The sequence below is a fragment of the Kribbella sp. NPDC051770 genome (genome assembly GCF_040681455.1).
Taxonomy (GTDB): Bacteria; Actinomycetota; Actinomycetes; order Propionibacteriales; family Kribbellaceae; genus Kribbella.
This window is the reverse complement of sequence record NZ_JBFAYT010000023.1, coordinates 1-54,414: the sequence shown is the minus strand read 5'-3', so window position 1 is coordinate 54,414 and position 54,414 is coordinate 1. Positions and strand designations below refer to the sequence as shown.

The window sequence follows — 54,414 nt, the reverse complement described above, 5'->3', positions numbered from 1 at the left end:
GCCGGATCTTCCTGACCGCCGGGCACTGTACGGCGGGCAAGCCGTCGTTCTCCCGCAACGGGTACGTGCTCGGCGAGACCCGCAGCTCCAGCTTCCGTCGCCGACCTCCTCCCCCGGTTGGAGCAGCTGACCGTTCACGACCGCGAGCAGCTCGGGCGCCGGCTCGAGCGGGTGCGGACCACCCGCGAGCCCGAGAAGCGGGCGCAGGCGCTGCAAGGAATGCTCGGCGCGATCGAGCAGGCTGAGCGGCGCGTGGAGCAGCGGCGGAGCGCCGTACCGGAGATCACTTATCCGGAAGAGCTGCCGGTCAGTCAGCTGAAGGACGAGATCGCTCAGGCGATCAAGGACCATCAGGTCGTCGTGATCGCGGGTGAGACCGGGTCCGGGAAGACCACTCAGATTCCGAAGATCTGTCTGGAGCTGGGGCGCGGTGTTCAGGGGCTGATCGGGCACACCCAGCCGCGCCGGCTCGCGGCCAGGACCGTCGCGGAGCGGATCGCCGAGGAGCTCGGGACCGAGCTGGGCGACACCATCGGGTACGCCGTGCGGTTCACCGACAAGGTGAGCGACCGCTCGCTGGTGAAGCTGATGACCGACGGCATCCTGCTCAACGAGCTGCAGCGTGACCGCGACCTGAGCCGGTACGACACGCTGATCATCGACGAGGCGCACGAGCGCAGCCTGAACATCGACTTCATCCTGGGTTACCTCAAACAGCTGCTCCCCCGCCGGCCCGATCTCAAGGTGATCATCACCTCGGCGACCATCGATCCCGAGCGGTTCGCCGAGCACTTCTCCGACGCCCACGGCGAGCCCGCGCCGATCGTCGAGGTCTCCGGCCGGACGTACCCGGTCGAGGTCCGCTACCGCCCGGTGAACGACCCGGACGATCCGAGCACGATCGACCGCGACCAGACGCAGGCGATCCTCGACGCCGTCGACGAGCTGTCCGTCGAGGCCCCGGGCGACATCCTCGTCTTCCTCAGCGGTGAGCGCGAGATCCGCGACACCGCCGACGCGCTGAACGACAAGTTCGCCGCCCAGCGCGGTCGCCCGGGCCAGTCGGTCGAGGTCCTCCCCCTGTACGCCCGGCTGTCGAACGCCGAGCAGCACCGGGTCTTCCAGCCGCACAGCAGCAGCCGCCGGATCGTGCTCGCGACGAACGTCGCCGAGACCTCGCTGACCGTCCCCGGCATCAAGTACGTGATCGACCCCGGTACGGCGCGCATCTCGCGGTACAGCCATCGCACCAAGGTGCAGCACCTGCCGATCGAGGCGATCAGCCAGGCCAGCGCCAACCAGCGCAAGGGCCGCTCGGGCCGGACCAGCGACGGCATCGCGATCCGGCTGTACTCCGAGGAGCACTTCGAGGCTCGCCCGGAGTTCACCGACCCCGAGATCCTGCGCACCAACCTGGCCTCGGTCATCCTGCAGATGACGTCGATCGGGCTCGGCGACATCGCCGCGTTCCCGTTCATCGACGAGCCGGACAAGCGCAGCATCACCGACGGCCTGCAGCTGCTCACCGAGCTGGGCGCGATCGAGGCCGCGAAGGCCAGTGAGCGACATCGCCGGCTGACCCCGATCGGCCGGCAGCTCGCGCAGATCCCGCTCGACCCGCGGCTGGCCCGGATGATCGTCGAGGCGGACAAGCACGCGTGCGTGCGCGAGGTGATGGTGATCGCGGCCGCGCTGTCGATCCAGGACCCGCGCGAGCGGCCGACCGACGCCGAGGCCCAGGCCACCCAGTCGCACGCGCGTTTCCGCGACCCGAACAGCGACTTCCTCGGTTACCTCAACCTCTGGGGCTACCTCAAGAAGCAGCAGAAGGAGCTGTCCGGCAACCAGTTCCGCCGGATGTGCCGCAGCGAGTACCTGAACTACCTGCGCGTCCGCGAGTGGCAGGACATCTTCGCCCAGCTCCGCCAGGTCGCCTCCCAGATCGGCGTCACGCTGAACTCCGGCGAGCCGGCCGACCCGCAGAGCGTGCACGTCTCGCTGATGTCCGGCCTGCTCTCGCACCTCGGCATGAAGGACCCGGCCAACCAGCACCAGTACCTCGGTGCCCGCGGCACCAAGTTCGCGATCTTCCCCGGCTCCGGTCTGTTCAAGAAGCCGCCGCAGTTCGTGATGGCCGCGGAGCTGGTCGAGACCTCGCGGCTCTGGGCGCGCGTCAACGCCAAGATCGAGCCCGAGTGGGCCGAGGACATCGCCCAGCACCTGATCAAGCGCAGTTACTCCGAGCCGCACTGGGAGCGCAAGGCCGGCGCCGTGATGGCCTACGAGAAGGTCACCCTGTACGGCGTACCGATCGTTGCCCGCCGCAAGGTGAACTACGGCAAGGTCGACCCCGAGGTGTCCCGCGAGCTGTTCATCCGCAACGCGCTGGTCGAAGGTGACTGGGACACCCACCACAAGTTCTTCCACGCCAACCGCAAGCTGCTCGAAGAGGTCGAGGAACTCGAGGAGCGCACCCGGCGCCGCGACCTGCGGGTCGACGACGAGACGCTGTTCGCCTTCTACGACGAACGCCTCGGCCCGGAGGTCGTCACCGGCCGGCACTTCGACACCTGGTGGAAGAAGGCCCGGCAGCGCGACGCCGACCTGCTCGACTTCGAGCGGTCGCTGGTGGTCCGCGAGGGCGCCGAGGTCCGCGAGGAGGAGTTCCCGCTCACCTGGTCGCAGCACGGGATGACCTTCGACCTGACCTACGCCTTCGAGCCGGGCACCGACGCGGACGGTGTCACCGTGCACCTACCGTTGCTGGTGCTCAACCAGGTCACCGCCGACGGGTTCGAGTGGAGCGTCCCGGGCTTCCGCGAGGAGCTCGTCACGACCCTGATCAAGTCGTTGCCCAAGGCCATCAGGCGCAACATCGTGCCGGCTCCGGACCACGCCCGGCAGGTGCTCCCGCACCTCGACCCGGCGTCCGGTCCGCTGACCGACGCGCTGGAGCGCGAGCTGCGCAACCTGCGCGACGTCCAGATCGACGAGTCCGACTGGGACTGGAGCCGGGTGCCCGAGCACCTGCGGATGACGTTCCGGGTGGTCGACGACCAGGGCAAGACCGTGGCCGAGGGCAAGGATCTGGCCCGGCTGAAGGAGCGGTTGAAGCCGAAGACGACGGCGGCGATCTCGAAGGTCGCGTCGAAGGCGGTCAGTGGGCTGGAGCGCGCCGGCCTGACCGACTGGACGATCGGCGACCTGCCGCGCAGCTTCTCCGAGCACCGCGCCGGGCTGACCGTCGCCGGGTACCCGGCGCTGGTCGACGAGGGCAAGACAGTCGCCGTCCGGCTGCAGGAGACCGAGCGCGACCAGGCCGCCGCGATGTGGGCCGGGACGCGCAAGCTGCTCCTGCTGACGATGCCGTCGGTGGTCGACGTCGTGCAGAAGAACCTGACCAACCAGCAGAAGATGACGCTGCTGGCCGGTCCGCACCGCAGCGTCGGCGACCTGCTCGACGACGCGATCTCCGCGGCGATCGACCAGCTGATGGCGGCGGCCGGTGGCCCGGCCTGGAACCTGACCGCGTTCTCGATCCTGCGCGACGCCGTACGGTCCGATCTGGCCGACACCGTGCTGACGATCCTGCAGCAGGTCGAGCAGGTGCTCGCGCACGCGCGGACAGTCGACAAGCAGATCTCGCGGTCGTCGAGCCCGGCGCTGCTGGCCGCGCTGTCCGACGTACGGGGTCAGCTGGAGGGGCTCGTGCACCGCGGGTTCATCACCGAGACCGGCGCGCAGCGGCTGCCGGACCTGATCCGCTACCTGCGCGGGATCGAGCAGCGCCTCGACAAGGTCGCCGCGAACGCGATGCGGGACCGGTCCGGGATGGCGGTCGTGCAGCTGCTCACCGAGGAGTACCAGGCGCGGCTGCGCGCCGTACCGGCCGGGAAGTACCCGAGTCCGGAGCTCCTCGAGGTGCGCTGGATGCTGGAGGAGCTCCGGATCAGTCTGTTCGCGCAGACCATCGGTACGCCGTACCCGGTGTCCGACAAGCGGATCCGGAAGGCGCTGGCGGCGGCCTAGCCTGCTGCGACCGGCGGCTCCGGCGCCGCGGCGTCGAGGAAGCCGGTGACCAGCTCGCGGAACAGCTCGGTGCGGGCCAGGCCGAAGAAGTGGGTGCTGCCCGGGATCACCGCGAGCTGGTGGACCGGCAGGCCCACGAAGTCGGCGTTCACGTCGCCGCCGAGGAGCTGGTAGACCTTGACCGCGTGCTCGAGCTTGAAGCCGTCGTTGTCTCCGACAGTGATCAGCGTCGGGACACTGATGCTGCTGATCTGCTCGTCGGTCCACTCCGGCACACCCTCGTTGAAGGTGCCGAGCTTGTCGAGCAGGGCCTGCAGGTGCTCCAGGTCGGGGTGCGGCGACTTGGCCAGGTAGTCGGCCTCCATCGGCGTCCCGGCGATCATCTCCACCTTCATCTCGCCGACCGCGGCGTTCTCCGGGCGGTCGCCGTCCTTCTGGAACGACGCCGAGGAGATGATCGCCTTGCGGATCAGCGCCGGGTGGTCGATCACCAGGTGCTGCGCGACCCCGGCGCCGACGCTGAAGCCGAACACGTCGACCTGCTCGATGCCGAGGTGCTCCAGCAGGCCGATCACGTCGGAGGCGAGGTTCGGGCAGGTCAGCAGCCGGTCGATGTCGTTGGTCCGGCCGTGCGCCTGGAAGTCGGCCGCGATCACCTGGCGGGTCTCGGCCAGCTTCGGCAGCAGCTCGCCGAACTGGAGGTCGATGTTGAACAGTCCGCCGTGCAGCAGGAGCAGCGGCGTGCCGCCCTCGCCGTGGATCTCGTAGTACATCTCCAGGCCGTTCACGGGCGCGTAACCGGTCTTCACGTTCGTCTCCCCTTGGGTCGGTGGGCCCCCAGTATTGGCTACCAGGGGCCCACCGCAAGGGTTACGGGTAGTTGGTCACGTAGCGCTGTTGCGTCGCTGCGTTCGCCGTACCGCCGGTGTTGTTGATGACGTTGCTGATCGTGCCGACACCACCCAGCGAGACCGAGACCAGGCCGTGGAATCGCACTCCGGCCGTGTCCGGGACCTCGAAGGAGCGGGAGGCGACGATCGACGGGTTGGTGTTGAAGAACGAGTAGCTGCCGACGCCCCACGCCTCGTGGTTGCTGACGCCGTTGGCGACCTTGTACGCCGCCCAGCCCTGCGTGCCGCCGCCGCTGGACCAGCCGGCCTGGTTCGGTACGTCGTACGGGAACTCGTTCTGGAAGAAGTACGTGCGGCCGTTGTTGCCGTTCCAGAGCACCTCGTACTGCTGGTAGTGCTCGACGAACAGCCCGTACATGGTCACGTTGTTGCCGTTGACGACGAGACCGTTGGCGGCGGTGTTGACGTCCCAGCCGATGCCGTCGCCGTGGTCGCCGCGCCACAGCCAGAGGTGGTCGCCGATCACGTTGTTGCTGTTCACCTGCACGCTGACCGTGGCCTTGCCGACGTGCGCGCCGCCGATCCGGGCGTAGACGTCGTGCAGGGAGGTCGGGTTCGCGGCGTGGTTGGCGTTCGCGCCGGGCTGGCCGACCTGGATCAGGACCGGCGAGTTGACCGGGCCGGCGTCGACCAGGAAGCCGGCGAGCTTCACGCCGTCGACGTCGGCGACGGTGATCGCCGCCTGGCCGGTGTCGGGGATCAGCGTGGCCAGGCCGAGGCCGAGGACGACGGTGTTCGGCTTGGTGACGCGGATCGCGTCGTTGAGGTGGTAGATGCCGGGCGTGAAGAGCAGGTGCTTGCCCTGGTCGAGCGCGGCGTTGATCGTGGCGACCGGGGCGCCGGGCTTGACGACGTAGAAGTCAGCCAGGCTGATCGACGTACCGGCGGCCGGGCCGGCTGCCCAGCTGGTACCGGAGGTGTTGCTGCGCAGCGCCGGGACGAAGACCTTGTAGTTGCCGTCGGCACCGAAGTACAGGAAGGGCTTCTCCCGGACCTGCGGCGTCTGGCCGACCACCGTGTGCGACGGGTTCGGGAAGTTCTGCGGCGGGGCGCCGTTGACGCCGACGAAGACCATGTTCCAGACCGAGCCGGCCCAGCCGTTGCCGAACTCGGAGTTGCGGCTCAGCCACTGCTGCTGCGAGCCCGAGACGACTCGGCCGTCGATCTTGGTGTCGGCGAACAGGCCGCCGCTGGCCCAGCCGTCGCCACCGTTCCAGAGCTGGATCTCGGGCGCGCCCTTGAGATGCATCCGCCGGTACGGCGCCGCCTGCGAGACCGCCCAGCGCTCGATCTGGCCGGGCGGCGTGGTGACGGCGAGGTTCTCGGCGGAGCGCCAGAAGTTCTGGGTGGCGTTGCCCTTGTTGTTCGGGTTGTCACCCTGCTGGAGCCAGTCGGCCTCGACGCGGACGTGGCCGTTGAGGTTGACGTCGTCCGGGGACAGACCGAGGCCGGCGACCTGGGTGTAGAAGCCGAGGTTCACGTCGGCGGTGTACGTGCCGGGCTTCCAGAGGGCGGCGTACCGCTGGGTGCCGAACTGGTTGGTGTGCATCTCGGCGGCGATCTGGTTCAGCCGGTTCTGCATCTCGGCCTGCGGGGTGCTCGGGCTGAAGACCGAGACGTTCGGGCCGAAGTCGGGGTTGCGCGGGTCGGTCGGCGGGACCACGGGACCGGTGCCTCCGTCGGTGGTGCGGACGGCGACCTCCCACAGCGAGTAGCCGTAGCCGGTCGCGCGCTGGGTGCCGGTGATCCGCAGGTAGCGGCCGGCGCCGTTGACGTCGAGGGTCTGGGTGCCGCCGGTGCCGGTCGTGGTCGCGTAGAGCTGCGACCAGTTGGCGGCGTTGTCGGAGGCCTCGACCCGGAAGGCCTTGCCGTACGCCGTCTCCCAGGTCAGCGCGACCTGGCAGATCGGCTGGCTCGACCCGAGATCGATCTGCAGCCACTGCGGATCGGAGAAAGCGCTCCCCCAGCGCGTTCCCGGGTTGCCGTCGACGGCGGCCGCGGCCGGGACGCCGCCGTTCTCGGTGGAGGAGGCGGTGGCCGGGCGGCCCTGGGCGATGTTCGCCGTACCGCAAGCTGCGTCCTGCTGGGCGGACGCGGCGTCGGCCTCACCAGAGACGACGAGCGCGGCGGCCAGGAGAAGACCTGCGGACGCGAGAGCCAGAGAGCGGCGGAGAACCGCCGGGGACCGGTGCGAGGGCACCGGAGCGCGCGTGCTGAAGGACATGGGCGAGACCAATCAGACGGTGAACAGGGCGGGTGAGAGAGCGCTCTCTGAGAGAGTGAGCCCGCTCCGGTTCGGTGTCAAGGGAACGTTCCCCGAGCGCGGTTCCGGAACTTGCGGTGGGTCGGCGGTGATGGGGCTCAGCGGCGACCGAGGAGGCCTCGTTCGAAGGCGATGGCGACGGCGGCGGCTCGGTCCTTGGCGCCGAGCTTGGCGTAGATGTGGATCAGGTGGGTCTTCACCGTGGCCTCGGTGACGAACAGGTGGTCGGCGACCTCGCGGTTGGTGGTTCCGCGGGCGACCAGGGCGAGGACCTCGAGCTCGCGGGGGCTCAGCTTCTGGTGCTGCGGTGTGGTCGAACGGCGAGTGAGGGTCTGGGCGACCGTGGGCGAGAGCACGCTCTCTCCGCGGGCCGTCGCCTCCACCGCTCGCCGGAGCTCGGCGCGCGGGGTGTCCTTCAGCAGGTAGCCGGTCGCGCCCTCGTCGATCGCGGCGAGTACCTCGGCGTCGTCGTCGAACGTCGTCAGGACGAGGACCGCGGGCGCCGGCTGCTGGGCTTTGAGCGCACGGATGAGATCGGCGCCGCTGAGGCCGGGCATGCGGAGGTCGAGCAGTACGACGTCCGGCCGGTGGCGGGCCGCGACGACGAGCGCCTCGGCGCCGTCGCTTGCTTCGCCGACGACCTCGAAGGCGGGGTCGGCGTCGAAGATGCCGCGCAGCCCGTCGCGGACGATCGGGTGGTCGTCGACGATCACGAGCCGGATCATTCGCCGGTTCCGTCCGCCAGCGGGATCGCTGGAACCGTTGCCGAGATCGCAGTGCCGCGCCCCGGGGTGGACTCGACGGCGAGAGTGCCGGCCAGCCGAGTCACTCGCTGGCGCATGGCGATCAAGCCGAAGCCACCACCAGTACCTGGAACGAAACCAGCGCCGCTGTCGTGGATGTCGAGGGCTACTACGTCATCGAGGTACGACAGCGTCACCACCACCTGCGTGGCCTCGGCGTGCTTGGTGATGTTGGTGAGGGCTTCTTGGGCGACGCGAAGCAGCGTGGCCTCCACCTCGGGGTGCAGCGCGAGCGGGTCTCCGGTGACGGTCAGCTCGGCGGCTGCTCCCGACCTCTCGCGCACGAGCTTCTCCAGCGCCGACGCGAGGTCGGCGTCGTGCAGCGGGCCTGGCCGGAGGGCGTGGATCGACCGTCGCGCCTCGGCCAGGCTCTCCCGGGCCAGCCCGCCGATCGCTGTCAGCCGCGCGCCCGCCGACCCGGGGTCGTCCTCCGCAGCCTCGGCCTGGGTGACGATGCCGGTCAATCCCTGCGCGATCGTGTCGTGGATCTCGCGCGCCATCCGCTGCCGCTCCCCCAGTACGCCGGCCTCCCGCGCACTGGTCAGCAGCCGGGCCTGCAGTTCCGCGTTCTGCTCGGCGAGCGCCGCGAGCTCTGTGCTGGTCCGTTGCAGCTCGGCGATCAGTTTCCGCCGCTGCTCCGACTCGTTCACGATCGCGGTGAACAGCACCCCGGTCGCCGAGGCGATCAGCACCGCGACGAGGAACGACACGATCAGATCGCCAGCAGACTCCCCCGCCCGCGGCCGCGCCAGCACCAGTACGGCGGCAGTCGCCGCCACCCCGGCGTACGCGAGCCTCCCGGGCAGGAGCGCGAACGCCTGCAGGAAGATCCCGACGCCGGTCACGGAGAACACCGAGTCCGCGTGGACCAGGAACGCGAGCATCACGAGCATGCCGACCAGGTAGCCGACGCGGATGAGCAGCTGCCGCTCCGGCCGGTACAGCATCGCCATCCAGACCAGTGCGAGCAGGCTCACCAGCAGCACCGCGGGACGCCACTCGCTGATCAGCGCGAAGGTCGCGGGCAGCAGCAGGAACAAGTACGGGAACGCCGGGAGAGCGCGCTCCCAGGCTGGGACCCGAACAGCGTCGTTCATGCGCGGAAGCACCGGGCCGCGACGGCGGTTGCTGCAACGGTGATGGCCGCCATGACGATCAGGGTAGTGGCGGACAGTGGCGTTCCGGACCACGCTGCGCGGATCGTTTCGACGGCCGGAGCCATCGGGGTCCAGTCGCCGACCGTGCGCAACGTGCCCGAGGTCAGCTCGCGCGGAACCATCGCGCCCGACACGAACACCATCGGGAAGAACAGCGCGAGGCCGAGCAGCGTCGCGCTGCGGTGGTTCGGGACGAGCGCGCCGATCAGCAGCCCGATCGCACCCAGGCTGCTCGCGGCCAGAATCCAAGCCAGTAACACCTTCAGCGCATTCGCAGGCGCCGCCAGCTCGAACGCGAGCGCGCCGATCAGGACCAGCACCGCCGTACCGAGAACGGCGAGCAGCAGGTGCGCGACCCACTGACCAGCCAGCAGTAGACCAGGTGCGGCCGGTGTTGCCCGCAGCCTCTTCAGGATCCCGCGTTCCCGGTACTGCGCGATCGTGCTCGGCAGCACCACCAGCGCGGCCAGGCCGATCACGAAGATGCTCAGCATCGGGACGTTCGCGTCGATGTCGCGGACGCCGCTCGGCAACGTGCCGGCGCTGCGCATCTTCACCCAGAGCAGCACCGCCGGGAAGGCCAGTGCGAAGAACGCCGAGGACGGATCGCGGATGATCAGCCGGAGCTCGACACCGATGACCCGCGCCAGCCCCTTCACGACAGCTCCGTCTCGGAGATCGCCAAGTACGCGCTCTCCAGCGAATCCGTCCCGGTCTGCGCGACCAGCTCCGCCGGCGTACCGGAGGCGATCACCCGGCCGCCGCCGACCACGACGACGCGGTCGCACAGCGCCTCGGCCTCGTCCATGAAGTGCGTCACCAGCACCACCGTCAGCCCGCGCTCGCGCAGCTTGCGCAGCATCGTCCACGTCGTACGCCGGGCCACCGGGTCGAGCCCGGTGGTCAGCTCGTCGAGGAACACCACCTCCGGGTCACCGACCAGCGCGAGCGCGACGAACAGCCGCTGCTTCCACCCGCCCGACAGGTTGCCGAACCGCATCCGCTGCTTGTCGGCCAGCTCCCAGTCGGTCATCACCGTGCGCCAGTCGCCGCGGTCGTACAGCCCGGCGTACAGACGGAACGCCTCGCCGACCCGCAGGGCGTCGGGGAGCGCCGATTCCTGCAGCTGTACGCCGATCCGCTGCTGCAGCGCGCGGCGCTGCGTCCACGGGTCCATCCCGAGCACCCGCAGCTCACCGCCGTCGCGCCGCCGCAGCCCCGACAGGCACTCGACCAGCGTCGTCTTGCCCGCTCCGTTGGCGCCGGCGATCCCGACGATCTGGCCGCGCTCGACGCGCAGCGAGATCCCGTCGACCGCGGCCCTTGTCCGGTAGTTCTTCCTGAGCCCGTCCACCTCGATCACTGTCATGGTTCGAGGCTCCCGTCCGGGTGCGCGCCGGACATCAACCGATCGGTGGACCGACGGCAGAAGGCCGGCCTCCCCACGGGGAAAGCCGGCCTTCCGGGTGCTGCGGGTCGCCTACTCCAGGCAGATCCGGAACGGGTGCCCGGCCGGGTCGGCGTAGACGCGCCAGCCGCGGGCGTTCTCGGCGGGCGGGGCGTCGACGGGGTCGAGCGGCTCGGCGCCGAGGGCGACCACGGCCGCGTGACCGCTGGACAGGTCCTCGACGATCAGGTCGAGGTGAAGCTCGAGGGAGTCGGTGCCCGGCCAGGTCGCCGGGACGTAGTCCTCGGAGCGCCGGAAGGCGAGCGACGAGAAGCCGAGCGTCGAACCGGGGCCGCTGAGGCTGCGCCAGTCGTCGTCACCGTGCTCGTCGATCTCCAGACCGAACAGCGTCGAGTAGAACCGGGCGAGCTCGAGCGGGTCCGGGCAGTCCAGCACCACCGAGCCGAGCCGCCCGGCGGTACTGCCCGGCTGCTCTGCCACCTGCGTCATCTGTCCTCCAGCTTCCATGTCAGGAGTTGGGCCCGTCGGAGTCAGAAGGCCCGGAACACCATGACAGGTCACTGGCCCACTGCGCACCTTTCGACACGCACAGTTGACAGGTCAGACAGATCCGCGGCTCGCTCCGCGTGACGCGGACCTGGCAGAGTGCGCCCATGACCGTGCCGCCCGCCACGTTCGTCAAGCACCGGCTGGACGCTCCCCCGGGGTTCTTCAGCGTCGAGGCCGCCGGGCTTCGCTGGCTCGCCGTACCCGCTGGCGTGCCTGTGGTGCCGCCGCTGGAGGTGACGGCGACCAGCATGACCACACCGCACCTGGACACCGTGCCGCCGACCGGTGCGGCTGCTGACGAGTTCGGCCGGCTGCTGGCCGTCACGCACGACGCCGGCGCCCGCTGGTACGGCGTACCGCCCGACGGCTGGGACACCGACGGCTTCATTGGCACCATCGAGCTGCCACACAGCCTGCGCCCGCTGGACACCTGGGGTGCGTTCTACGCCAACCTGCGGCTCCGCCCGTACCTGCGGACGGCGTACGACGCCGGGACGCTCGACACCGATCACCTGAAGGTGTTCGAACGCCTCTGCAGCAAGCTGGAGGCCGGCGCGTACGACGACCCGTCGGAACGCCCCAGCCGCCTGCACGGCGACCTGTGGTCCGGCAACGTCGTCTGGTGCGCCGACGGCGTCCACCTGATCGACCCGGCCGCCCACGGCGGCCACCGCGAGACAGACCTCGCCATGCTCGGCCTGTTCGGCATGCCGCAGCTGGAGCGCGTCCTGCGCGCGTACGACGAGGCGCACCCGCTCAGCAACGGCTGGCGCGACCGCGTCGCCCTCCACCGCCTCCACCCGTTGCTGACCCATCTGGTGATGTTCGGCGCCGCCTACCTCCCCCGCGCCCTGGCCGTCGCCCACCACTACTAACGCAAGGAGTTGTCGGAAGGCCCTTGACTCGGGCTGTGAGCAGACGAACACTTCCGGTCATGACACGACTCGCCCGCCCCAGTCGTCAGGTCACCCTGGCCGGTCTCGCCGCAGCCGCCCTGCTGGCGTCCCCACTCCTAGCCACCTCACCCGCCTCAGCCGAGCCGACCGTCCAGCAGCAGCCCGCTGCGAGCACTGGTCCGTCGCTGATCCCCAAGCCCGCCAAGCAGCAGGCGCTGCCCGGCCAGAGCTTCGCCCTGCAGCCCTGGAGCCTGGTGGGCCTCGAGACGAGCGCCAAGGAGAGCCGTGCGGCCAAGAAGGTCGCTGACGGACTCACCAGCCAGCTCCGGCGCTCCACCGGCTACCCGCTGCCGATCATCCCGGCGGTACCGGGTCTGGTCGACGTGAAGCTGTCCACCAACGGCCCGGCCTCGCTCGGCGCCGAGGGCTACCAGCTGCGCGCGGACCGCTCGCAGCTGAGCATCGTCGCGGCCACACCGGAGGGCCTGTTCCGTGGCGTGACCACGCTGCGCCAGCTGCTGCCCGCCAAGGCGGAGTCGAAGACCCGCCAGACCGGTCCGTGGCGCATCAGCGGTACCGCGATCTCCGACACGCCCCGGTACGGCTACCGCGGCGCAATGCTCGACGTGTCCCGGCACTTCTTCTCCGTCGCGGAGGTGAAGCGCTACATCGACCTAGCCTCGCTCTACAAGCTCAACAAGCTCCACCTGCACCTGTCCGACGACCAGGGCTGGCGGATCCAGGTGGACAGCTGGCCACGGCTCACGACGTACGGCGGCAGCCTGGAGACCACCGGGACGCCCGGCGGCTCGTACAGCAAGGCGGAGTACGCCCAGCTCGTCCAGTACGCCAACGACCACTTCATGGAGGTCATCCCCGAGATCGACACCCCTGGTCACACCAACGCGGCCCTGGCGTCGTACGCCGAACTGAACTGCGACGGCGTCGCTCCCCCGCTCTACACCGGCACCGAGGTCGGCTTCAGCTCGCTGTGCGTCGGCAAGGACATCACCTACGACTTCCTGGACGACGTGTTCCGCGAGGTCGCCGAGCAGAACCCGGGCAGCGTGCTGCACCTGGGCGGAGACGAGGCGCACTCGACGCCGCACTCGGACTACCTCACCTTCGTGCCGAAGGCGTCCGCTCTGGTCACCAAGCAGAACAAGCGCGTGATGGGCTGGCAGGAGATCGCCGAGACGCCGCTGCCGCCGGGCAGCATCGCGCAGTACTGGGGCACCGACGACAACCGCTCCCGCGAGCTCGCCCGCAAGGCGGCCGCGCAGGGCGCGCAGGTCGTGATGTCGCCGGCGAACCGGGCCTACATGGACATGAAGTACGACGACAGCACGCCATGGGGCCAGGACTGGGCCGGGCTGGTCAGCCTGCGGCAGTCGTACGACTGGAACCCGTCGACGCTGATCCCGAACCTGCCGGAGGGTTCGATCGCGGGCGTCGAGGCGCCGCTGTGGACCGAGACGCTCGACGACGTCGACAAGCTCGAGTACATGGCGTTCCCGCGGCTGCCGGGGATCGCGGAGCTGGGCTGGTCGCCGGCGTCGGCGCTGGACTGGACGGCGTACACCGACCGGCTGGCCGGTCAGGGCTCGCTGTGGGACACGCTCAGCGTGAACTTCTACCGGGCGCCGGAGATCGCCTGGCGGTGACCGGCTGACGAGGCCCCGGAGAGCGCGCTCTCCGGGGCCTCAGTCGTTTCCGAGCACTCTGTCGAACAGCCACGCGGCGTCGGCGTCCAGATCCTGCTCAGCGACGACCACGGCGGCGCCATCGATCTCCAGCCGGTACACGTACCGGTCGGGCTGCGGCCGTCCGGTGCCCGGTGGCTGCTCGACCAGCCGTACGGCGACCGCCTCCAGCCGCTCGGCATCGGGCTCGGTGGCGGTGTCGAGCTCGCCGCCGGCGGTCAGTCCGGCGAATCCACCACTGCGGCTGACTGTGAGAAACACCGAATACTCCCCGGGTCGTGGTCTGCCCAAACCTTCCCGAACCCGCCGAGTTCTGTCCAGCTTCGCGCGACACGCCGAGGCATTCCGCGCCGCCGAAAAGGCCATCACCCGGCGTACAGGAAGTGCTGTCCTACCTTGTCCCCGGCTGGAAACGCTCACAGCGGCCGGGCCGGGGACGAATCAGCAGGTCGCCGGGGGTTTCGTTGTCTGCGGGCGGTTCCGGTCCGGCCCGCCGGGCCCCTGTCGCGCCCGTCAGGGCCCGGTCACCGAGCGTGGCGGGCGGCAACTTTACGCGACACGTGTTCGTGGTCACCCCTTCCACGGGGCCCCAGATCGGCTACAGTTGTCGCGTTGCAGTTTTGGACTCCCATTGACTTTCGCTGTGCTGCATGGCCGGTTCTGTCTATCTGGGGCCTTTCGGCGACACGTGGCTCATGAGGTGTGGGTCGCGGTTTGTTACAAGCCATCAAGGAGATAGACACAAATGGCTGTCGGTACTGTCAAGTGGTTCAACGCTGACAAGGGCTTCGGCTTCATCACCCCGGATGACGGTGGCGCGGACGTGTTCGCGCACTACTCGGCCATCCAGACCTCGGGCTTCCGCTCGCTGGACGAGAACCAGCGCGTCGAGTTCGAGATCACCCAGGGCCAGAAGGGCCTGCAGGCGGAGAACATCCGCCCGATCTGATCCCCGGATCTGATCAGCTCTTCAGCACGGCAAAAACCGAACGGGCCGTCCACCTCCGGGTGGGCGGCCCGTTCGCCGTTGCGGGGCGATTGAGGCCGGGTACCAGTTCGGGCACAGCACGATCCCCTGAGGAGACCGATGACCGAGCAGGACCGGCCCGGTAACTACACCCGCGACGACGAGGACAAGGGCGAACGCCTCGACCGGCACTGGAACGAGCTGCTCCAGGAGCTCCGGCTGGCCCAGACCGGAACGCAGATCCTGTTCGCGTTCCTGCTCAGCATCGCCTTCCAGGACCGCTTCCAGGACGCCGACGCCTTCACCCACGACGTGTACGCCGCGACGCTCGTCGCGGCCGCGCTGGCGGTCGCGCTGTTCCTGGCCCCGGTCTCGTTCCACCGGATCGTCTTCCAGCAGCGGCTGCGCGACCGGCTGGTCCCGATCGCGCACCACCTGGCCAGCGCCGGCCTCGTCTTCCTGATCGCCGCGATGTGCGGCGGCGTCCTGCTCGCCCTCGACGTGGTACTCAACCGGACCGTCGCGATCATCGTGGTCGCGGTCGTGCTCGCCTGGTTCCTGGCGTTCTGGTACGCGCTTCCGGCGTACGTCCGCCGGGCCAGCAAGAACGACTAGCGGAAGCGCGGGAGGACCTCGGTCGCGACCTTCTCCAGGGCGGCCTCGGTGCCGGCGTACACGCCCTCGGCGCGCGGCCAGTGGGTGATGACGTCGGTGAAGCCGAGTGTCTCGGCGCGGCCGACGGCGTCAGCGAAGGAGTCGGCGCTGGACAGCGCGTAGGCCTTCGAGTCCAGCGACAGGTAGCGGTCGAACGGACGGCCTTCCAGTACGTCGTCCAGCCGGTGGCTGAGGTCGGCGACCGTCGTCCACCAGGTGTCCAGGTCGTCGGCCTTGCCGCCGGTGGTGACCCAGCCGGTGCCGTACTTGACCGCGAGGCGCAGCGAGCGCGGGCCGTTCGCGGCCATCACGAACGGGACGCGTGGTTGCTGGACGCAACCAGGCAGCGTGCGGCCGTTGCGGGTCTCGAAGTACTCGCCCTGGTGGTCCACGCGGTCGGTGGTGAGCAGCTTGTCGAGCAGCTCGGTGAACTCGGTCAGCCGGTCGACCTTCTGCCGCGGCGTCAGGTCCTCGCCGCCGAGGATGGTGGTGTCGATGCCGCCTCCCGCGCCGATGCCACAGATGAAGCGGCCGTTCGAGATGTCGTCCAGGGCGAGGATCTCGCGGGTCAGCGCGAGCGGGTGCCGGAAGTTCGGCGAGGTGACGAACGTGCCGAGTCTCACAGTCGAGGTGACCAGCGCGGCGGCGGTCAGCGTCGGCATCGTGCCGTACCACGGCGAGTCCTGCAGGCCGCCCCAGGTCAGGTGGTCGTAGGTCCAGACGTGGTCGAACCCGAGCTCCTCGGCGGCCCGCCACTTCGGTGCCGCCTCGCTCCACCGGTACTCGGGCAGGATCGTGATTCCGCATCGCATACCGACCACGATAGTTGCATTTCTCCACGATCTTCGACACGGTCGTCAGGCAGTCCCCCGACTTTCGAAAAGGAGGCGCGCCGAAGCGAGGCGTGTAGCAGCCGTGGCGATCGACATCGAGGATCAGCACCTGTCCCCCGATCACGAGAACGAGCACCCTGCACTAGCCACTCCACCACCACCCGGCAGCCGAAGTCGCGGCTCAGGGCTGGACCGAGTCGTCTTCGGCGTCACCGCGGCGATCGCGCTCGCCTTCGTGGCTTGGGGTTTCGCCGACTCCGGCGGCCTCGGTACGGCGTCCGACAGCGCGCTGACCTGGGTCGAGCACAACACCGGCTGGCTGTTCGTGCTGCTGGCCTCGGGGTTCGTGGTCTTCGTGATCTGGCTGGCCGCCGGCCGGTACGGGCGGATCCCGCTCGGCGCCGACGACGAGCAGCCCGAGTTCAAGACCGTGTCCTGGGTGGCGATGATGTTCAGCGCCGGCATGGGCATCGGCCTGATGTTCTACGGCGTCAGCGAGCCGCTCTCGCACTTCACCGCTCCCCCGCCCGGCACGGTCGAGGCCGGGTCGTCGGCGGCGCTGGAGACCGCGATGGCGACCACGCTGTTCCACTGGACCCTGCACCCGTGGGCGATCTACGCCGTCGTCGGCATCGCGATTGCCTACGGCACCTTTCGGCGCGGCCGCTCGCAGCTGATCAGCTCGGCGTTCGCGCCGCTGCTCGGCCGGCGGACCGAGGGGCCGATCGGCAAGGTGATCGACAGCCTGGCGATCTTCGCGACGCTGTTCGGCTCGGCGGCCTCGCTCGGCCTCGGCGCGGTGCAGATCGGGTCCGGCGTCCAGATCCTCGGCTGGATGGACAAGGCCGGTAACGGTGTCCTGGTCGCGGTGATCGCGATCCTGACCGCGGCCTTCGTCGCCTCGGCCGTCTCCGGTGTTGCCAAGGGCATCCAATGGCTGTCCAACATCAACATGGTGCTGGCCGTCGTCCTGGCCGTCTTCGTGTTCGTGGTCGGGCCGACCGTGCTGATCCTCAACCTGGTGCCGACCGCGATCGGCGACTACTTCCGCGACCTGGCCGACATGGCCGCGCGGACCGAGGCCAGCGGCGGCGACGCGATGGCGAAGTGGCTGTCCGGCTGGACGGTCTTCTACTGGGCCTGGTGGATCTCGTGGACGCCGTTCGTCGGCATGTTCATCGCGCGGATCAGCCGCGGGCGGACGATCCGGCAGTTCGTCACCGGCGTCCTGCTGGTGCCGTCGCTGGTCAGCCTGGTCTGGTTCTGCGTGTTCGGTGGCGCCGCGATCAACACCCAGCGCAACGGCACCGACATCGCCGGGCAGTCGACGCCCGAGGGACAGCTGTTCGGGCTGCTCGACACGTTCCCGCTGGCGTCGGTCGCGACGATCGTGGTCGTCGTACTGGTCGCGATCTTCTTCGTGTCCGGCGCGGACGCGGCCTCGATCGTGATGGGGACGCTGTCCGAGCGCGGGGCGATCGCGCCGCGCAAGCCGGTGGTCGTGTTCTGGGGTGTGCTGACCGGCGCGGTCGCGGCGGTGATGCTGCTGGCCGGCGGCGGTGGAGCCGAAGCGCTGCAGGGGTTGCAGAACCTGACGATCGTCGCGGCGCTGCCGTTCGCGCTGGTGATGGTCGGGCTCGCGGTCGCGCTGGCCAAGGACCTGCGCACCGATCCGTTGATGCTCCGGCGCGAGATCGGGACCGAGGCGGTCGAGAACGCGGTGATCGAGGGCGTCTCGGCGCACGGCGACGACTTCTCGCTGGTCGTCACCGGGAACGGCGAGGACGCCGTACCGAAGCAGGACGCCGTACCGAAGAAGTAGCTGGGAATATGTTGAGGGTTCAACTACATTGGAAGGTGCAACGACTTCCGAGAGGTGGACCCCCATGCAGAGCCCGGTGCTGTACCTCAGCCATGGCGCACCGCCGCTGGCCGACGACCGTGAGTGGACGTCCGAGCTGGCGGCGGTGTCGGCCGGTATCGAGCGGCCGACCGCGATCCTGATCGTGTCGGCGCACTGGGAGGCGGCCCCGCTCACGCTCGCCGCGACCGAGACCGTCCCGCTGCTGTACGACTTCTGGGGCTTCCCGGAGCGCTACTACCAGGTCCAGTACGCCGCTCCCGGTGCGCCGCAGCTCGCCGAGCAGGTGCGCAAGCTGCTGCAGGTCCCGGGGACGCCCGTGTACGACGATCCGTCGCGCGGGCTCGACCACGGCGCGTACGTGCCGCTGAAGGAGATGTACCCGGACGCGGACATCCCGGTGCTGCAGGTGTCGATGCCGACGCTGGACCCGGCCGCGCTGTTCGCGATCGGGCGGAAGCTGGCGCCGCTGCGGGACCAGGGCGTGCTGATCGTGGGGAGCGGGTTCACGACGCACAATCTGCGCGAGATCAACCTGGCGGGGGCGCCGGGTGCGCCCGCGCCGACCTGGTCGGTGGAGTTCGACGACTGGGCCCGGCGGGCGCTGGCGGCGCAGGACGTCGACTCGCTGATCGACTTCCTGCACAAGGCGCCGGCGGCCGGGATCGCGCACCCGCGGACCGAGCACTTCGCGCCGCTGTTCGTGTCGCTCGGTGCGGCGGAGGAGTCGCTCGGGAGCGCGGAGACGGTGATCGACGGGTTCTGGTACGGGCTGTCGAAGCGGTCCTGGCAGATCGGCTGAGTCAGCAGCTGTGGGCTGAGCGGCAGCTGTGCGGCTGAGCGGTCAGTTCGCCGGCGTCGCGAAGTGCGCGATGCTCGTCGTGCCGAGGCTGCTCAGCCAGACCTTGCCGTCGCGCTCGCGCACGCCGGTCGGCATGTGGAACTGCGGGTGCGTTCCGCGCAGGTCGTGCACGAGCCGGCCGGCGTCGTCGTACGCCTGGATCTCGATGATGTCCGCGGCCTTCGGCTTGAGCGCGTCGGGCAGGCCCCAGACCACCTTGCGGAAGACCGGCGCCTTCGGCAGCAGCGTGTCGAGCACGGTGTTGCGCGGCGAGCCGATCGCGACCCAGATCAGGCCGTCGGAACCACGCGAGATGTTGTCCGGCAGCCCCGGGATCGCCGCGACCAGCTCGGGCTCGGCGCTGTCCTTGGTGAGGTCGAGCTTGAAGAGCCCGTACCCGGCGGTCTCGGCGAAGAACAGCGTCCGCTGGTCACCGCTGAGCGCGACGCCGTTCGGGAACGGGCGCCCGTCCGCCAGCACGGTCAGCTCGCCGTCCGGCCGCAGCCGGTAGACGGTGCCGGTCGACGAGTGCTCGAGCAGGTCGGCCATCCACTCCTCGACGCCGAACCGGGTCGAGGAGTTCGTGAAGTAGATCGTGCCGTCGTCGGCGACGTCGGCGTTGTTGCAGAACCGCAGCGGCTGCCCGTCGACCTCGCCGAGCAGCGTCGTGACCTTGCCGTCGCGATCCATCGTCAGCAGCCCGCGGTTCGCGTCGCAGATCAGCAGCTTGCCGCCGGCCAGCCACTCCAACCCGAGCGGCCGCCCGCCGGTGTCCGCGAGCGTGCTGATCGTCAGGCCGTCCGCGCTGACCCGCAGGATGCGCCCGTCGCGGAGTCCGGTCAGCACGCTGCCGTCCTCGTCGATCAGCGTGTCCTCGGGTCCGTGCCCCGGTACAGCGACCACCTCGACCGCGAGCTCGGACGCATCCCGCGCGGGCGGAACGGGCGGGGGCGACCAGCGAACCGGCTCGATACGCGACTTCATCCCCCGAGCCTAGAAGCCCGGCCGCTCCGGCGGCCAGCTCCCAGGCGTGTCCTTCCCACCTGTTGCCGTGAGCACCTACTCCCCCGTCGAACCGTCCAGGTGCTCGCGGAGCAGATCCGCGTGCCCGTTGTGCCGCGCGTACTCCTCGATCATGTGCGTGACGATCCACCGCAGGCTGTACGACGTACCTTCGTCGTCAACGACATGATCGCCCGGCAGCCCCGCGATCGCCGCCCGGGCCTGCTCGACGGAATCGTGGTACCGCTGCAGATCCGCGGCGTACGCGGCCGGATCGAGCTCCGACCAGGCGGCATCGGGCGCCGCGTCCGACGAGTACGGGTACGACGTCGCGCCCTCGCTGAACGGCCCGACGAACCACCCCAGCTCGTCCTCGGTCAGGTGCCGGACCAACCCGTGCAGCGTCAGCGCCGACGGCGCCAGCACCGCGGTGCCCAGCTGTTCAGGCGTCAGCCCCTCGATCTTCCACCGGAACGTCCCACGCTGGAAGTCGAGAAACCCGAGCAGGGTCTCCAGCTCACCAGCGATGTACGGCGGGTCGACGCGTCCGTGCAGCTCCATGGTCGTCAACTATCGCGGGTCAAGGTGTCGCGGTGCTCGGCGACACCGTTCCCGCTCGGATCCTGAACGTACCGGAGGGGTCCTCCGATACGCCCGATAGGATTGCCGGCATGACATCGACTGAGTCCACCGATCGCCCCTATGCGAGCTACCCGGTTCGCATCGGTGTTCAGATCCAGCCCCAGCACGCCGAGTACGCCGACATTCGCCGCGTGGTGGCGAAGGTCGAGGAGCTGGGCGTCGACGTGGTGTTCAACTGGGACCACTTCTTCCCGCTCAGCGGCGCCCCGGACGGGCTGCACTTCGAGGCCTGGACGATGCTCGCGGCCTGGGCCGAGGCGACCGAGCGGATCGAGTTCGGCGCGCTGGTGACCTGCAACTCCTACCGCAACGCCGACCTGCTGGCCGACATGGCCCGCACCGTCGACCACATCAGCGACGGCCGGCTGATCTTCGGGATCGGGTCCGGCTGGTTCGAGAAGGACTACGACGAGTACGGCTACGAGTTCGGTACGGCGGGCGGCCGGCTCGACGCGCTCGGCCAGGCGCTGCCGCGGATCGAGCAGCGCTGGGCGAAGCTCAACCCGCGGCCGACGCGGGACATCCCGGTGCTGATCGGCGGCGGCGGCGAGAAGAAGACGCTGAAGCTGGTCGCCCAGCACGCGACGATCTGGCACGGCTTCGGCGACGCCGAGACGATGGCGCACAAGCACGCCGTACTGGACGCGCACTGCGCGACGATCGGGCGCGACCCGGGCGAGATCGAGCGCTCCGCGGCGGTCGGCGACAAGAGCCCGGAGGAGGCCGGCAAGGGGCTGCTCGACGTCGGGACGCGGCTGTTCACGATGAACAGCTCGGGGCCGGACTACGACCTCGGGCTGATCCGCGACTGGCTGGCGTGGCGCGACGAGGTCAACGCGAAGGACTGAACGGCACTACCTGAACGCCTCGGCGGCCTGCTGGACCTTGGTCTGGTGGGCCGTCCACCAGTCGCCGTCGCGGTCCTCGATGTTCGGGTTGCTCGCCCGCAGCCCGACCGCGCCGTCGATCGTCTCCCGGACGATGTCCGCGTGCCCGGCGTGCCGGTTGGTCTCCGCGACGACGTGGACCAGGATCCGGTGCAGCGTCACCTCATCCTCGCGCCACCACGGCACCTTCCCGACCGAGTCCAGGTCCAGCGCCTCGATCGTGGCGTCCGAGTGCGCGCCGACGCGGCGGTACAGGTCGACCAGCTCGTCGCGCGACTCGTCGACGGTCGCCCACAGGTCGGCCTCGGGCTCGGCGTCGTCGTCCCACCACGGCAGGTGCTCGGGGAACGGCCGGCCGAAGGTCGCGCCGAAGTACCCGGCCTCGACGATCGCCAGGTGCTTGACCAGGCCGAGCAGGTTGGTGCCGGTCGGCGTGACCGGCCGGCGTACGTCGTACTCGGAGAGTCCTTCGAGCTTCCACAGCATCGCCTCGCGGACCGAGCGCAGGTACGTGTGCAGCGTGTCTTTGGGATCCACGCGCTCACCCTAGGCGGGCGTCCGGGTCGGACGTGGCTTCGCTAGGATTTCCGGCATGCCTACGCTGCCTACGAACGGTTCGGTGCTGCCCATCACGCGGTGGGGCGAGGACGTCATGCACCGGCTGAACCAGCCGGTCACCGACTTCGGTGACGACCTGCAGAAGCTGGTCGCCGACATGGTCGCGACGATGAACGCCGCCGAGGGAGTCGGCCTGGCCGCGAACCAGGTCGGCGTGGACCTGCAGCTGTTCGTGTTCGACTGCCCCGACAAGGACGGCAAGCGGCACCAGGGCGTCGTCTGCAACCCGGTCGTCGAGCTCCCCGAGGGCAAGGACCGCCACCTCGACGAGGGCGAGGAGGGCTGCCTGTCCCTGCCCGGCGCCTTCACCAAGTGCGCCCGCCCCGACTTCGCCCGGGTGACCGGCGTCGACGAGCACGGCGAACCCGTCACCTACGAAGGCAACGGCCTGCTCGCCCGCTGCCTCCAGCACGAAACCGACCACACCCAGGGCACCGTCTTCGGCGACCGCCTCTCCCGCAAGTACAAGCGCCGCCTCTTCGCCGAGGCCGAGGAGCTCGCTCCGGACTACCCGAGCGACTGGCCGGTGTCGCCCATGCTCAACGCGGAGGCGCACGAGGACCAGCCGGTCAGCGAGTAGGTCGCTGGCGTCTTAGCTCGATCAGCGAATAGCTCGCTGGCGCCGGAGCCCGATCCACGTCAGCAGTACGGCGCCCGCGACGTACGCGATCGCCGGCACCCACGGCGTCTCCCAGGCGTCGACGGCCTTCGCGACCGTCGGCTCGCCTGGGTCGTAGACGATCTCGACCTGGTCGCCGGTCTTCGGCGCGGTGTCGTACCGGCCGATCGCCGTGGTGATCTCCTGCCCGTCGGCCGTGGCGTAGCGGGCTTCGAACGAGCGCTGGCCCCGGCCCGGCGGCGGCTCCTGCACGACGGTCGCGGTGACTCGTACCCCGCGACCGTCGAGCCTCGCCAGCTCGACGGCGGCATTCGCGCCGATGCCGAGCAGGACGAGCGCGCCGAGCAGGCAACCGGCGAAGCGCACAGGTGCCTTCGGCCTCCGCATAGCGGTGAGACTACCTGCGGAGGCTTCCGGCTCCCTGCGGGTCAGGCCTGTACGTCGCTCAGCGGCGTGTTCGGGTCAGCGAGCTTGGCGGCGTCGACCTGCTTCTTGGAGCGGATCAGCTCCTGGGTGGGCTTGATGCCGTCGTCCCACTGGTTGATGTGCATGCCGGCGATCACGCGGCGGTCGGCTAGCCAGAAGGCGTGGAACTCCTGCTTCTCGACGTCGCCGCGGGTGACGAGCTGGTCGTAGCCGTTGCCGATCCAGCCGGAGAACTCCATGCCGACGTCGTACTGGTCGGTGAAGAAGTACGGCAGGTGGTCGTAGCTGACCTCCTGGCCGAGCATCGACTTCGCCGCGACCGGGCCGCCGTTCAGCGCGTTGTCCCAGTGCTCGACGCGCAGGTGCTCGCCGTAGAACGGGTTCTGGATGTTCGCGACGTCGCCGACGGCGTACACGTCGGTGTCGTCGGTCCGGAACGCCGCGTCGACCGCGATCCCGTTGTCGACCGCCAGGCCGGCCTGCTCGGCGAGCTCGGTGTTCGGGCGCGCGCCGATGCCGATCACGACCACGTCGGCGGCGTACTCGCTGCCGTCCTCGGTCAGCACCGCCTCGACCTTGTCGGTGCCGCGGAAGCCGGAGACGCTCTGGCCGAGCCGCAGGTCGACGCCGTGGCGCAGGTGCAGCGACGCGAAGAACGCGCCCATCTCGCCGCCGAGCGCGGCCGACAGCGGCGTCTCCTGCGGCTCGATCACCGTCACCTCGCAGCCGTACTCCCGCGCGGCCGCCGCGGTCTCGAGCCCGATCCAGCCCGCGCCCACGACGACGACCCGGCCGCCGGCGCGGATCGCGTCACGAAGCTGGTCGGAGTGCCCGATCCGGCGCAGGTAGTGGATCCCGTCGAGCTTCACCCCGTCGACCTTGAGCCGCCGCGGCGAGACCCCGGTCGCGAGCAGCAGCTTGGTGTACCCGATCCGCTCGCCGCTGTCGAAGGAGACCTCGTGCGCGGCCCGGTCGAGCCCGGTGACGCGGTTGCCGAGCACCAGCTCGACGTCGTGCTCGGCGTACCAGCTCTCGGCGTGCACGAACGACTTGTCCCGCTCGTCCTTCCCGAGCAGGTACCCCTTCGACAGCCCCGGCCGCTCGTACGGCCGCTCGCGCTCGTCCCCGATCAGGACGACACGCCCGTCGAACCCTTCACCCCGCAAGGCCTCAGCCGCCTTCGCCCCTGCCAGACTGGCCCCGACGATGACGAAGCTGGATCCGCTGCTCATGAATCTCCTTCTAAAGACGATTGATTTCGACATTAGAAGTCCCGGTCGGCGCCGTCAACGCGTCCGGCCGTACGGTGGACAGATGCGCGAGTTCACGCCGTACGAGCAGGCGACGGTGGACGCCGATCTGCCGGTGCTCGAGCGGTGGGTCGCGGAACATCCGAGGCTCCGCGCCGAGGTGGTCGTCGATCGAGACGCGTACGAGTCGAACGTCGGGCATGTGCTGCTGGTCGTGCGACTGCTCGATCATTCAGCGGTACGCCTTGCGCGCGAGGAGCTTGCGGAGCTGGTGTCTCGCCCGGAGCACCTGCGGGTCCGGGCGTGGCGGTGGATGCCGGACCCGGCGGAGATCGAGCGGCTGCACGAGGAGGTGCGCGCGGTTCGGGTCGACGGTCCGGGGCGGGGGCGGATCAGCGTGAGCTGGGCGGATGTGACGACCGGGTTCTTGGTCGTCGCGCTCGACCGTGAGGATCCGGCGCTCGCCGCGGCGATCGAGGCGGTTCGGCCGGGGTGGGTGCGGGTGCATCCGGAGCCCATCGTCGTCCACCCGTTGGCGTGATCACCAGCGCGAGGACTTGAGGTCGTTCTCGAGGATCGCTTCGACGGTCTCGGCCGGGGTCTGGTTGGTGGTGTCGAGCCAGAGGCCTCGTTGCGGGATCTCGGTGAGGCCTGCCTGGAGAGTGCGGACGGCATCGGCGAGTGACTCGCCTGGGCGCTGCCAGGCGGCGTACGACGTACTGCCGCGGCCCAGCTCGCGGGTGACGATGGAGTCGACGGACGGGACGAGCACCACCAGGTGCGGCTCGACGTCGCGCAAGGCTGCGAACCAGCGCTCGACGTGGGCGCCGAGGATGATGTCGGAGCAGGTGAAGTCGAAGCCGGCGTCGGCGTAGTGCTGGGCGATCTTGGCTGTCGCGGCATACCGGAGCTCCAGCTGGCGGACCGCCTCGGGCTCGGGGTCGGGGGTCATGCCGACCGCGCCGGCGACGACGCCGTGGTGGAAGACGTCGCCGTCGAGGGTCGCCGCGGGCGGGCCGAGGCGGGACGCGAGCAGCGGCGCGATCGTGGACTTGCCGGCGGCCTGCATGCCGGTGATCAGGACGACTTTCCGCATGTGGCCAATCCCATCACGCCCGTCCAGGGCTTTTCGTCGATAAGCTGCGCGGGTGCCATCGATGCAGAGCGAGCCAGGGTCCAAGCGCCCGGTCACGCTCGACGACGTGGCGCGGCACGCGGGAGTCTCGCAGCCGACCGCGTCGCGGGTGCTGAACGGGAGCGCGCGCAAGGTCGCCGAGAGCTACCGCGAACGGGTGCTGGCGGCGGCGCGGCAGCTCGGGTACACGCCGAACCTGCCGGCCCAGGCGATGGCGCGCGGCACGTCGCGGACGGTGGCGCTGGTGATCAGCCTGATCTCCGACCCGTACTTCTCCGCGATGGCCGCCGAGATCATGAAGCAGGCCGAGGCGATCGGGCTGCACGTGTCGATCGCCGTCACCGAGCGGCACGCCGAACGCGAGCTCGATCTCGTGCGCGAGCTGCGCGGGCAGCAGCCGCGCGCGATCATTCTGGCCGGGACCGGGTACGTCGACCCGCCGTCGGAGCAGGACCTCGTCGACGAGCTGCGCCGGTACGAGGAGACCGGTGGACGGGTGGTGCTGATCAGCCGGAGCGACCTGCCGTTCGAGACCGTCGACTTCGACAACCACGAAGGCGCCCGGTCGCTGGCGCGCGAGCTGGCCGAGCTGGGCTACCGCCGCTGCCTGGTCCTCGGCAGCGCCACTCCCCTGCTCTCGATGCAGCGCCGGGTCGAGGGTTTCGTCCAGGGCCTCCTCGAGTCGGGCGTCGGCGACGCCCGGGTCCACCACCCCGACTTCAGCTGGGCCGGCGCCCGCGACTTCGTGCTGTCCCTGAGCGACGCCGAGCTCCACGACCTCCAGTTGGTCTTCGCCATCACCGACGACATGGCCCTCGGCGCCCTCGCCGGCCTCCGCGAACGCGGCCTCCGCATCCCCGAGGACATCGGCGTCGCCGGCTTCGACGACATCAGCACCCTGCGCGACGTGGTCCCCAAGCTCACCACCGTCCACGTCGCCCTGAACGCCGTCGCCGAAGAAGCCGTCTACCGGGCGACCACCACCGACACGACCCTCACCCGCCGCACGGTGCCGGCGTACCCCGTACTTCGCGCCAGCACTCCTCCTCTCACGTAGTCACAGCTTCACTCCTCCGCTCAGTAGGTCGATCTTCCAGTAGCGCTGGAGGCTGAGGAACAAGATCGCCAGCGGGACGATCGAGACCAGAACTCCGGCGATCACGATCGAGTACTGGGCTGCCTGGCCGCCGGTGATGATCATCAGGCCGTAGAGGCCGAGGGTGAGGGGGTAGAGGTGGTCGTCGCTGATCATGACGAAAGGGAGGAGGAAGTTGTTCCAGATGCCGATGAATTGGAGGAGGAAGACAGTGACCAGGGCCGGGAGCATGAGAGGGGCACCGACTGAGCCGAAGATGCGGAGTTCGGAGCCGCCGTCGATTCTGGCGGCTTCCATGATCTCGTCGGGGACTGACGCTTCGGCGTAGATCTTGCAGAGGTAGATGGCGAAGGGGCTGACCAGCTGAGGGAGCAGGACTGAGGCGTAGTTGTTGGTGAGGCCGAACTTTGCCATCAGCAAGAACTGAGGGATGGCGAGCATGATCTGTGGGAGCAGGACGGCGGCGACGATGGCTCGGAAGAGGGCTCGGCTGCCGGTGAAGTGGTACTTGCCGAGGGCGTAGCCGGCGGCTCCGGCGATCGCCGTCGAGAGCAGGCCGCCGCCTACCGCGTAGATCACCGAGTTGAGGATCCAGCGGGAGAAGATGCCGTTGTTGTACGAGAACAGCGCGTCCAGGTTGGAGAAGAAGCCGCCGGAGAAGGACGGGACGAACGGGGCTGTGGAGAAGAGTTCGTCGTTGGTTTTGGTCGAGGCGATCAGGATCCAGAGGACGGGGAGTACGCAGTACAGGGCGCCGATCAGCAGGATGATCGTGGGGACCCAGCGGATGTGGCGGGTCATCGGGTCTGCCTCCGGGTGAGTCGGCGACCCAGGGCGGAGACCAGGACGGTCGCCGTGACGGTCAGCGTGATCAGGACGAACGACGTCGCGGCGCCCTCGTAGATACTGTTGTTGACGAAGGCATCGGTGTAGACCCGCATCAGCGGCACCCAGGTCGACGAGATCGCGTTGGCCAGCGGCTTCAACGTCGTCGGTTCGTTGAACAGTTGCAGCGAGCCGATCACCGAGAACAGCGCCACCATCGCGACCGCGGGCGCGATCATCGGCAACTTCACGCGGACGGCGATCTGGAACTCCGACGCCCCGTCCAGCTCGGCCGCCTCGAACAGTTCCGGCGGCAACGACCGTACGGCGGTGTACAGGATCACCATGTTGAAGCCGACCACGCCCCACACCGCCACGTTCGCGACGCTGAAGAAGATCCCCTTGGTGCCGAAGTAGTCGACCACGTCACCGCCGATCGGCGAGGTCGCCGGCAGGTACAGGAACCCCCACAGCAGCGACGCGACCACACCCGGTACGGCGTACGGCAGGAAGATCGCGAGCCGCGCGAACCCGACCAGCCGGGCCCGCTTCGCGTCCAGGCACAGCGCGAAGAGCACCGCCAGCGCGACAGTCATCGGTACGCCGACCCCCGCGATCAGCAGCATCCGCCCCAGGCTGGCCCAGAACTCGCGGTCGCCCAGCGTCGCCGCGTAGTTGGCGAACCCGGCGAACACCTCGGTCGGCTTGCCGCCGCCGAGCAGCCCGCGCCCGACCTTGACGCGCAGGAAGCTGAGTACGACGGCGTAGATCGCCGGAGCGATCGTGAACAGCAGCAGCAGGAGCACCGCCGGTGCGACCAGCAGCACCGGGAGCAGGCCGCCACGCCCCTTGGGTCCGGACGTGGCGGCACGAGGCTGACTCATCTCAGCCGGCGACCTGGAAGCCGAGCTTCTTCATGTCGCTGACCGTTGCCTCTTGCATCGTGTCGAGAGCACCGGAGAGCGCGGTCTTGTTCTGCAGCGCCGCCCCGAAGGCGTTGCTGTAGGCATCGAACGTGACGTTTGCGTTCGGCCCCCAGATGTCGAAGCTGCGGACGTTGGCCGAGACCGTTGCCATCAGCGTGTTGTAGTCGGGCTGGTTCGACATGAACGGCGGCGGAGTCTTCAGCGCGGGCAGCTCCTGCCCCTGCTTGGAGGCCGGGAACGCCTGCACGTCCTTGACCAGGATGCTCATCCCCTCCTCCGAGGAGTTCATCCACTCGATGAACTTCGCGGCCTCGGCCGGGTGCTTGGAGTTCGCGGTGACGGCCTCGGTCTCACCGCCCCAGATGCCGACGGTCTTGTCGCCCGCGGTCCACGCGGGCAGCGGTACGGCGGCCCACTTGCCGGCCGTGTCCTTGGCGATCGACGGCAGCTGGTTCGGGCCCCACTGCGCGCCGACCCAGCCGACCAGGGTGCCGTTGTTCATGTCGGTGTTCCACTGCGCCGACCAGTTCGGCTGCGGGCTGACCAGCCCCTTCTTGATCAGGCCGTCCCAGTAGTCGGCGACCTTCTTGCTGGCGGCGTCGTTGATGTTCACCGACCAGGTGTCGCCGTCGGCCTTCCACCAGTTGGCCCCGGCCTGCTGCGCGAGCCCGGCGAACCAGCCCGGGTCGGCGGCGGTGAAGTTGCCGATGAACTTCTTCGGCGCGGCCTTCTTCAGCGCCGCGGCGGTGGCGGCGTACTCGTCCCAGGTCGCCGGGGCCTTCAGACCGAGCTGGTCGAAGACGTCCTTGCGGTAGAAGAACACCATCGGGCAGACGTTCTGCGGTACGCCGTACGTCTTGCCCTCGAATTGGACCTGGGAGAGCGCGGCCTTGTCGTACTTGGTGTCCAGGCCCTTCACGTAGTCGTCGATCGGGACCACGACCTGGTTGGCGATCAGCGCCGGCAGCGCCTGGTACTCGACCTGGGTGATGTCGGGGTTGGTGCCGGCCTTGTTGTTGGTGATCAGCTTGTTGTAGAGCGTGTAGCCGGTGCCGGACGGTTTGGTCAGCTTGACCTGGACGTTCGGGTTCGCGGCGTTCCAGGCGGCGACGACCTTGTCCATCCCGCCGTCCCAGTTGACGAACTCCAGCGTGATCTTCTCGCCGGAGCCGCTGCTGCTGCTCCCGCCCGTCGGTGCGGACCCGGAGTCCGAGCTCGAGCACCCGGCGAGCGTGAGCGCCGCCGCGACCAGTACGCCGACGACGGCGGTCTTGCCTGACTTCATCGTGACTCCTTCTCGGGTCCTCACTTCGACGCCCAGGCGGGGTAGTCGGTGGGGGTGGTCTGCAGGCCGATCCACTGCCGGTGCGTGTACGCCGCGAGCTGGCCCTCGCCGCCGTGCCGGGCGTAGCCGTCGTTGACGTGCACCTCGTTGCTCTTCACCTTCTGCGCGAAGGCCAGACCGCGCATCGGGTCGCCGGTGAACACGGAGTTCATCAGCGTGCGGTGCCGGTTCACCAGGTCGAGCGCCTCGGCCTCGCTGTCGACCACGGTGATCGGCATCACCGGGCCGAAGATCTCCTCGGTGAACACTGGCATCTGCGGGGTCACCCCGGTCAGGACGGCGGGCTGGTAGAACGTCCCGTCGGACGAGCCGCCGGTCACCAGCTTCGCGCCGGCCGCGATCGAGGGGGCGACCAGACCGTCGGCGAAGCGTTCGAGCTGACCGGGGCTGATGATCGGGCCGAGGTCGACGTCGTCGCGCAACGGGTCGCCGACCCGGAGCTTCGCGACCCGTTCGACGACGGCCTCGGTGAACTGGTCCGCGACCTGGCGCATCACGATGTGCCGGCCGGCGGTGATGCAGGTCTGACCCTGGTACCACAGCGACGACCAGAGCGCGCAGCTCGCGGCCTGGTCGAGATCCGCGTCGTCCAGGACGACGAACGCGTTGTCGCCGCCCAGCTCGGTCGCGGCGGCGCGGAAGTTCTTCCCGGCGTACGCGGAGATCTGCCGGCCGACCTCGAACGAGCCGGTGAAGTGGATGAGATCCAGGTCGGGATGCTCAGAGAGCGTTCTCCCGGTTTCCGGGCCGTCTCCCGGGATCACGTTGAACACCCCAGCCGGTACGCCGGCCGCCTTGGCCGCCTCGGCCAGCACCTGGCCGCCCGCGATCGGGGTCAGCTCGGCCGGCTTCAGCACGACCGCGTTGCCGTAGGCCAGCCCCGGAGCGAGCGCACGCATCGCGAGGCTCATCGGGTAGTTCCACGGCACGATCAGCCCGATCACGCCGAGCGGGACCGCCCGGGAGAGCGAGATCTTCCCGCTCTTGTACGGCGGCAGGATCGCGCCCGCGTTCTCGGTCAGCTGGGTCGCCGAGTTGAGCAACTGGTTGATCGACTGGCCGAGCTCCTCCTCGGCCTTCTCCCGGGTGCCGCCGGTCTCGCGGATGATCAGCGTGAGCAGCTCGTCGCGCCGCTTGTCCAGCTCGCCGGCGAAGGCGCGGAGGATCTCGCAGCGCGTGTTCGCGTCGACCTCGGCCCACTCGGCCTGGGCCCGCCGCGCGCTGCGGACCGCCCGGTCGACCTGCTCGGCCGAGGCACTGCCGTAGCGCGCGAACGGCTTGCCCGACCCCTTGTCCAGCACCGGCACCCAGTCGGACGCGGGCGGTTCGCACCACCCGTCGATCCAGACCTGCGCCTCGTAGTCCCGCACACCGCTCGCAGGAACCGAAACCATCGGCGACCTCCCACTGTGAACCCGCCCGGAGGACTCCCCCGATGTGTCGCTGGGCCGGTGCTTCCGCATCCCGGATCGGAATGCGCTTTCCCTGGAGGATTGCGCATTCCCGACGATCGGTCAAGAGGTGCGGTGGGGTTGGTTGGCTCGGTTGAAGCTTTCCTGGTGCGGTCACGCTGAGACTGCTGGCAAAGCTTCCCGAAAGCGCTTCAATCGTAGGATTGAAAGGTATGAGAGAAGAGATCGAGAAGGTCGCGAGCGGGCCGTGCGAACTGCTCGCCGTGAGTGAACCGGCGCACCCGACGCAGGACGCGTCGTTCGGTCCGGTCCGCAACGAGTTGTTCGCCGAGCTGGTCGGGATGGGCTACCGGTCGATCGCGCTGGAGACCGATCGAGTGGCCGGCTTTCTGGTGGACGACTACGTGCGGGGAGGCGCAGGGTCGCTGGACGCGGTGATGGCCGAGGGGTTCTCGCACGGTTTCGGCGCGGTGGAGGCGAACCGGGAGCTGGTCGAGTGGATGCGGGAGTGGAACTCGGGGCGCGCTGACCAGGTGTCGTTCCACGGGTTCGATCTGCCGACGGAGACGGTGATGGCGCCGCATCCGGCGAGGTACTTGCAGTCCGTCGCGGACTACCTCGGACTCGGCGTGCGCTTTGAGGACGATGAGCGATGGAGCCGGACAGAGGCGGTCATGGACGCGAGCCAGTCGCCGGGCCGCAGCCCTGAGGCCGTCGAGCTACGCGTCGTGGCCGACGAGCTGCTCACGGCGCTCTATCGGCGAGCACCGGAGCTGGTCGCCGCCAGCTCGCAAGAAGCCTGGTATCGGGCCCGCACACAGGCCAACACCGCGCTCGGCCTGCTCCGTTACCACCGCCAGTCCGCCGAACAGACCGACGAAACCACCCGCATCTCCGGCCTGCTGGCGGTGCGCGACGTGATGATGGCCCAGAATCTGCTCGACCTCCGTACGCAGGAAGAGCGCCGAGGCCAGACGCTCGTCTGCGCCCAGAACGCCCACCTGCAAAGGGATCCGGCCGTGCTGGAGATGGGCGGGATGACCCTGACCTGGCAGTCGGCCGGGGCGATCGTCGGCTCGCTGATCGGCGAGCGGTACGCCGTACTCAGCGGTCGGACTCTAGTGCGGGCGGGTGGCGTAGAAGGCGACCGCGGCTGAGGACGCGACGTTGAGGGAGTCGACGCCGCCGGACATCGGGATGCGGACGGTGAGGTCGGACTCCGCCAGGACGTGGGGTTTCAGGCCGTGGCCTTCGGTGCCGAAGATCAAGGCGAGCTTCGGGTCCTGGCGGGCGGTGAGGTCGTCGAGGGTGATCGAGTCGTCGGTGAGGGCGAAGGCGGCGGTGGTGAAGCCGTGGGCTTTCAGCTTCGCGAGGTCGCCGGGCCAAGACGTCAGCCGGGTCCACGGGACCTGGAACACGGTTCCCATGGAGACCTTCACCGAGCGGCGGTAGAGCGGGTCGGCGCAAGTCGGGGTGACCAGGACTGCGTCGACGCCCATCGCGGCCGCCGCGCGGAAACCGGCGCCGACGTTGGTGTGGTCGACGATGTCGTCGAAGATCGCGATCCGGCCCGTACGGACGTCGCCGAGCAGGGTGTCGAGGTCGGCCGGCGGTTGGCGCTTGTACGACGCGAGCGCGCCGCGGTGGACGTGGAAGCCGGTGACCTGCTCGGCGAGCTCCTCGGAGACCAGGTAGACGGGGGCCTCGGGCCACTTCTCCAGTACGTCGGCCAGGGTGTCGAGCCAGCGCGGGGCGAGCAGGAACGAGCGAGGCTCGTAACCGGCCTCGGCGGCTCGGCGAATCACCTTGTCGCCTTCGGCGATGAAGAGGCCGTGCTCCTCCTCGAGGAGACGGCGGAGGTTGACCTCGCGGAGCTGGACGTAGTCGGCGAGGCGAGGGTCGTCGGGCTGGTCGATCTCGACGATCACGCACGCACCGCCTGGCGGCGCGCGGGCGGCGTCGTACCGGCAGTCATCGGCGGACCTGCGCGGCGACGTCCACTACGTTGCCGATGACAACAATTGCAGGAGCGCCGATGCCGGCTTCCTGAGCGGTGGCAGCGATCGTGGCGAGGTCAGCGGTGACCATTTCCTGCGAAGGAAGGGTGCCGTCAGCAATCACCGCCGCGGGAGTGGTCGCGGGGCGACCGTGTTCCAGCAGGGTGGCGGTGATCTTCGGAAGGTTCTCGACCGCCATCAGCAGGACGAGCGTGCCGGAGAGTTGAGCCAGCGCAGGCCAGTTGATCAGCGAGTCCGGGTGGTCCGGCGGGATGTGCCCGGAGACGACCGTGAACTCGTGGGTGACACCGCGATGGGTCACCGGGATGCCGGAAACAGCCGGGACCGAGATCGAGCTGGTGATCCCGGGGACGACCGTCCACGTCACACCGGCTTCGGCGCACGCGATGGCTTCCTCGAAGCCGCGGCCGAAGACGTACGGGTCGCCGCCCTTCAGCCGGACGACGAGCTTCCCGGCGAGCGCACGCTCGACGAGGATCCGGTTGATCTCCTCCTGCTGGGCCGAGCGGCCGCGCGGGAGCTTCGCCGCGTCGATCAGCTCGACCTCGGGGTGCAGCTCGTCGAGGAGCTGCTGCGGGGCGAGCCGGTCGGCGACGACCACGTCGGCCTCGGCGAGCAGGCGGCGTCCGCGGACCGTGATCAGGTCGGGATCGCCCGGACCCCCGCCGACGAGATACACGCCGGGCTGCTTGTCGAGCGAGTCGCGGGCACCGAGCGCGCCGGTGCGCAGCTCCTCCAGGATCGCGTCCCGTACGGCGGCTGAGCGCCGGTGATCGCCGGCGCCGAGCACGCCGATCGTCACGTGGTCGTGCTGACCCGACGCCGGGGTCCACGCGGTCGCGCGGGAGCGGTCGTCGGAGCGGACGCAGAAGATGCGGCGCTCCTCGGCCTCGGCGGAGACTTGGTCGTTCACCGCGGCGTCGTCGGTCGCGACCACGACGTACCAAGCGCCGTCGAGGTCGCCGGCGGTGTAGCCGCGCTCGACCCAGCGCAGGTCGGGGTTGGTGAGCAGGCCTTCGATCGTGGGGGTGATCGCGGGTGAGATCACGTCGATCTGCGCGCCGGTCTCGAGCAGCCGCGGGAGGCGGCGCTGGGCCACTCCCCCGCCGCCGACGACGACCACACGACGGCCGGTGAGCACCAGGCCGGAAAGGTACGGAGCAGGGTCGGTCATTCGCTCTCTCCAGCAGCAATTCCAGCGGACTCGAAGGTCGCCATCTCGGACAACGCTCGTACGGCGCACGTCAGGATCGGGTACGCCAGCACAGCGCCCGTCCCCTCGCCGAGCCGCAGGTCCAGGTCGACCAGCGGCTGCAGGCCCAGGGCCTTCAACGCAACAGCATGCCCGGGCTCGGCCGAGCGGTGGCCGGCCACGCAGTAGTCGGTGGTCGACGCGTGCAGGGCCTGAGCGACCAGCGCCGCTGCCCCCGCGATCACGCCGTCGAGGATGACGGGGATCTTGTTCGCGGCCGCGCCCAGGATGTAGCCGGTGAGCGCCGCGTGCTCGAGGCCGCCGTACGCCGCCAGCGCGTCGAGCGGCTCGGTCGCCGGTACGCCGTGCAGAGCGAGCGCGGCGGTGACGACCGCGGTCTTGTGGGCGAGGGTCGCGTCGTCGATGCCCGTGCCTCGCCCGGTGACGTCAGCCGCTGAGGCCCCGGTGAAGGTGGCGATCAGGGCGGCGGAAGCGGTGGTGTTGGCGATGCCCATGTCGCCGGTGAGCAGGCAGCGGTAGCCGTCGCGGACGAGCTTGTCGGCGAGCTCGTAGCCCACCTCGATCGCGGCCAGCACCTCGTCGGCGGTCAGCGCGGGGCCGACGGAGAGGTCGCGGGTGCCGGGGCGGACCTTCGCGTGGACGATGTCGAGGCCGTCGACGTCACTGGCCACACCGACGTCCACCACCCGTACGTCGACCTGGTTGTTCTTGGCGAAGGCGTTCACGGCGGCGCCGCCTGCCGCGAAGTTGGCGAGCATCGCGGCGGTGACTTCCTGAGGCCAGGGGGAAACGCCTTGAGCGTGCACACCGTGGTCGGCAGCGAAGACCGTCACCACTGCTGGTGCAGGCACCACAGCACCGGTCATCCCCGCGACGCGGATCGACAGATCCTCCAGTACGCCGAGGGAGCCGGCAGGTTTGGTGAGCTGCTGGTGACGCTGCGTGGCTGCGGTCATCGCTGCCTCGTCGGCCGGCTCGATCCGGGTCAGGATCTCCTCCACCGCGGTTTCCTCCAGGTTCGTCGTCGGCCGTTCGGGCACGGCCACCCCCGATCTTCGCATCCCGGCGGCCGCGCCCCGGCCGGAGTCCGCGGGACGGGGCCAGTAATGTCGGGATCACCACACGCGAGATCCCGGGAGGATCATCAGATGTCGCTCGAACGGCCGGTCGCGCAGGACCCGTACGAGAAGCTTCCGACGGTGGGCTCGTTCACCGTCACCAGTACCGACTTCACCGACGGTGAGCCCCTCGACGACGCCCAGGTGTTTGCCGGTGGCAACACGTCACCGCAGCTGAGCTGGAGCGGGTTCCCGGCGGAGACCAAGGGGTTCGTGGTGACCTGCTACGACCCGGACGCGCCGACCCCGTCCGGGTTCTGGCACTGGATCCTGGTCAACCTGCCGGCCGACGTCACCGAGCTGGAGGCGGGCGCCGGGACGACCGAGCGGCTGTCCAACGGCGCGTTCCACGTCCGCAACGACTACGGCACCAAGAACTTCGGCGGCGCGGCCCCGCCGGCCGGCGACCACCAGCACCGGTACTACTTCGTCGTGCACGCCCTCGACGTGGAGAAGCTCGACGTCGACGACCAGGCCAGCGCCGCGGTGGTCAGCTTCAACCTGGCCTTCCACACGCTGGCCCGCGCGATCGCGACCCCGGTCTACACCGCCCCGGAGTGACCGCTGGTACGGCGGGGAGCCAACAACTCCCCGCCGTACTGCTCAGCTGAAACGCTCACCGGCCTCGGCCTTGCGCACCAGCAGCGCGCTCGGCTCGAAACGAGACCCGTACGCCGCCGCCAGCTCACGCGCCCGGGCGACGAAGCCGGGCAGCCCGCCGGCGTACTGGTTGATGTACTGCAGGGCGCCGCCGTACAGCGGCGGGAAGCCGATGCCGAAGATCGAGCCGATGTTCGCATCGGCCACCGAGCGCAGCACGCCTTCGTCGAGGCACTTCACGGTCTCGAGCGACATCGCGAAGGTGAGGCGCTCCTGGAGATCGGCGAACGGTACGTCGGCAGCGCCGCCGAAGTGCTCCCACAGCCCCGGCCACAGCCGCTTCGGCCCGTCCGCCGGGTACTCGTAGAACCCAGCACCGGCCGCCTTGCCCTTGCGGTCGAACTCGCTGACCAGCCGATCGGTCACCGCCATCCCCGGGTGCTCATCGAACGCACCCGCACTGTCGCCCGCCGCCCGGGCCGCGTCGCGGATCTTCTGCGGCAGCGTCAGCGTCACCTCGTCCAGCATCGCCAGCGGCGGGGCCGGGAAGCCCATCTGGGTGGCGGCCCGCTCGACCGTCACCGGGTCGACGCCCTCGGCAACCATCGCCGCGCCTTCCATCACCAGCGTGCCGAACACCCGCGACGTGAAGAACCCGCGGCTGTCGTTGACCACGATCGGCGTCTTCTTGATCTGCCGGACCACGTCGTACGCCTTGGCCAGCGCGCGGTCGGAGGTCTTGTCCCCCACGATCAGCTCGACCAGCGGCATCCGGTCGACCGGCGAGAAGAAGTGCATCCCGATGAAGTCGTCCGGGCGGTCGATGCCGTCGGCCAGCGACGTGATCGGGAGCGTCGAGGTGTTCGAGCAGAGCAGCGCGTCCGGCTCGACCACGCCGGCGATCTCGGCGAAGACCTTCTGCTTGAGCTCCTCGCTCTCGAAGACCGCCTCGATCACCAGGTCGCAGCCGGCCAGGTCGTTCGGATCGGCGGTCGGCGTGATCAGGCTGAGGAACGCCTCGGCCTTCGCCGCGGTCGTCCGGCCCTTCTTCAGCTGCTTGGCGAGCAGCTTCTCGGAGTACTGCTTGCCCTTCTCGGCCGCCTCCAGCGAGACGTCCTTCAGCACGACCTCGATCCCCACCTTCGCGCAGGAGTACGCGATCCCGGCGCCCATCATCCCCGCGCCGAGCACGCCGACCTTCACCGCCCGGTACGCCGGTACGCCGTCCGGCCGCGAGGCACCCGCGTTGATCGCCTGCAGCTCGAAGAAGAACGCGTTGATCATGTTCTTGGCGATCTGCCCGGTCGCCAGCGAGACGAAGTAGCGCGACTCGATCCGGGAGGCGGTGGCGAAGTCGACCTGGGCGCCCTCGACGGCGGCGCTCATGATCGCCCGCGGCGCCGGGTACGGCGCGCCCTTGAGCTGCTTGCGCAGGTTGGCCGGGAAGGCGGGCAGGAACGCGGCGAGCTTCGGCGAGGACGGCCTACCGCCCGGGATCTTGTAGCCGTCGCGGTCCCAGGGCTGCTTGGCGTCGCCGTCGTACGACTCGATCCACTGCTGAGCACGGGCGAGCAGCTCGTCGCGCGGGACGATCTCGTCGACGATGCCGACCGACTGCGCGTGCGCGGGCTTCATCCGCTGACCCTGCAGCAGCACCTGCATCAACGCGTCCTGCAGCCCGAGCATCCGGACCGCCCGCGTGACCCCACCGCCGCCGGGCAGCAGGCCGAGCGTGACCTCCGGGACGCCGAGCTCGATCCGGTTGTCGTCGGCAACGATCCGGTGGTGGCAGGCGAGCGCGATCTCCAGCCCGCCGCCGAGCGCCGAGCCGTTGATCGCGGCAACAACGGGGACGCCCAGCGTCTCCAGCGCGCGGAGCTGGCGCTTGACCTCCTCGACGGTCGCGAAGACCTGTGCCGCGTCCTCAGGTCGAGCCTGGGAGATCAGCTGCAGGTTGCCACCGGCGAAGAACGTCTTCTTCGCGCTCGTGATCACGACACCGCGCAAACCTTCAGTGGCCTGCAGCCGCTCGACGGTCGCGCCCATCGCGGTCAGGTACGCGTCGTTCATCGTGTTCGCCGACGCGTCCGGGTCGTCCATCGTCAGCGTGACGATCCCGCTGTCCTCGGTCCAGGAGATCATGCCGCCAGCCTCTCGATGATGGTCGCGACGCCCATCCCGCCGCCGACGCACAGGGTGGCCAGACCGTAGCGGAGCTCACGGCGCTCCAGCTCGTCCAGCAGGGTTCCGATCAGCATCGCGCCGGTGGCGCCGAGCGGGTGCCCGAGCGCGATCGCGCCGCCGTTCACGTTCACCTTCTCGTGCGGTACGCCGAGGTCGGCCATGAAGTGCAGCACCGCGGCGGCGAACGCCTCGTTCATCTCGAACAGGTCGATGTCGCCGGCCTCGAGCCCGGCCTTGGCCAGCGCCTTGCGCGCGGCCGGCGCGGGTCCGGTCAGCATGATGGTCGGGTCGGCGCCGCTGACCGCGGCCGCGACCACCCGTCCGCGCGGCGCCTGGCCGAGCGCCGCGCCCGCCTTCTCGTTGCCGATGGCCACCAACGCGGCGCCGTCGACGATGCCGGAGGAGTTGCCCGCGTGGTGCACGTGCTCGATCCGCTCCACCCGCACATACTTCTCCAGCGCGACCGCGTCGAACCCGCCGTGCTCGCCGATCGCGGCGAACGACGCGGGCAGCCCGGCCAGCGTCTCCACCGTCGTACCGGGGCGGACCAGCTGGTCGTGGTCGAGGATCCGCAGGCCGTTGCGGTCGTCGACCGGGACGACCGAGCGCGCGAAGTACCCGTTCGCCCAGGCCTTCGCGGCCCGCGCGTGCGACTCCGCGGCGTACGCGTCGACGTCGGTGCGGGAGAAACCGTCGATGGTCGCGATCAGGTCGGCGCTGATGCCTTGCGGGATGAAGTTGGTCTGCAGCGCGGTCTCCGGGTCCATCGCCCAGGCGCCGCCGTCGGAGGCCATCGGGACACGCGACATCGACTCGACTCCGCCGGCCAGGATGAAGTCCTCCCAGCCCGAGCGCACCCGCTGCGCCGCCTGGTTGACCGCCTCCAGCCCGGACGCGCAGAAGCGGTTGAGCTGGACGCCGCCGGTCGTCTCCGGGTACCCGGCCGCCAGTACGGCGGTGCGCGCGATGTCCATGCCCTGGTCGCCGATCGGCGTCACCACCCCGAGCACCACGTCGTCGATGGCCGCCGGGTCGAGCTCCGGGTGGCGAGCGCGCAGCTCGTGCAGCAGGCCGGTGACCAGCTGGATCGGTTTGACCTCGTGCAGCGCGCCGGTCGGCTTGCCCTTGCCCCGCGGCGTGCGGATCGCGTCGTACAGGAAGGCTTCACTCATGGTGGTCCCGTCGGTCGAGTCGTCCCCCGATTGTGACAGTGTTGGTGTCACGGTCGTCAAGAGGGGCCATTATGATCTCGGCCATGTCCGAACCCGCCCCTGACGCGACGCTCACCGTCGACGAGCTGTCCACCCGGGTCGGGATGACCGTCCGGACCCTGCGCTTCTACGCCGGCCGCGGGCTGATCCCGCCGCCGGTCCGCCGCGGCCGGGTCGGGTACTACGGCCCCGAGCACATCGCCCGCCTCGACCTGGTCCGCGAGCTGCAGGCGCACGGGTTCACGCTGTCCGCGATCGAGGGCTACCTGGAACGGATCCCGGACGACGCGTCCCCGCAGGACATCGCGCTGCACCGGACGCTGCTGACACCGTGGATGCGCGACCTGCCCGAGACGCTCGACCGGCCGACGCTGGTCCGGCGTACCGGTCGCGAGCTGACCGACGACGACATCGAGATGCTGGTCGCGCTCGGCGTCGTCGAGCCGACTCCGGACGAGGACGTCTTCCAGGTCGCCACCGCGCACCTCAGCCTCGGCGTCGAGCTGCTCGACCTCGACCTGCCGGTCGAGGCGGTGCTCGCGGCCGGCCGGATCTTCACCGAGCACGGCCGGGCGATCGCCGAGGAGCTGACCGAGGTGTTCCGGACCAAGGTCTGGCCGCACTACCGCGACTCGGGCGGCCCGCCGGAGCACATCCAGCAGCTCGTCGAGCGGTTCAAACCGGTCACCATCCAGGGCCTGGTGCTCGCCTACGAGCGCGCGGTCGGCGAGACCCAGCGCGACACCGTACGCCGCCGGCGACGCTGACAGGATCCGGACATTTCGGTGCCAACCCCGGCGCCGACCCGCACGTCGACAGGACAACCGACGAAAGGACGTCCTGTGCGCAAGGTCCTGCTGGCCGCCACCAGTCTGATCCTCCTGCTCAACTCGATGCCGCAGGCAACAGCCGCGCCACCCGCGGTGGGCACGGCGACGTACGACCTAGGTGCGACCGCCTACACGCTGCCCGGCACCGACCTGAAGGCCGAGCTGACCGCGGTCGTGCACTACCCGAAGAAGCTGTCCGGCAAGTACCCGGTGGTGCTGATGTCGCACGGGCTGTGGGACACCTGCATCGACCGCAAGGCCGGCCAGCTGGTGTCCGACTGGCCGTGCCCGGCGGGCACCGAGGTGATGCCGAGCTACCGCGGCTACGACTACCTCGGCGACGTGCTCGCCGCCCAGGGCATGATCGTGATCTCGATCGGCGCGAACGGCACCATCCCGCAGTTCGGCGAGGAGCAGGACGCCGGTCGCGCGGCCCTGATCAACAAGCACCTCGCGATGTGGCAGAAGCTCGCGACCACCGGCGGCGGCCCGCTCGCGGGCAAGGTGCGCGACCACGGCAAGGTGGTCGACTTCCGCGGGCACGCCGACCTGATGAACGTCGGGTTGCTCGGTCACTCCCGTGGCGGGCGCGGCACGCTCTTCCAGGCCGCGGACATCCACCAGAAGGACTGGCCGGCCGGCGTACGGGTGAAGGCGGTCGTGCCGCTCGCTCCGGCCGAGCCCTACTCCCCCGACGACGACCCGGACGGGGAGTCGTACGACCCGTACCGGATCACGAACATCCCGGTGGCCGGGCTGATCGGCAGCTGCGACGGCGCCGTCCAGGGGCAGGTCTACAACTACCTGCAGGCGCACAACAAGGCGCCGCTGTTCCAGTACTTCATCCCTGGCGCGAACCACGACTTCTTCAACAGCCAGTGGTCACCGGGCAGCGGCCAGATCGGCGCGTACGACGACGCCACCCCGGCCGGGCCGGGACGCTGCAAGTCGAGCACCGGCTCCTCGGACAAGCAGCTCACCGAGACCCAGCAGCGCGAGGTCGCGACGACGTACATCTCCGCGTTCTACCGCCACTACCTGCTCGGCGACCAGCGGATGAACCCGGTGACGATCAGCAAGGACCTACCCGTTGGACACCCGTAGGTAGGTGAGCCCGCGCAGATCCAGGTAGGTCTCGCTCGGGGTGGTGACGACACGCAGCAGCACGTCGTCGCACCCCGGGCAGCGGGCGACCATGCCCGGCGCGGACAGGTAGAGGTGCGCCTCGGCGAAGACGCCGGCGCGGCCGCAGCCGGCGCACTTGCCGATCGCGGCGGTGAGGTCGACGGCGAACACCTCGCTGAGCGCGCCCGCCGCCGCGTTGCCGTCCAAGTAGGTCGGGACATCCGCGGTCATCGCGGTCCTCCTGTCATCCGAAGCGTTCGGTACGGACCCGGGCCGGGTCGTGGCCGGCGCCGACCAGCAGGTCGGCGACCGTCTCCACGAACCCGGTCGGGCCGCAGACGTAGGTGGTCAGGTCGTCGGCCGCTCCGAACGCCTTGGCGGTCAGCACCTCGGCGTCGATCCGGCCGACCCGGGGTTCGCCGGGCGGCGCCTCCCGGGTGTAGACGAAGGTCAGGTCGACGTCGTCGGACATCGCCAGCTTCTTCAGGTCGGGCAGGTAGATGACCGCCTCCGGGCGGCGTACGGAGTACAGCAGGCGGGCCGGCACCGTGCTGGCGGCGTGCGCGTGCTCGCGCAGCATCGCCATCAGCGGTACGACGCCGGAGCCGCCGCCGATCAGCTGGATCCGGCCCACGTCCTCCGGGCGCCAGACGAACCAGCCCCCGACCGGGCCGCGGACCTCCAGCGGGTCACCGACCCCGACGACCTGCACCAGGTACGGCGAGACCTCCCCGTCGTCCACCACCTCGACGGTCAGCTCGACCGTCGAACCGGTCCACGCCGAGGCGATCGAGTACGACCGCGAGGCGCGGTAACCGTCCGGCGCGGTGAGCCGGACGTCCAGGTGCTGCCCGGCCAGGTGGCCGGGCCAGTCCGGCAGGTCGAGCACGATCGTCCGGGCGGTGGCGGTCTCCTCCCGCACCTCGGTGACCGTGCCGGTCTGCCAGGTCAGTCGCCGGCGTACCGCTGTTCTTTCCATGGGTCTCCGTACTCGTGGTAGCCCGCGGTCTCCCAGAAGCCGAGGTCGTCGGTGTCGGACAGCACCAGGCCGCGGACCCACTTGGCGCTCTTCCAGAAGTACAGGTGCGGGATCAGCAACCGCGCCGGACCGCCGTGCTCGGGGTGCAGCGGCTCGCCCTCGAACTCGTAGGCGATCCAGGCCTGCCCGTCGAGCAGGTCCTCCAGCGGGACGTTCGTGGTGTAGCCGCCGTAGCTGTGCGCCATCGTGAAGTCCGCACCGGTCTCGACGTCGGCGAACAGGGTGTCCAGCGAGACGCCCTTCCACTCCGACTCCAGCTTCGACCAGCGCGTCACGCAGTGGATGTCACGGGTGATCTCCTCGGCCGGCAGCTCCAGGAACGCCGCCCAGTCCCACTTGTGCACCTCACCACTCTCGGTGGCGATGCTGAACTCCCAGTGCTCCGGCAGGATGTGCGGCGTCGGTCCGGCCGACAGCACCGGAAAGTCCCGCGTCAGGTACTGCCCCGGCGGCAACTCCGTCCCGCCCCGCCGCCGCCCGGTGAACCCCGGCGACACGATTCCCATCAGCCGACCTCCTCGCTCCAGACCTTCTCGGCAGCAGTCTGGCACGTCCGGGCCGCGTTGGACCCCGTCAAATGACTGGGAATCCACGTGTCCGATGTCCTCGGTGGATCCGGTCCACCTTGCTCAGACCCCCAGCGTTCTCCCGATGATCTCCTTCATGATCTCGGTGGTGCCGCCGTAGATGGTCTGGATGCGGGTGTCCAGGTAGGCCTTGGCGATCGGGTACTCGGTCATGAAGCCGTAGCCGCCGTAGAGCTGGAGGCAGCGGTCGACGACCTTCTTCTGGAGCTCGGTGGTCCACCACTTGGCCATCGCGGCCTCACTGACGGTGAGGGTGCCGGCGGTCAGTTCCTCGATGCAGCGGTCGACGAAGACGCGGGCGATCTGGGTCTCGGTGGCCAGTTCGGCGAGGACGAAGCGGCTGTTCTGGAAGGAGCCGATCGGGCGGCCGAAGGCGGTGCGCTCCTTCACGTAGGCCAGGGTCGACTCGAGGATGTTCTCGCAGGCCGCGGCCGCGACGACGGCGATGGTGAGGCGCTCCTGCGGGAGCTTCTCCATCAGGTGCACGAAACCCTGGCCCTCCTGGCCGAGCAGGTTGGTCGCGGGGACGCGGACGTTGTCGAAGAACAGCTCGGCGGTGTCCTGGGCCTTGAGGCCGATCTTGTCCAGGTTCCGGCCGCGCTCGAAGCCGGGCGTGCCGCGCTCGACGACGAGCAGCGAGATGCCCTGGTAGCCGGCGTCCGGGTCGGTCTTGGCGACGACGATCACCAGGTCGGCGAGGATGCCGTTCGAGATGAAGGTCTTCTGCCCGTTGATCACGTACTCGTCGCCGTCGCGGACGGCCGTCGTCCGGATGCCCTGCAGGTCGCTGCCCGCGCCGGGCTCGGTCATCGCGATCGCGGTGATCGTCTCGCCGCTGCAGAACCCGGGCAGCCAGCGCGCCTTCTGCTCGTCGGTCGCGTAGTCCAGCAGGTACGCCGAGTTGATGTCGGTGTGGATGCTGAACCCGACCCCGCTGGCCCGGGCCCGCGTCAGCTCCTCGATCAGCACCGCGTTGAACCGGTAGTCGCGCACGCCTCCGCCGCCGTACTGCTCGGGCATCATGAACCCGAGCAGCCCCGCGCTGCCGGCCGCCGTCCACAGCTCGCGCGGGACGATGCCCGCCTCCTCCCAGGCGTCGTGGTGCGGCACGATCTCCTTGTCGCAGAAGGCGCGCGCGGTCTCACGGAAGGCGTGGTGGTCGGCGTCGAAGAGGTGACGTTGCACGGGCGGGCTCCTTCGGTCAGTCCTGTACGGCGGCTTGCTCGGCTGCTGCTTGTACGGCGGCGCCGCTCCTCAGCAGGTCGTCCACATCGGTCACACCCCACTCGGCCAGCGCCTCCCGCGTGTGCTCCCCCGGCCGGCTCGGCGGCCGCCCGAGCTCGCTCGGCGTCCGCGAGAACCGCGGCGCGGGCGCGGCCTGCCGGATCCCGTCCCTCTCGACGAACACCCCGCGCGCCGCCAGGTGCGGATGCTCCCCCGCCAACGGCAGCACCGGCGCGACGCACGCGTCCGTGCCGTCGAACACCTCGGTCCACTCCGCCTGCGTCTTCCCCGCGAACGCCGCGGCCAGCTGCTCACGCAACTCGGGCCACGACGCCACGTCGTACCGGTCAGGCGGGCTGATCCCGAGCAGCCCGATCAGCTCGTCGTAGAACTTCGGCTCGATCGCGCCGACACCCATGTGCTTGCCGTCGGCGGTCTCGTACACGTCGTAGAACGGCGCCCCGGTGTCGAGCAGGTTCGTCCCCCGCTCCTGCTTCCACACCCCGCTCGCCAGCGCCCCGAGCAGCATCGTCGTCAGGTGCGCCGACCCGTCGACGATCGCCGCGTCGACGACCTGGCCCCGGCCGCTCAACCGCGCTTCGGTCAGCGCAGCGAGCACCCCGATCACCAGATACAGCGATCCACCGGCGAAGTCCCCGAGCAGATTCGCCGGCACCTGCGGCGGCCCGCCCGCACGCCCGATCGCGTGCAGCGCCCCCGACAGCCCGAGGTAGTCGATGTCGTGCCCGGCCGACTGCGCCAACGGACCGTCCTGCCCCCAGCCGGTCATCCGCCCATAGACCAGCCGCTCGTTCACCGCCCAGCAGTCCTCAGGGCCGAGCTCGAGCCGCTCCGCGACGCCCGGCCGGAAGCCTTCGACCAGGATGTCGGCCTGCCCGACCAGCTGCAGGACGGCGTCGATCGCCTCCGGCCGCTTCAGGTCGAGCGCGACGCTGCGCCGCCCGCGGTTCACCAGCTCGTACTCCGGTGGTCCCATCGCGAGCCCGCCGCCCGGCCGTTCCACCCGCAGCACGTCCGCCCCGAGCTCGGCCAGCAGCATGCACGCGAACGGCGCCGGCCCGATCCCGGCCAGCTCGACCACCTTGACCCCGCGCAGTGGACCCATAGCGCCATTGTGACAGTTCCACTGTCACAGTCGTCAAGCCATGGTCAGCTGGCGCTCCACCGTGTGCAGCTTGTCCGGGTTCATCGCCAGGTCGAGCGAGCTGATCAGGTCGCGGCTGAACGTGACGAAGCAGACCGCCCGGACGCCGGTCGGGTCGGTGGCCAGCAGCGCGGGTTCGCCGTTGGCCTCGGTGAAGCCGAACTCGACGTCGGCGCCGAACTTCACCAGCGAGCCGAGCAGGTAGCGAGCGACCTTGTCCGCGCCGACCACCGGCAGGCGCGCGGCGCTGACCTTGCCGCCGCCGTCCGAGCGCGAGACGACGTCGGCGGTCAGCAGCTCGGTCAAGCCTTCGAGATCGCCCTGGTGAGCGGCCGCGAGGAAGCGGGAAACCAGTTCCTGCCAGTGCGTCCGATCGACGGGCTCGTTGCGCGGCTCCTCGACGGCGACGTGCTTACGGGCCCGCGCATGCAACTGCCGCGCGTTGGCCTCGCTGGTGCCGATCAGCTCGGCGACCTCGCGATGCGAGTACCCGAAGGCCTCCCGCAGCACGTACGCCGCACGCTCGGGCGGGCTCAGCCGTTCGAGCAAGGTCAGCAGCGCGAAGGAGACCTCCTCGCGCTCGGACACGACGTCCAGCGGGCCGGGCCGGTTCGTCAGCACCGGCTCGGGCAACCACTCGCCGACGTACGTCTCGCGCCGGGCGCGCGCGGAGGTGAGCTGGTTCAGGCAGAGGTTCGTGACGGTCTTGACCAGGAAGCCGGTCGGGTTGGTGACCGTCGACTGGTCGACGCCCTGCCAGCGCAGCCAGGCGTCCTGCAGCACTTCCTCGGCGTCGGTCACCGTCCCGAGCATCCGGTAGGCGATCGCGAACATCCGTCCGCGCTCCCGCTCGAAGCTGTCCTCCATCCCCTCAGTCTCGCAGCGCCCTCAGCGGAAGGTCTCGGCGGCTTGCTGGAGCTTGCCGTAGTACTCGTGCCAGCCGGTCTCGTCCAGGGCGTCGGCGTCCTTGCCGCCCTGACCGTCGATCAGCTCGCGGACGATGTCGGCGTGACCGGCGTGGTGGGCGGTCTCGTCCACGACGCGGACCAGCAGCGCGCCGAGCGTCGTCCGGCCGTCGGTCCAGTGCGGGACGTCGGCGGGTGTGTCCAGGTCGAGCAGCGCGAGCGATTCGTCGCTGTGCGCGCAGGCCTGCTGGTACAGGCCGGTCAGGTACTCGGTGGACTCCGTCGGCAGCGCCCACATGTCCGCGCCCTCCCAGACCGAGCCGTCCGCCTCCCACGGCAGCGGCTGCTCCGGCGGACGGCCGACGCTGGTGCCGAGGTACACGTACTCGATGCCGGTGAGGTGCTTGACCAGGCCGAGCAGGTTCGTGCCGGAGCGCACGAGTGGACGGCGCCGGTCGTACTCGCTGATGCCGTCGAGCTTGGCGAGCAGCAGCGCTCGGGTCGAGCGCAGGTACTCGTGCAGCACAGACTTGAGGTCCATGCGGCCGACGCTAGCTCAGGGCACCGACAGAACCGGCGCTCCCGGCGGCACGAATCGCAGCCCGCTCGGCGCGCCCTTCTCGATCAGCCTCAGCAGCGCCGCGGTGTCGAGGTGCTCGTCGATCGCATCCGCGAGTCGGTCGAGCCGGTCCTCGCGCAGCGCGGCGAACGACACCGTGCCGTCCGGTGCCCGCTTGCCCGCGAGCGCCGCGATCTCGGTCAGAAACGCGTGCCGGGCCGCATCGTCGTCGAGCAGCCCGTGCCAGATCGTCCCCCAGACCACCCCGGTCCGGCAGCCGCCCGGGAACTCCTCTGCGTCGCCGGTCACCCCGACCACGCCGTGATGGATCTCGTACGCCGTCGGCGCCGGCCGCGCGAGCACCTTCTCCGGCGCGAACTCCGTGGCCACCGGCAACAACCCGAGCCCGGTGTGCGACCCGCCGCCCTCCACGCCGTACGGGTCGTCGATCGCGCCGCCGAGCAACTGGTAGCCGCCGCAGATCCCGAGCACGGGCCGCCCGGCCGCGACCCGCGCCTGGACGGCATCGGCGAGACCGGTCTCGCGCAGCCAGGCCAGGTCGGACGTCGTCGCCCGCGACCCGGGCAGCACGACCAGGTCGGCGTCGCGGACCTCGGCCGGGCTCGCGGTGAAGAACACGCTCGTCGTCGGCTCGACCGCGAGCGCGTCGAGATCGGTGAAGTTGCTGATCCGCGGGAAACGCACGACGGCGATCGTCAGCACGTCCGGGTCGTGATCGGTCCGGCGCGCGGGGATGTCGAGCGCGTCCTCGGAGTCGAGCCAGAGCTCGGGCAGCCACGGCAGCACGCCGTACGTCGGCCGGTCGGTGACGCTGGTCAGCATGTCGATGCCCGGCTGCAGCAGCGAGACGTCGCCGCGGAACTTGTTCACCACGAAGCCGCTGATCAGCCGCTGGTCCTCGGCCGAGAGCAGCGCGACGGTCCCGAACATCGACGCGAACAGCCCGCCGCGATCGATGTCGCCGACCACGACGACCGGCGCCCGCGTGTGCTGCGCGAGACCCATGTTGACGTAGTCCGACTGCCGCAGATTGATCTCGGTCGGGCTGCCGGCGCCCTCGCTGATCACCACGTCGTACCGGCTCGCCAGATCGTCGTACGCCGCGAACGCCGCCTTCGCGAGCTCCACGCGCTCGGTGAGGAAGCCGCGGGCGGTCAGCTCGCCCCACGGCTCCCCCATCAGCACGACGTGGCTGCGGCGGTCGCTGCCCGGCTTGAGCAGCACCGGGTTCATCGCGGCCTCCGGCTCGGCGCCGGCGGCAACGGCCTGGATCCACTGCGCGCGGCCGATCTCGGCGCCGTCCGCGCAGACCATCGAGTTGTTCGACATGTTCTGCGCCTTGTACGGCGCGACCCGCATGCCCTGGCGTGCCAACCACCGGCACAACCCCGTCACCACGGTCGTCTTGCCCGCGTCGGAGGTCGTACCGGCGATCAGCAGCGAGTTCACACCGCAGATCCTAGGTGTCCTTCGGCGGCTCCTCGTCGTCGCCGTTCGGGACGATCGGTGTGATCCCGCGGCCCTGCGCCTGCGCGCTCGGCAACCGGGGGTTCGTCCCCTGGAACCGCGTCGACGACGCACGCTCACGCGCCGAGAGCGGCGTCGCGACGTTCTCCAGCGACTGCCCCTCGGCGTCCACCCCGAAGAACCAGGCGATCAGGCCACCGACCAGCATCACGACCGCGCCGATGATGTAACCGACCGTCAGCGGACCGCGGGCCGGGTTGTCGCCCTCACCGATCAGCGACGCGAACAGGAACGGCGCCACCACACCACCGGTCAGCTGCGAGATTGCGAAGAAGAACGAGATGGCCTGGCCGCGCAGCTCGATCGGGAAGATCTCGCTCACCGTCAGGTACGCCGACGACGCGCCCGCCGAGGCGAAGAAGAACACCACGCACCACAGCCCGGTCAGCGTCGCCGCGTTCAGCGCGCCGCCGTTGAACAGCAGCGCGGTGACGAACAGCACCACCGCCGAGATCGAGTACGTGGCCAGGATCATCTTGCGCCGGCCGATGGTGTCGAACAGGTGGCCGAGCAGCAGCGGCCCGGCCAGGTTGCCGATCGCGAACGGGAAGAAGTACAGCGCGATGCTGGAGTCGTTCAGCCCGAAGTACGCCTTCAGGACCAGCGCGTAGGTGAAGAAGATCGCGTTGTAGAGGAACGCCTGGGTGACCATCATCGAGAAGCCGAGGAACGACCGGCTGCGGTACTTGGTCAGCATCACGTGCGCGATCTCGCGGTACGTCACCGGCGGGTAGTCGACCACGTTGATCGCCTCGTCGTCGCCGACCTCGCGCAGCTCGCCGCCCTGGCGGCGGACGGTCTCCTCGATCTGGTCGACGGTGCGCTCGGCCTCCTCGACCCGGCCGTGCGTCATCAGCCAGCGCGGGCTCTCCGGGATGTGCCGGCGCAGGTAGATGATCATCAGGCCCATCACCGGCCCGATCAGGAAGCACAGCCGCCAGCCCCACTCGATCGGCACGATGTCGTCGTTGAGGAAGACCAGGCCGACCGCGGACCCGATCAGCGCGCCGCCCCAGTAGGTGCCGTTGACGCCGATGTCGACGCGGCCGCGGTACTTCGACGGGATCAGCTCGTCGATCGCGGAGTTGATCGCGGCGTACTCACCGCCGATGCCCATCCCGGCCACGAACCGGCACAGCGCGATCGACCAGAAGTCCCAGCTCAGGCCGGCCGCGCCGGAGGCGACCAGGTAGACCACGAGCGTGATGATGAACAGGTTCCGGCGGCCCCAGCGGTCGGTCAGCCGGCCGAAGAACAGCGCGCCGACCACCTCGCCGGCCAGGTAGATCGAGGCCAGCAGCCCGACCTCCGCGGTGGTCAGCCCGAGGGTCTGCGACTCCTTCAGCACGTTGCCGACCAGCGAGACCAGCTGGATCTCCAGACCGTCCAGGATCCAGGAGACTCCGAGGCCGACGACGATCATCCAGTGGAAGCGGGTCCACGGCAACCGGTCCATCCGGGCGGGCACCAGGCTCGGTATCGCCTTGCCCTCCTCCAACGCGTGTTCGCTCATACCCCGCCTCTCCTCCCGGCCGGTCTGAAGTTGTCCGTTGGACCGGGTACCCCGTGCCCGGAGTTTTCATCCGTGGCCGATGGTTCCGGCCCGCGGGCACCGGCTCCGAGGCTGCGGCCGGGCTGGCTACAGTGGCCCGCATGGACAACGACGTGACCGTCGCGGACGCCCCCGAGCAGCACCGGTACGAGGCCCGCGACGCCTCCGGCGCGCTGATGGGGATCGCCACCTACCGCCGGACCAGCGAGCACATCACCTTCCTGCACACCGAGACGATGCCGGAGTTCCAGGGCCGCGGGGTGGCCGGCAAGGTCGCCAAGCAGTCGCTCGAGGACGCCCGCGCCGCCGGCCTCAAGGTGCGGCCGGCCTGCCCGTACTACATCCAGTACTTCGAGAAGCACCCCGAGTACGCCGACCTGCTGGAGTCGAAGTAGTGGCGGCGCCGGAGCTCGGCAAGCTCGACTGGCAGCCGGCGGCCGACGTACCGGACCTGCTGGCCGAGCCGGTCCGGGCCGCGCTCGGTGAGCTGCCGGCGTACGCGGCGGCGATCGACCCGGAGCTCGCGGACACCGCCGCGTTCTGCGCCGAGTACGACGTACCGATGGCCGCGTCGGCCAACTGCGTGATCGTGCACGGCAAGCGCGCGGGTGAGTCGACGTACGCCGCGGTGATGGTGCTGGCCACGCACCGGGCCGACGTCAACGGCGTGGTCCGCAAGCACCTCGGCGTCCGGAAGATCTCGTTCGCCGCCCAGGACGACGCGGTCAGCAGCACCGGTATGCAGTACGGCGGCATCACGCCGATCGGGCTCCCGGACGGCTGGCCGGTGCTGGTCGACGAGTCGGTGACCACGGCCGGCCTGGTCGTGATCGGCAGCGGTCTGCGATCGTCGAAGATCCTGATCGAAGGCGCCGCGCTGGCCACGCTCCCGGCGTCCACCGTGCTCGCGCTGTCCAGCCCGGCCGCCTGAGGCTGCCGGGTCAGGTTCCGGCGGGCCGCGGGAAATCGGCGCCAGATCGCGCCCGGGGCGCTAGCATCGGAGGGTCTTGGGTGAGAGGCGGCTGCCTCCTGCCCTCGATCAGGGGACGCAGGGAGGCTGGGGAAGGCGTGATGAGGTCGTGACCGTGACAGGCGGGGACGACGGCGGGCCTACCGCTCTGCGGATCATGCTGGGCGGGCACCTGCGCCGGATGCGGGAGACCGCGGGGATCAGCCGGGCCGACGCCGGCTGGCAGATCCGGTCCTCGGAGTCCAAGGTGAGCCGGATGGAGCTCGGCCGGGTCGGCTTCAAGGAGCGCGACGTCGCCGACCTGCTCCGGCTGTACGGGCTCAGCGACGACCGCGAGCGCGAGCGCCTGATGGAGCTGGCCCGGGCCGCGAACAACCCCGGCTGGTGGTCCCGGTACGGCGACGTGATGCCGGCCTGGTTCTCCAACTACGTCGGCCTCGAGGTCGCCGCCAAGCTGATCCGCACCTACGAGGTGCTGTTCGTTCCCGGGCTGCTGCAGACCGAGAACTACGCCCGCGCGGTGGTCCAGTTCGGCAAGGCCTACCTGCCGCAGGAGGAGATCGACCAGCGGGTCGCGCTGCGCGTCACCCGGCAGCAGATCCTCACCCGGGTGAACCCGGTCAAGCTCTGGGTGGTCATCGACGAGGCGGTCCTGCACCGTCCGGTCGGCGGCCGCGAGGTGATGTGCGAGCAGATCGAGCACCTGATCAAGCTCACCAAACTGCCGAACCTGACCCTGCAGCTGATGCCGTTCAGCAGCGTTGGTTACCCCAGTGCCGGTGGAGCGTTCAGTATTCTGCGCTTCCCCGAGGGCGACCTGCCCGACGTGGTGTACATCGAGCACGCGGCCAGCGCGCTCTACCTCGACAAGGTCGAGGATCTCGACGAGTACGCCGCGATCATGGACGCGCTGAGCATCGCGGCGGCGCCGGTCAGCGAGACCCCGCGGCTGCTGCTCGAAGCGCTGGAGCGGATGCACTGATCAGAAAAGCCTCCGGATGATCAGAATTCTGATCATCCGGAGGCTTCTGTTCGCCGGCGGTCAGGCGACCTGCAGGTCGACCTTGATGTTGCCGCGGGTCGCGTTCGAGTACGGGCAGACCTCGTGGGCCTTCGCCACGATCTCCTCGGCCACCGAGCGCTCGACGCCGGGCAGGCTGACGACCAGCGCGACCTCCAGGCCGTAGCCGGCGCCGCCGTTGATCGGGCCGATGCCGACCTCGGCGGTGACGGTCGAGCCGTCGCAGTCGACGCGCGCCTTGCGCGCGACCAGCTTCAGCGCGCTGTGGAAGCAGGAGGCGAACCCGGCCGCGAACAGCTGCTCGGGGTTCGTGCCCTCGCCGTTGCCACCCATCTCCTTGGGCGGCGCGACGGTGACGTCCAGCTTGCCGTCGTCGGAGGCGGTGTGCCCGTCCCGGCCGCCCTGGGCGGTCGCGCGAGCGGTGTAGATGACTTTCTCGACTGCGATGGTCATGCGGTTGATCTCCTCGTGGGGGTCAGCGAGTGGAGCGGAGGTTCAGCGGGTGGGGTCGAGCAGCAGCTTGCCGACGGTCCGCCGGGCACGCATGTCCTCGTGCGCCGTCGCGACCTCGGACAAGCCGTACTCGGCACCGACGATCGGCTTCAGCCTGCCCGCCGCGACCAGCTCGAACAGGTCCTGCAGCGAGTCGCCGAGCATCCCGGGCCGCCGGAAGCAGTCGACCAGCCAGAAACCGGCCACGGTCCGGGAGCCCTTCATCAGCCGGCCGGGGGCCAGCGCCTTCGCAGCCTCGCCGGAGGCCGCGCCGAAGGTGACCAGCCGGCCGAACGGCGCGAGCGCCTCGAACGACTCGTCGAAGGTCTGGCCGCCGACCATCTCCAGCACCACGTCGACCGGCTTGCCGCCGTTCGCCTCGAGGATCCGGTCCTTCAGGCCCTCGGGGGTGCCGTCGATGGCGACGTCCGCACCGAGATCGAGGGTCTGCTGCCGCTTCTCCTCCGACGACGCGGTCGCGATCACCCGGCCGGCACCCCAGAGCTTGGCGAGCTGGATCGCGAGCGATCCCACTCCCCCGGCACCGGCGTGGATCAGCACGGACTCGCCGGGCTGCAGGTTCGTCGAGGTCTTCAGCAGGTGCCAGGCGCTGGTGCCCTGGACGACGAGCGCGAGCGCGTCACCGTCACTGACGCCGTCCGGGACGTCGAACACCGACACGCTCGAAGCGACCGCCTGCTCGGCGTACCCGCCGGTGCCGACCAGGGCGACCACGCGGCGGCCGTCCGCCGTACGGCCGACGACCTCGCCGCCGGGGACCAGCGGGAGCTTGGCCTTGGTCAGGTAGCTGTTCTCGACCTGGTGGGTGTCGGCGTAGTTGATGCCGGCCCGGTCGACGGTGATCAGCACCTGACCCTCAGCGGCCACCGGCGCCTCGACCTCGGCCACCTTCAGGACCTCCGGACCGCCGAACTCGGTGATCTGCACTGCACGCACGCCTGACACTTCCTCTCAGTTGGTCTCCTTACACTGTACAGTACAGCGTATGGCAACTCGCACGCCCCGCAATACGCTGAACCCCGAGCTGATCGTCACCACCGCCCTGGAGCTGATGGAGGGCCGCGGTCTCGACAGCTTCAGCCTGCGCGCGCTGGGCGGTGAACTGGGTGTCGGCCCGATGGCGATCTACACCTACTTCCGCAACAAGGACGACCTGTACGACGCCGTCCGCGACCACCTGATGGGCCTGCTGCCTCCGGTCCCGCCGGGTGAGGACTGGCCGGACCAGGTCCGCGCGGTCTGCCGCGGGCTGCGCCGGCTGATGCTCCAACATCCTTGCCTGGCGCAACTACTTGCCGGGCGGCCGCTGAGCGGGCACGAGACCGCGCGGGTCGCCGAGGGGCTGCTCGGCGTACTGCGATCGGCCGGGTTCGACAAGGAGACCGCGGCGCGGACGCACACGACGCTGTTCACCTACGTGCTCGGCGCGACCTCGTGGGAGATCCAGATGGCCTCCGAGCAGCGCGACCCCGAAGGGCTGCGCCGGCTGCGGACGACGATGGAGTCGCTGTCGGCGACCGAGTTCCCGACGGTCGTCGAGCTCGCGCCGGAGCTGGCCCGGACCACCGGCGGCGAGGAGCAGTTCGACTACGGCCTCGACCTGCTGATCGGCGGACTCAGAACAGCATCGTGACGATCGCGACGACGCCGATCACCACGATCAGGCAGCGCAACGCGATCGGCGGGAGCTTGCGGCCGTAGCGAGCGCCGACGAACCCGCCGATCGTCGAACCGACCGCGATCAGCGCCGCGGCCAGCCAGTCGACGTCGGCGACGATCACGAACAGGATCGCCGCGACCGTGTTCACGAAGGTGGCCAGCACGTTCTTCAGCGCGTTCATCCGCTGCAGGTTCGCGTCCAGGCCGAGGCCGAGGATCGCCATCAGCAGCACGCCCTGCGCGGCGCCGAAGTAGCCGCCGTACACGCCGGTGAGGAAGACCGCCGGGATCACCCACCAGGCGCCGCGGTGGGTG

General features: G+C 69.8%; 55 protein-coding genes. 19 read left to right on the top strand and 36 right to left on the bottom strand.

The window, feature by feature from the left end; all coding sequences use genetic code 11:
• Positions 1 to 117: 117 nt before the first annotated feature.
• Positions 118 to 4,029, top strand: a complete 3,912-nt coding sequence (gene hrpA / locus AB0M01_RS38855) for an ATP-dependent RNA helicase HrpA (RefSeq protein ID WP_363677786.1) — start codon at positions 118 to 120, stop codon at positions 4,027 to 4,029.
• Here the strand turns inward: hrpA and AB0M01_RS38850 are convergent.
• From AB0M01_RS38850 to AB0M01_RS38820, 7 genes are all read right to left on the bottom strand, one after another.
• Positions 4,026 to 4,838, bottom strand: a complete 813-nt coding sequence (locus tag AB0M01_RS38850; protein WP_363677785.1) for an alpha/beta hydrolase — start codon at positions 4,836 to 4,838, stop codon at positions 4,026 to 4,028. The genes hrpA and AB0M01_RS38850 overlap by 4 nt on opposite strands.
• A 61-nt stretch (positions 4,839 to 4,899) precedes the next feature.
• Entirely contained in the window at positions 4,900 to 7,164 is a 2,265-nt protein-coding gene (locus AB0M01_RS38845; RefSeq protein WP_363677784.1) for a discoidin domain-containing protein, read from the bottom strand.
• 137 nt (positions 7,165 to 7,301) lie between these two features.
• Complete coding sequence (locus AB0M01_RS38840; RefSeq protein WP_363677783.1) at positions 7,302 to 7,928, bottom strand: response regulator transcription factor; 627 nt, start codon at positions 7,926 to 7,928, stop codon at positions 7,302 to 7,304.
• Positions 7,925 to 9,103: a sensor histidine kinase gene (locus AB0M01_RS38835; RefSeq protein WP_363677781.1), complete on the bottom strand. Its 1,179-nt coding sequence runs from the start codon at positions 9,101 to 9,103 to the stop codon at positions 7,925 to 7,927. The genes AB0M01_RS38840 and AB0M01_RS38835 overlap by 4 nt, the downstream gene beginning before the upstream one ends.
• Positions 9,100 to 9,822, bottom strand: a complete 723-nt coding sequence (locus AB0M01_RS38830; protein ID WP_363677780.1) for an ABC transporter permease — start codon at positions 9,820 to 9,822, stop codon at positions 9,100 to 9,102. The genes AB0M01_RS38835 and AB0M01_RS38830 overlap by 4 nt, the downstream gene beginning before the upstream one ends.
• Entirely contained in the window at positions 9,819 to 10,532 is a 714-nt protein-coding gene (locus AB0M01_RS38825) for an ABC transporter ATP-binding protein (protein WP_363677779.1), read from the bottom strand. Before AB0M01_RS38825 ends, AB0M01_RS38830 begins: the two co-directional genes overlap by 4 nt.
• 111 nt (positions 10,533 to 10,643) lie before the next feature.
• Entirely contained in the window at positions 10,644 to 11,060 is a 417-nt protein-coding gene (locus AB0M01_RS38820) for a VOC family protein (protein WP_363677778.1), read from the bottom strand.
• 164 nt (positions 11,061 to 11,224) lie between these two features.
• On the opposite strand from AB0M01_RS38820, the gene AB0M01_RS38815 reads away from it, so the two are divergent.
• Positions 11,225 to 11,995, top strand: a complete 771-nt coding sequence (locus tag AB0M01_RS38815; protein ID WP_363677777.1) for a fructosamine kinase family protein — start codon at positions 11,225 to 11,227, stop codon at positions 11,993 to 11,995.
• A gap of 59 nt (positions 11,996 to 12,054) precedes the next feature.
• Complete coding sequence (locus tag AB0M01_RS38810; protein WP_363677775.1) at positions 12,055 to 13,680, top strand: beta-N-acetylhexosaminidase; 1,626 nt, start codon at positions 12,055 to 12,057, stop codon at positions 13,678 to 13,680.
• 39 nt (positions 13,681 to 13,719) lie between these two features.
• On the opposite strand, the gene AB0M01_RS38805 is transcribed toward AB0M01_RS38810, so the two are convergent.
• Positions 13,720 to 13,980, bottom strand: coding sequence for a protealysin inhibitor emfourin (locus AB0M01_RS38805; RefSeq protein ID WP_363677774.1), 261 nt, complete (start codon positions 13,978 to 13,980; stop codon positions 13,720 to 13,722).
• Between the two features lie 484 nt (positions 13,981 to 14,464).
• On the opposite strand from AB0M01_RS38805, the gene AB0M01_RS38800 reads away from it, so the two are divergent.
• Positions 14,465 to 14,668, top strand: coding sequence for a cold-shock protein (locus tag AB0M01_RS38800; protein WP_012921273.1), 204 nt, complete (start codon positions 14,465 to 14,467; stop codon positions 14,666 to 14,668).
• A 138-nt stretch (positions 14,669 to 14,806) separates the two neighbouring features.
• Complete coding sequence (locus AB0M01_RS38795; protein ID WP_363677772.1) at positions 14,807 to 15,301, top strand: DUF6328 family protein; 495 nt, start codon at positions 14,807 to 14,809, stop codon at positions 15,299 to 15,301.
• Here the strand turns inward: AB0M01_RS38795 and AB0M01_RS38790 are convergent.
• Positions 15,298 to 16,152 carry an LLM class flavin-dependent oxidoreductase gene (locus AB0M01_RS38790; RefSeq protein ID WP_363677770.1) on the bottom strand — a complete coding sequence of 285 codons (855 nt, stop codon included), beginning with the start codon at positions 16,150 to 16,152 and terminating at the stop codon, positions 15,298 to 15,300. The two genes, AB0M01_RS38795 and AB0M01_RS38790, sit on opposite strands and share 4 nt — an antisense overlap.
• 103 nt (positions 16,153 to 16,255) lie before the next feature.
• On the opposite strand from AB0M01_RS38790, the gene AB0M01_RS38785 reads away from it, so the two are divergent.
• Both AB0M01_RS38785 and AB0M01_RS38780 read left to right on the top strand, forming a co-directional pair.
• Positions 16,256 to 17,995, top strand: a complete 1,740-nt coding sequence (locus tag AB0M01_RS38785) for a BCCT family transporter (RefSeq protein ID WP_363677768.1) — start codon at positions 16,256 to 16,258, stop codon at positions 17,993 to 17,995.
• Positions 17,996 to 18,059: 64 nt separating this feature from the next.
• Positions 18,060 to 18,836 carry a class III extradiol ring-cleavage dioxygenase gene (locus AB0M01_RS38780; RefSeq protein WP_363677766.1) on the top strand — a complete coding sequence of 259 codons (777 nt, stop codon included), beginning with the start codon at positions 18,060 to 18,062 and terminating at the stop codon, positions 18,834 to 18,836.
• Positions 18,837 to 18,878: 42 nt separating this feature from the next.
• On the opposite strand, the gene AB0M01_RS38775 is transcribed toward AB0M01_RS38780, so the two are convergent.
• Both AB0M01_RS38775 and AB0M01_RS38770 read right to left on the bottom strand, forming a co-directional pair.
• Complete coding sequence (locus tag AB0M01_RS38775; protein WP_363677765.1) at positions 18,879 to 19,859, bottom strand: SMP-30/gluconolactonase/LRE family protein; 981 nt, start codon at positions 19,857 to 19,859, stop codon at positions 18,879 to 18,881.
• Positions 19,860 to 19,934: 75 nt separating this feature from the next.
• Complete coding sequence (locus AB0M01_RS38770; RefSeq protein ID WP_363677763.1) at positions 19,935 to 20,438, bottom strand: DinB family protein; 504 nt, start codon at positions 20,436 to 20,438, stop codon at positions 19,935 to 19,937.
• 110 nt (positions 20,439 to 20,548) lie between these two features.
• Here AB0M01_RS38770 and AB0M01_RS38765 point away from each other — a divergent pair, with 110 nt between their 5' ends.
• Positions 20,549 to 21,367, top strand: a complete 819-nt coding sequence (locus AB0M01_RS38765; protein WP_363677762.1) for an LLM class F420-dependent oxidoreductase — start codon at positions 20,549 to 20,551, stop codon at positions 21,365 to 21,367.
• A 6-nt stretch (positions 21,368 to 21,373) separates the two neighbouring features.
• Here the strand turns inward: AB0M01_RS38765 and AB0M01_RS38760 are convergent, their stop codons facing one another.
• Positions 21,374 to 21,943 (bottom strand): DinB family protein, encoded by a 570-nt coding sequence (locus tag AB0M01_RS38760; RefSeq protein ID WP_363677760.1) that lies wholly within the window; start codon positions 21,941 to 21,943, stop codon positions 21,374 to 21,376.
• A 55-nt stretch (positions 21,944 to 21,998) separates the two neighbouring features.
• Between AB0M01_RS38760 and def the strand changes: the two genes are divergently transcribed.
• Positions 21,999 to 22,604: a peptide deformylase gene (def, locus tag AB0M01_RS38755; protein ID WP_363677759.1), complete on the top strand. Its 606-nt coding sequence runs from the start codon at positions 21,999 to 22,001 to the stop codon at positions 22,602 to 22,604.
• A gap of 21 nt (positions 22,605 to 22,625) precedes the next feature.
• Here the strand turns inward: def and AB0M01_RS38750 are convergent, their stop codons facing one another.
• Both AB0M01_RS38750 and AB0M01_RS38745 read right to left on the bottom strand, forming a co-directional pair.
• The gene (locus tag AB0M01_RS38750) at positions 22,626 to 23,030 is read right to left on the bottom strand and encodes a DUF3592 domain-containing protein (protein ID WP_363677757.1); all 405 of its coding nucleotides are present in this window, start codon (positions 23,028 to 23,030) and stop codon (positions 22,626 to 22,628) included.
• 41 nt (positions 23,031 to 23,071) lie between these two features.
• Entirely contained in the window at positions 23,072 to 24,301 is a 1,230-nt protein-coding gene (locus AB0M01_RS38745) for an FAD-dependent oxidoreductase (protein WP_363677755.1), read from the bottom strand.
• Positions 24,302 to 24,383: 82 nt separating this feature from the next.
• Here AB0M01_RS38745 and AB0M01_RS38740 point away from each other — a divergent pair, with 82 nt between their 5' ends.
• Positions 24,384 to 24,860, top strand: coding sequence for a hypothetical protein (locus AB0M01_RS38740; RefSeq protein ID WP_363677753.1), 477 nt, complete (start codon positions 24,384 to 24,386; stop codon positions 24,858 to 24,860).
• Here AB0M01_RS38740 and AB0M01_RS38735 read toward each other — a convergent pair whose 3' ends face one another.
• Positions 24,861 to 25,415: an AAA family ATPase gene (locus AB0M01_RS38735; RefSeq protein WP_363677751.1), complete on the bottom strand. Its 555-nt coding sequence runs from the start codon at positions 25,413 to 25,415 to the stop codon at positions 24,861 to 24,863. It lies immediately after the preceding gene.
• 61 nt (positions 25,416 to 25,476) lie between these two features.
• Here AB0M01_RS38735 and AB0M01_RS38730 point away from each other — a divergent pair, with 61 nt between their 5' ends.
• Positions 25,477 to 26,511 (top strand): LacI family DNA-binding transcriptional regulator, encoded by a 1,035-nt coding sequence (locus AB0M01_RS38730; RefSeq protein WP_363677789.1) that lies wholly within the window; start codon positions 25,477 to 25,479, stop codon positions 26,509 to 26,511.
• Here the strand turns inward: AB0M01_RS38730 and AB0M01_RS38725 are convergent, their stop codons facing one another.
• Genes AB0M01_RS38725 through AB0M01_RS38710 form a run of 4 tightly spaced genes read right to left on the bottom strand, consistent with a single transcriptional unit; the run spans position 26,512 to position 31,040 of the window.
• On the bottom strand, positions 26,512 to 27,351 hold the full coding sequence (locus tag AB0M01_RS38725; protein ID WP_363677749.1) for a carbohydrate ABC transporter permease: 840 nt from the start codon (positions 27,349 to 27,351) through the stop codon (positions 26,512 to 26,514).
• Entirely contained in the window at positions 27,348 to 28,259 is a 912-nt protein-coding gene (locus tag AB0M01_RS38720) for a sugar ABC transporter permease (protein WP_363677747.1), read from the bottom strand. Before AB0M01_RS38720 ends, AB0M01_RS38725 begins: the two co-directional genes overlap by 4 nt.
• A gap of 1 nt (position 28,260) precedes the next feature.
• Entirely contained in the window at positions 28,261 to 29,586 is a 1,326-nt protein-coding gene (locus tag AB0M01_RS38715) for a sugar ABC transporter substrate-binding protein (RefSeq protein WP_363677746.1), read from the bottom strand.
• Between the two features lie 20 nt (positions 29,587 to 29,606).
• A complete protein-coding gene (locus AB0M01_RS38710; RefSeq protein ID WP_363677744.1) occupies positions 29,607 to 31,040 on the bottom strand; it encodes an aldehyde dehydrogenase family protein in 1,434 nt (477 codons plus the stop codon).
• A gap of 230 nt (positions 31,041 to 31,270) precedes the next feature.
• Here AB0M01_RS38710 and AB0M01_RS38705 point away from each other — a divergent pair, with 230 nt between their 5' ends.
• Complete coding sequence (locus tag AB0M01_RS38705; RefSeq protein ID WP_363677742.1) at positions 31,271 to 32,215, top strand: erythromycin esterase family protein; 945 nt, start codon at positions 31,271 to 31,273, stop codon at positions 32,213 to 32,215.
• Here AB0M01_RS38705 and AB0M01_RS38700 read toward each other — a convergent pair.
• Genes AB0M01_RS38700 through cobT form a run of 3 tightly spaced genes read right to left on the bottom strand, consistent with a single transcriptional unit; the run spans position 32,177 to position 35,335 of the window.
• Positions 32,177 to 32,986, bottom strand: a complete 810-nt coding sequence (locus AB0M01_RS38700; RefSeq protein ID WP_363677741.1) for an RNA methyltransferase — start codon at positions 32,984 to 32,986, stop codon at positions 32,177 to 32,179. The two genes, AB0M01_RS38705 and AB0M01_RS38700, sit on opposite strands and share 39 nt — an antisense overlap.
• 43 nt (positions 32,987 to 33,029) lie before the next feature.
• The gene (gene cobA / locus AB0M01_RS38695; protein WP_363677740.1) at positions 33,030 to 34,250 is read right to left on the bottom strand and encodes a uroporphyrinogen-III C-methyltransferase; all 1,221 of its coding nucleotides are present in this window, start codon (positions 34,248 to 34,250) and stop codon (positions 33,030 to 33,032) included.
• A complete protein-coding gene (gene cobT, locus AB0M01_RS38690; protein WP_363677738.1) occupies positions 34,247 to 35,335 on the bottom strand; it encodes a nicotinate-nucleotide--dimethylbenzimidazole phosphoribosyltransferase in 1,089 nt (362 codons plus the stop codon). The genes cobA and cobT overlap by 4 nt, the downstream gene beginning before the upstream one ends.
• Positions 35,336 to 35,437: 102 nt before the next feature.
• On the opposite strand from cobT, the gene AB0M01_RS38685 reads away from it, so the two are divergent.
• Positions 35,438 to 35,968, top strand: coding sequence for a YbhB/YbcL family Raf kinase inhibitor-like protein (locus tag AB0M01_RS38685; RefSeq protein ID WP_363677736.1), 531 nt, complete (start codon positions 35,438 to 35,440; stop codon positions 35,966 to 35,968).
• A 42-nt stretch (positions 35,969 to 36,010) separates the two neighbouring features.
• On the opposite strand, the gene AB0M01_RS38680 is transcribed toward AB0M01_RS38685, so the two are convergent.
• Positions 36,011 to 38,149, bottom strand: a complete 2,139-nt coding sequence (locus AB0M01_RS38680) for a 3-hydroxyacyl-CoA dehydrogenase NAD-binding domain-containing protein (protein ID WP_363677735.1) — start codon at positions 38,147 to 38,149, stop codon at positions 36,011 to 36,013.
• Positions 38,146 to 39,363 carry an acetyl-CoA C-acetyltransferase gene (locus AB0M01_RS38675; RefSeq protein WP_363677734.1) on the bottom strand — a complete coding sequence of 406 codons (1,218 nt, stop codon included), beginning with the start codon at positions 39,361 to 39,363 and terminating at the stop codon, positions 38,146 to 38,148. The genes AB0M01_RS38680 and AB0M01_RS38675 overlap by 4 nt, the downstream gene beginning before the upstream one ends.
• A gap of 83 nt (positions 39,364 to 39,446) precedes the next feature.
• Here AB0M01_RS38675 and AB0M01_RS38670 point away from each other — a divergent pair, with 83 nt between their 5' ends.
• Positions 39,447 to 40,169, top strand: coding sequence for a MerR family transcriptional regulator (locus tag AB0M01_RS38670; RefSeq protein WP_363677732.1), 723 nt, complete (start codon positions 39,447 to 39,449; stop codon positions 40,167 to 40,169).
• Between the two features lie 75 nt (positions 40,170 to 40,244).
• Positions 40,245 to 41,336, top strand: coding sequence for an alpha/beta hydrolase (locus AB0M01_RS38665; protein WP_363677730.1), 1,092 nt, complete (start codon positions 40,245 to 40,247; stop codon positions 41,334 to 41,336).
• Here the strand turns inward: AB0M01_RS38665 and AB0M01_RS38660 are convergent.
• The 9 genes from AB0M01_RS38660 to AB0M01_RS38620 all read right to left on the bottom strand — a co-directional run bounded on the left by AB0M01_RS38660 (position 41,316) and on the right by AB0M01_RS38620 (position 49,897).
• Positions 41,316 to 41,588, bottom strand: coding sequence for a DUF6510 family protein (locus tag AB0M01_RS38660; protein ID WP_363677728.1), 273 nt, complete (start codon positions 41,586 to 41,588; stop codon positions 41,316 to 41,318). The genes AB0M01_RS38665 and AB0M01_RS38660 overlap by 21 nt on opposite strands.
• Positions 41,589 to 41,601: 13 nt before the next feature.
• The gene (locus tag AB0M01_RS38655; protein WP_363677726.1) at positions 41,602 to 42,336 is read right to left on the bottom strand and encodes a ferredoxin reductase; all 735 of its coding nucleotides are present in this window, start codon (positions 42,334 to 42,336) and stop codon (positions 41,602 to 41,604) included.
• Complete coding sequence (locus AB0M01_RS38650; protein WP_363677724.1) at positions 42,306 to 42,902, bottom strand: molybdopterin-dependent oxidoreductase; 597 nt, start codon at positions 42,900 to 42,902, stop codon at positions 42,306 to 42,308. The genes AB0M01_RS38655 and AB0M01_RS38650 overlap by 31 nt, the downstream gene beginning before the upstream one ends.
• A gap of 123 nt (positions 42,903 to 43,025) precedes the next feature.
• Positions 43,026 to 44,168, bottom strand: a complete 1,143-nt coding sequence (locus AB0M01_RS38645; RefSeq protein ID WP_363677722.1) for an acyl-CoA dehydrogenase family protein — start codon at positions 44,166 to 44,168, stop codon at positions 43,026 to 43,028.
• 16 nt (positions 44,169 to 44,184) lie between these two features.
• A complete protein-coding gene (locus AB0M01_RS38640) occupies positions 44,185 to 45,333 on the bottom strand; it encodes a CaiB/BaiF CoA-transferase family protein (RefSeq protein WP_363677721.1) in 1,149 nt (382 codons plus the stop codon).
• Between the two features lie 33 nt (positions 45,334 to 45,366).
• Positions 45,367 to 46,239 (bottom strand): RNA polymerase sigma-70 factor, encoded by an 873-nt coding sequence (locus AB0M01_RS38635; protein WP_363677719.1) that lies wholly within the window; start codon positions 46,237 to 46,239, stop codon positions 45,367 to 45,369.
• A gap of 21 nt (positions 46,240 to 46,260) precedes the next feature.
• Positions 46,261 to 46,818, bottom strand: coding sequence for a DinB family protein (locus AB0M01_RS38630; RefSeq protein ID WP_363677717.1), 558 nt, complete (start codon positions 46,816 to 46,818; stop codon positions 46,261 to 46,263).
• Between the two features lie 15 nt (positions 46,819 to 46,833).
• Entirely contained in the window at positions 46,834 to 48,306 is a 1,473-nt protein-coding gene (locus tag AB0M01_RS38625) for a cobyric acid synthase (protein ID WP_363677716.1), read from the bottom strand.
• A 10-nt stretch (positions 48,307 to 48,316) separates the two neighbouring features.
• The gene (locus AB0M01_RS38620) at positions 48,317 to 49,897 is read right to left on the bottom strand and encodes an MFS transporter (protein WP_363677715.1); all 1,581 of its coding nucleotides are present in this window, start codon (positions 49,895 to 49,897) and stop codon (positions 48,317 to 48,319) included.
• Between the two features lie 140 nt (positions 49,898 to 50,037).
• Between AB0M01_RS38620 and AB0M01_RS38615 the strand changes: the two genes are divergently transcribed.
• From AB0M01_RS38615 to AB0M01_RS38605, 3 genes are all read left to right on the top strand, one after another.
• Positions 50,038 to 50,331, top strand: a complete 294-nt coding sequence (locus tag AB0M01_RS38615) for a GNAT family N-acetyltransferase (protein WP_363677714.1) — start codon at positions 50,038 to 50,040, stop codon at positions 50,329 to 50,331.
• The gene (locus AB0M01_RS38610; protein ID WP_363677712.1) at positions 50,331 to 50,867 is read left to right on the top strand and encodes a YbaK/EbsC family protein; all 537 of its coding nucleotides are present in this window, start codon (positions 50,331 to 50,333) and stop codon (positions 50,865 to 50,867) included. The genes AB0M01_RS38615 and AB0M01_RS38610 overlap by 1 nt, the downstream gene beginning before the upstream one ends.
• A gap of 196 nt (positions 50,868 to 51,063) precedes the next feature.
• Positions 51,064 to 51,888, top strand: coding sequence for a helix-turn-helix transcriptional regulator (locus AB0M01_RS38605; protein WP_363677788.1), 825 nt, complete (start codon positions 51,064 to 51,066; stop codon positions 51,886 to 51,888).
• 60 nt (positions 51,889 to 51,948) lie between these two features.
• Here AB0M01_RS38605 and AB0M01_RS38600 read toward each other — a convergent pair whose 3' ends face one another.
• Positions 51,949 to 52,380, bottom strand: a complete 432-nt coding sequence (locus tag AB0M01_RS38600; protein ID WP_363677710.1) for an organic hydroperoxide resistance protein — start codon at positions 52,378 to 52,380, stop codon at positions 51,949 to 51,951.
• A gap of 42 nt (positions 52,381 to 52,422) precedes the next feature.
• Positions 52,423 to 53,376: an NADPH:quinone oxidoreductase family protein gene (locus tag AB0M01_RS38595; protein WP_363677709.1), complete on the bottom strand. Its 954-nt coding sequence runs from the start codon at positions 53,374 to 53,376 to the stop codon at positions 52,423 to 52,425.
• Between the two features lie 49 nt (positions 53,377 to 53,425).
• Between AB0M01_RS38595 and AB0M01_RS38590 the strand changes: the two genes are divergently transcribed.
• On the top strand, positions 53,426 to 54,073 hold the full coding sequence (locus tag AB0M01_RS38590; protein ID WP_363677707.1) for a TetR/AcrR family transcriptional regulator: 648 nt from the start codon (positions 53,426 to 53,428) through the stop codon (positions 54,071 to 54,073).
• Here AB0M01_RS38590 and AB0M01_RS38585 read toward each other — a convergent pair.
• Positions 54,057 to 54,414 (bottom strand): sulfite exporter TauE/SafE family protein (locus AB0M01_RS38585; RefSeq protein ID WP_363677705.1); only part of this gene is annotated, 358 nt, incomplete at its 5' end. The two genes, AB0M01_RS38590 and AB0M01_RS38585, sit on opposite strands and share 17 nt — an antisense overlap.

Coding starts and splice junctions, on each gene's coding strand:
- AB0M01_RS38670 (WP_363677732.1), top strand. CDS start 39,447: ATGTCCGAACCCGCCCCTGACGCGACGCTCACCGTCGACGAGCTGTCC.
- cobA (WP_363677740.1), bottom strand. CDS start 34,250: ATGACCGACCCTGCTCCGTACCTTTCCGGCCTGGTGCTCACCGGCCGT.
- AB0M01_RS38750 (WP_363677757.1), bottom strand. CDS start 23,030: ATGCGGAGGCCGAAGGCACCTGTGCGCTTCGCCGGTTGCCTGCTCGGC.
- def (WP_363677759.1), top strand. CDS start 21,999: ATGCCTACGCTGCCTACGAACGGTTCGGTGCTGCCCATCACGCGGTGG.
- AB0M01_RS38840 (WP_363677783.1), bottom strand. CDS start 7,928: ATGATCCGGCTCGTGATCGTCGACGACCACCCGATCGTCCGCGACGGG.
- AB0M01_RS38835 (WP_363677781.1), bottom strand. CDS start 9,103: ATGAACGACGCTGTTCGGGTCCCAGCCTGGGAGCGCGCTCTCCCGGCG.
- AB0M01_RS38765 (WP_363677762.1), top strand. CDS start 20,549: ATGACATCGACTGAGTCCACCGATCGCCCCTATGCGAGCTACCCGGTT.
- AB0M01_RS38810 (WP_363677775.1), top strand. CDS start 12,055: ATGACACGACTCGCCCGCCCCAGTCGTCAGGTCACCCTGGCCGGTCTC.
- AB0M01_RS38660 (WP_363677728.1), bottom strand. CDS start 41,588: ATGACCGCGGATGTCCCGACCTACTTGGACGGCAACGCGGCGGCGGGC.
- AB0M01_RS38770 (WP_363677763.1), bottom strand. CDS start 20,438: ATGGAGCTGCACGGACGCGTCGACCCGCCGTACATCGCTGGTGAGCTG.
- AB0M01_RS38615 (WP_363677714.1), top strand. CDS start 50,038: ATGGACAACGACGTGACCGTCGCGGACGCCCCCGAGCAGCACCGGTAC.
- AB0M01_RS38715 (WP_363677746.1), bottom strand. CDS start 29,586: ATGAAGTCAGGCAAGACCGCCGTCGTCGGCGTACTGGTCGCGGCGGCG.
- AB0M01_RS38740 (WP_363677753.1), top strand. CDS start 24,384: ATGCGCGAGTTCACGCCGTACGAGCAGGCGACGGTGGACGCCGATCTG.
- AB0M01_RS38605 (WP_363677788.1), top strand. CDS start 51,064: ATGCTGGGCGGGCACCTGCGCCGGATGCGGGAGACCGCGGGGATCAGC.
- AB0M01_RS38845 (WP_363677784.1), bottom strand. CDS start 7,164: ATGTCCTTCAGCACGCGCGCTCCGGTGCCCTCGCACCGGTCCCCGGCG.
- AB0M01_RS38635 (WP_363677719.1), bottom strand. CDS start 46,239: ATGGAGGACAGCTTCGAGCGGGAGCGCGGACGGATGTTCGCGATCGCC.
- AB0M01_RS38825 (WP_363677779.1), bottom strand. CDS start 10,532: ATGACAGTGATCGAGGTGGACGGGCTCAGGAAGAACTACCGGACAAGG.
- AB0M01_RS38680 (WP_363677735.1), bottom strand. CDS start 38,149: ATGATCTCCTGGACCGAGGACAGCGGGATCGTCACGCTGACGATGGAC.
- AB0M01_RS38725 (WP_363677749.1), bottom strand. CDS start 27,351: ATGACCCGCCACATCCGCTGGGTCCCCACGATCATCCTGCTGATCGGC.
- AB0M01_RS38790 (WP_363677770.1), bottom strand. CDS start 16,152: ATGCGATGCGGAATCACGATCCTGCCCGAGTACCGGTGGAGCGAGGCG.
- AB0M01_RS38730 (WP_363677789.1), top strand. CDS start 25,477: ATGCAGAGCGAGCCAGGGTCCAAGCGCCCGGTCACGCTCGACGACGTG.
- AB0M01_RS38780 (WP_363677766.1), top strand. CDS start 18,060: ATGCAGAGCCCGGTGCTGTACCTCAGCCATGGCGCACCGCCGCTGGCC.
- AB0M01_RS38620 (WP_363677715.1), bottom strand. CDS start 49,897: ATGAGCGAACACGCGTTGGAGGAGGGCAAGGCGATACCGAGCCTGGTG.
- AB0M01_RS38710 (WP_363677744.1), bottom strand. CDS start 31,040: ATGGTTTCGGTTCCTGCGAGCGGTGTGCGGGACTACGAGGCGCAGGTC.
- AB0M01_RS38735 (WP_363677751.1), bottom strand. CDS start 25,415: ATGCGGAAAGTCGTCCTGATCACCGGCATGCAGGCCGCCGGCAAGTCC.
- AB0M01_RS38775 (WP_363677765.1), bottom strand. CDS start 19,859: ATGAAGTCGCGTATCGAGCCGGTTCGCTGGTCGCCCCCGCCCGTTCCG.
- AB0M01_RS38800 (WP_012921273.1), top strand. CDS start 14,465: ATGGCTGTCGGTACTGTCAAGTGGTTCAACGCTGACAAGGGCTTCGGC.
- AB0M01_RS38820 (WP_363677778.1), bottom strand. CDS start 11,060: ATGACGCAGGTGGCAGAGCAGCCGGGCAGTACCGCCGGGCGGCTCGGC.
- AB0M01_RS38640 (WP_363677721.1), bottom strand. CDS start 45,333: ATGGGTCCACTGCGCGGGGTCAAGGTGGTCGAGCTGGCCGGGATCGGG.
- AB0M01_RS38675 (WP_363677734.1), bottom strand. CDS start 39,363: ATGAGTGAAGCCTTCCTGTACGACGCGATCCGCACGCCGCGGGGCAAG.
- AB0M01_RS38815 (WP_363677777.1), top strand. CDS start 11,225: ATGACCGTGCCGCCCGCCACGTTCGTCAAGCACCGGCTGGACGCTCCC.
- AB0M01_RS38720 (WP_363677747.1), bottom strand. CDS start 28,259: ATGAGTCAGCCTCGTGCCGCCACGTCCGGACCCAAGGGGCGTGGCGGC.
- AB0M01_RS38655 (WP_363677726.1), bottom strand. CDS start 42,336: ATGGAAAGAACAGCGGTACGCCGGCGACTGACCTGGCAGACCGGCACG.
- AB0M01_RS38745 (WP_363677755.1), bottom strand. CDS start 24,301: ATGAGCAGCGGATCCAGCTTCGTCATCGTCGGGGCCAGTCTGGCAGGG.
- AB0M01_RS38590 (WP_363677707.1), top strand. CDS start 53,426: ATGGCAACTCGCACGCCCCGCAATACGCTGAACCCCGAGCTGATCGTC.
- AB0M01_RS38650 (WP_363677724.1), bottom strand. CDS start 42,902: ATGGGAATCGTGTCGCCGGGGTTCACCGGGCGGCGGCGGGGCGGGACG.
- AB0M01_RS38685 (WP_363677736.1), top strand. CDS start 35,438: ATGTCGCTCGAACGGCCGGTCGCGCAGGACCCGTACGAGAAGCTTCCG.
- AB0M01_RS38795 (WP_363677772.1), top strand. CDS start 14,807: ATGACCGAGCAGGACCGGCCCGGTAACTACACCCGCGACGACGAGGAC.
- AB0M01_RS38600 (WP_363677710.1), bottom strand. CDS start 52,380: ATGACCATCGCAGTCGAGAAAGTCATCTACACCGCTCGCGCGACCGCC.
- AB0M01_RS38630 (WP_363677717.1), bottom strand. CDS start 46,818: ATGGACCTCAAGTCTGTGCTGCACGAGTACCTGCGCTCGACCCGAGCG.
- AB0M01_RS38705 (WP_363677742.1), top strand. CDS start 31,271: ATGAGAGAAGAGATCGAGAAGGTCGCGAGCGGGCCGTGCGAACTGCTC.